This is a genomic window from Kribbella sp. ALI-6-A, assembly GCF_001984195.1.
Taxonomy (GTDB): domain Bacteria; phylum Actinomycetota; class Actinomycetes; order Propionibacteriales; family Kribbellaceae; genus Kribbella.
This window is the reverse complement of record NZ_MTQN01000012.1, coordinates 734334-789936: the sequence shown is the minus strand read 5'-3', so window position 1 is coordinate 789936 and position 55603 is coordinate 734334. Positions and strand designations below refer to the sequence as shown.

Below are 55603 nucleotides of genomic sequence, written 5' to 3'. Positions count from 1 at the left end.
CGTCTACCGGATGTCCACCTAGACCTCGCGACCTACAGCCAGTTCTCGCGGGCCGCGTGCAAGGCCAGCTGGAAGCGCGTGCTTGCGCCGGTGCGGTTCATCAACCGCTCCAAGTACCGGAAGAACGTACGCCGGCTGATGCCCAACGTCCGGGCGATCGTGTCGTCCGCAGCCCCCGTCGCCAGCAGCGCGAGCAACCGCCGTTCGATCGGTTCGAGCCGGTCGTCCTCCGCGCCGACGGACGCGTGCAGCGGCAGGGCGTTGCGCCAGCAGAGCTCGAACATGCCGATCAGTGCCGTCAGCAAGCTGCTCGGCCGGATGATCAGCAGGGACCGGTTCACGTCGGTGTCGCGCACCGACATCGACACGAACGCGATCGAGCCGTCGATGATCGTCAGCTTGGCCGGGACGTCGGGCAGCACGCGAGCCTGCTCACCGGCTTCCACGCAGGGCAGGATGTTCTCGGTCAGATAGCCGGGCACCTCGACCGACTCCGGCGAGTAGACCACCCGGTAGGCGACGCCGCGGTTGAGCTGCTCGATCTCCATCTGGTTCGGTCCCGCGCCCAGGTAGTACGGCGGGGAGTCGATCGCCAGGATCTCGCGTTGCGCGCTGCCCTTGATCTGGTTGATCCGCTCGACGATCGCCGTCCCGGTGACCACCTCGATCAGGTGCGTGGTCGACTCGTTGTGCACGGTCCGGCGGAACTCGTCGTAGGCGTTGAGCACCTCGATCCGCGCCTGCTTCAGCTCGGACTCCCGGCGCAGCGTGAGCGCCTCCAGCCCGGCGTCGGGAGGCACCGGCAGGAACCGCGAGTGGTCCGACCCGGACCGGCGGGCCAGCCCGGCCTGGACCAGGCCGCCGAGCGTGTCCTCGATTCCGGCCTCGCGACCGGCGACCACCGCGTCCAGCTCGCTGACCGACGACGGTCCAGCCCGGAGCAGGTGCTGGTAGATCAGGATCTGGTCGTCGTTGAGCCCGAGCACCCGCAGGTGCTCGGCACGCTCCGTATCGGTCGAGCCCATCGCCGTCCCCTCCCTCCCGTGCGCGGTCACCATGGGCAACCGCCAGACCAGGGTAGAACCATCCGCGCCGGCCGGATCGTGCTGTCCGTGCTGCGGTCACTGCGGTCAGCGATGATTGTTGTCCTGTCAGCATTATTGTGCCGTGTCACCATCTGGCCACCGTTTCCGCGCATGTGTGAGCGAGAATTGAGGTCCAGCAGCCCGGCGACGGACCACCTGAGCGCCGCCGGGCTGCTGTTCCAATTCTGGCCCGAGTTCGTGGCCGAGGCAGCGCCACCCGTTTCGGTTGGGTCTCGATCCCGGCGCATCGGTGCCCTCGCACTCCCGTGCCATCACCGGCTGTGCCGAAGGGTGTACAAACTGTGCAACCGAGGCAGTTTTCGAGGAGGCACCGCCCATGCTTCTGAATCGCCAGTCGTTGAAAACGCTGTTCAAGTCCGCCGCTCTGTGCGCGATGACCGCCGCCCTGGTCATCGTGCCCGCCCACTCGGCGAGCGCCGGCTCCACCTCCGCCCAAGGTGAGCCCGAGCCCCGAGTCGTCGGTGGAACCCGCGCGTTGCAAGGGGAGTTTCCGTGGATGGTGAGGCTGTCCATGGGATGTGGTGGTTCGATGTACACCAATCAGCTCGTGCTGACCGCCGCGCACTGCGTGGGTTCCACCGGCAACAACACCTCGATCACCGCCACGGTCGGCGTGGTCGACCTGCAGGACACGTCGGCGACCAAGGTGCGCTCGACGTACGTGCACCGCTCGCCCACCTACGGCACCAGCACCGGTGGCGACTGGGCGCTGATCAAGCTGGCCAGCCCGATCGCCGGCGTACCGACGTTGCCGATCACCACCACTACGGCGTACGACACCGGCACGTTCACGGTGGCCGGCTGGGGTGCGGCGACCGAGGGTGGCGCGCAGCAGCGGTACTTGCTCAAGGCGCAGGTCCCGTACGTCGACGACGTGACGTGCCGGAACGCCGGTCCGTACTACAGCAACCTGATCTTCGCGGCCGAGTTGTGCGCCGGGCAGATGGGGACCGGTGGCGTCGACACCTGCCAGGGTGACTCCGGCGGACCGATGTTCCGGCGGGACAACGCGAACGCGTGGATCCAGGTCGGCATCGTCAGCCACGGCGACGGTTGTGCCCGGCCGAGTGCGCCCGGCGTCTACACCCAGGTGAGCACGTTCGCGTCGGCCATCGCCGCCGCGGCCGCGAACCTCGGGGGAGGGACCGGCCCGGCCTGTGGACCGTTCACCAACAACACCGACGTGGCCATCCCCGACCGGGGTGCGGCCGTCACCAGTTCGGTCACGGCGACCGGCTGCACCGGCAGCACGTCGTCGGCGCGGGTCGCGGTCAACATCGTGCACACCTACCGCGGTGATCTGGTCATCGACCTGCTCGCTCCCGACGGTTCGTCGTACCGGCTGAAGAACTCGGGCAGCGACTCGGGCGACAACATCAACACGACGTACACCGCGAACGTCACCAACGAGGTGCGCAACGGCACCTGGCGCCTCCGGGTCCAGGACGTCGCCTCCGCCGACACCGGCTATCTCAACTCCTGGTCGATCACGCTCTAGTCCGCAGGCGTACGGCTGGATGAGCAGAACCCCGGATCCGTGCTGGATCCGGGGTTCTGGTCGTTTCAGGTCAGCGGCTGGCCTCGACGAACTGACGCATCAGTTCGACGGGGTCGTTGGAGGGTTCGGGCTGGGCCAGGGAGTTCGCCGCGATCCGGGACCGCGGGGTGTCCGTGGTCGCGAGGTCGGGGGCGCTGGTCAGCGGGAGGGTGAGGGACGACCGGGTCGGGTCGAGCGTGACGGTCGCGCCGGTGAACGGGATCGACGGGTTGTCGGGCTCGACGGTCAGCACCAGGCCGAGGCGGTGGCCGGCGGTGAAGACGACGTCGTCGGCGTTCAGCTCGAAGGTCAGGTCGTACCACTTGCCGGACTGCAGGGACTCCTTGCGGTTCAGCGACTTGTAGTGGCCGATGTCGGCCAGCGTGCGGACCGCGATCGACGCGTCCGAGACGGCCGTGTTGATCTGGGTCTTGGCGTAGCACCCGGTGTCGAGCGTGTTGCCGTCACCCCAGCAGACGCTGGTGTTCGGCACGTTGGTGACGTCGCGGTAGCGGGTCGCCGTACCGTAGTCGACCAGCCGGGCCTTGATCCCCGCCGCGGCCTTGTCGACCTTCACGCGGACCGTGACCTTGCCGGTGCCGGACATCCGCACCGACTGCTCCAGGTCGTTGCTGAGGAACACCGCCCGGTCGGTCCGCTGCGCGGTCGGATCCAGTACGACGGTGTCGGCCGACGGCTGGCTGGTTCCGGTGAAGCTGACCGGGTCCGACGACGCGGCCGCGATCGACAGCCCGCCGGTCTTGGAGTCCAGCGGCTTGCTGAGGCTGAGCTTGGTGTTCCGTACGCCGGTCGCCGGCCAGCGCGGCTCGTCGACGAACGAACCGTCCTCGCGCTGCACGGTCGCCTGCGGGGTCTTCATCACGTCGTTCTGCAGGCCCTGCAGCCAGTAGTCGAACCACGGGTGCAGCTTGTTCACCCACTCGTCGCGGAAGCTGAAGCCGTCCAGGTGCACACCCTGGTGCAGGAAGATCTTGCGCGGCACACCGCGCTTGGCCAGTTCGTCCCACCACTCGCCGAAGTGCCGGGTCTTCACGTTCTCGTCGCCGAGGCCGTGCACGACGTACACGCTGGCCTTCACGTTGCTCGCGTCGAGCCGGTAGTTCCGCGGGTCCCACCACTTGCTGTACGAGCCGGTGCGGGTGTCGGAGTCCTGCTCGATGATGTTGGTGAGCTCCTCACAGCGCGGCGAGGCGTCGTTGCTCACGTAGTCGTGCAGGAAGCCCATGTACTCGTCGTAGAACGGCACGCCGAAGCCACGGGTGTAGTCGTACCAGGACGAGATCGCCGCGATCGGCACGATGGTCTGCAGCCCCCGTACGCCGGTGCTGGCGACCGAGTTGGCGATCGTGCCGTTCCAGGAGACGCCGATCATGCCGGCCTTTCCGGTCGACCAGTCGGCCTTCGCCTTCGCGCCGGCCGGGGTGTGGCCGGGGACGCGGTTGTTCAGCCAGTCGATCACGGCCTTCGTGCCGAGCACCTCCAGATCCGCGCCGACGTCGCTGCAGCCGGTCGAGCGGAACGTGCCCGGCATGTCGACGAAGGCCACGGCGTACCCGCGGGGCACGAAGTAGTTGTCCAGCCAGCTCCCGTACACCTGCCGGGTGCCGTCGGCGTCGAAGTAGTTCTTCGGGTCACCCGCGTAGTACGGCGACGCCTGGATGATCACCGGGATGTCGATCCCGGCCTGGGCGGCCTCGCCGGGCCGGACGATGTCGACGGTGACCCGGTCCTTGACGCCGTTCGCGTCCCCGTCGACGCCGGGCACCTCGACCTCGACGCGTTCGTGGATCGCGTTGTCGTAGTCGTAGGCGGCGACGGTCCGGGTTCCCTGCACGAACGGCTTGCTCGGTGGGCCGGCGGTCGCGGTCAGCGACGCGATCGGCGCCAGTGCCGCGGTGGCGAGCAAGGCCACCGAAGTGCGAAAGGCCGTGCTCGATCGAGATCTGCGCATGCGGTTCTGCTCCCCTGTGGGCGGTGAGTGGAGCACCTCGGCCCTCCCTCGACAGGGCCGTTGTGGTGAACGCACCTTATGCAGAACCTGACACCGCTGTCAGCACACATCTCACCCGAGTGGTCACCATCCGTGCAGATCACGGGGAATACTTCGGGCTCCGGTCCCGGCTACGCGGACCACGCCTCTCGGGTGTGACTCCTGATCAGCGCCTGCAGCCGGACGCGGGTGCTGCCGTCGGAGGGCGTGTAGGTCATCAGGTGCTGGCCGTGGTCGCCGGGCAGCTCGAGCACCTCGAGGTCGAGATCCAGACGACCGGCGACCGGGTGGTCGAGGCGCTTCGGGCAGTGCGCGCTGATGCTGACGTCGTGGCCCTGCCACCAGGTCGCGAATTCGGGACAGCGGGTGCTGAGCTCCTCGACGAGTGCGCCGAGCTCGGGGTCGTCGGCGTACTCGGCGGAGGTCCGGCGCAGGTGGCCGACCACGTCCTTGGCGACGGTCTTCCAGTCCAGGTAGAGCTCCCGTGCCGCGGGGTCGAGGAAGTAGAGCCTGGTCAGGTTGCGCTCGGCCGGTGAGAGGGCGCCGAAGTCGGTGAGCAGCGCGGCCGCGGCGGCGTTCCAGGCGATCACGTTGCTCAGCCGGTCCAGCACGATGGCCGGTGTCTCGGTGAGGCCGGTGATCATCGCGACCACGGTGGGCCGGACGACGGCCGGTTCCGGGCGCTGCTTCGCCGGTGGGGCGGCCAGGAGACGCAGGTGCGCGTGCTCGGCCTCGGTCAGCTTGAGTGCGGACGACAGGGAGTCGAGGACGGCGGCGGACGGGTTCGGCGCGCGGTCCTGCTCCAGGCGGACGTAGTAGTCCACGCTCACATTGGCCAGGAGGGCGACCTCCTCGCGCCGCAGGCCGGCCACGCGACGGTCGCTGCCCATGGGCAGCCCGACGTCGCACGGCCGGACGCGCGACCTCCGGCTGCGGAGGAACTCACCGAGCTGAGGGCGAACCGTCACGTTCCCCAGTATCCCCGACCGGTTCGACGACTGGGTGGTACTGCCGGACCCACGGTTCACTCGGATCTGGTCCGGCCGGCAAGACGGGCCGACGGTGGATGCATGACAACTCGTACAGCAGTCATCACCGGCGCCGGCAGCGGGATCGGCGCCGCCATCGCCGTCCGGCTCGCCTCCGAAGGCGCCGCGGTCGCGCTGCTCGCGCGCCGCCAGGACCGGCTGCAGAAGCTCGCCGCCCAAATCGTCGAGTCAGGCGGTACGGCGCTCGCCGTACCGGCCGATGTCACCGATGAGCACTCGATGGCGCGGGCGGCCGCGACCGTGCGAGAGCAGCTGGGGCCGGTCGACCTGCTGGTGAACAACGCCGGCCTGATGCAGCTCGCGCCCTTCGGCGCCTACCCGGTCCCGGAGTGGCGGCAGTTGGTCGACGTGAACGTGAACGGCGTACTGAACGCGGTGCACGCCTTCCTGCCTGACCTGCTGCGCTCGGCCGAGACCCGGACGACCGACCTGGTGAACGTCTCGTCGGTGGCAGCCGACCGGTTCATGGACGGCATGGCGACGTACGGCGCGACGAAGTCGGCGGTGAGCTACTTCACCCGTGCGCTGCGGTTCGAGCTGGCGACGCGGGGGATCCGGATCACGAACCTGGAGCCGGGCATGACGGGCGGGACCGAGCTGATGGAACCCTTCCCGGCCGAGCTTCAGGGGCCGGCCGCGGAGCTGGCTGCCGCGCTTCCGGCGATCAGCGCGGAGGAGGTGGCGGAGGTGCTGGCCTTCGTCGTCTCCAGGCCGCGGAACGTCAATCTGACCCGGGTCGTCGTGCAACCGGCCAAGGAGGTCTGACCCACCGGGGCCTCAGCGGACCAGGCGCAGGCGGGTCTGCGCCACGCCGATCTCGAGGCGCTGGCCCCAGGTGACCGTGAGGGAGTCGGCCTCGATGCCGTCGCCGAAGACGACCAGGTCGGCCTCGGCTGTCACGGTGAGGTGGTAGCCGGCGGTGAGCACGCCCTCGGTGCAGCTCGTGCCGGTCGCGGGGGACGGCCAAGCCTCACGGACGAACCAGCACAGCGCGGGGTCCGTCGGACCGGGCAGCGCGAGGCGGCTACGGCGTTCCTGCCAGGCCGAGCGGCACCACCCCGTGGATCCTGTCCCGGTGCCGACCAGCAGGCCGGACGACGACTGCCGTTCCTCCAGCCCTTCCGGCGAGGCGAGCCGGTAGCGCGCGGACTGGTGCGTCCGGTGCCCGACGTACACCTCGTTGAGCGCGAGCAGCCGCTGACCGTCATCGGTGCTGGCGGCAACCATCGTGCGGTGCTCGACGTGCTGCTCGTGCAGCAGGTCGGCGATCGCTGCCGGCGCGTGCGGCACCAGGACGCCGGGGTTACGGGCCGGCTCCGGGTTGATCCCGATCACCGGCTGGCCGTCCAGGTACTTGGCGACGTTCGCGACCAGCCCGTCCTGGCCGACCGCGATCACCACGTCCTCCGGCCCGAACACGAACCGGTCGAGGTCGGCGCGCTCGGCGACGGCCCGCCGCCAGTCGAGCGGGATCGCCGCCGAGACCGCTGCGAGTGCTTGCTGCTGGGCGTGGTGCCGTTCGTCCAGTTCGGCCAGGTCCCGCCCGCGGGTCTGGAGGAAGAAGCCGGCCTGCTGACGCGTCCCGTGCCGGGCGACCAGCTCGGACAGCTCGGTCGCCCGGTGCACGAGCACCGCCCGGGGAGGAAGGCTCATTCCTGTCCACCCGTCAGTTTGCTGAGCAGCGGAGTGATCAGGTCGGGCGTGAGGTTGAGCGTGCCGATCTCCGGCAGGGCGCCCTGCTTGATCGCCAGGGCGAGGATTGTCGCCTGGTCCATCTCGGCGTACGCGTCGAGCAGCGCCTTCTCCGCCGACGCCTCGGCCGCGCCGATCACCCGCTTGGCGTCCGCCTCGGCCTCACTCAGCGCGCGCCTCCGCGCAGCCGCGGCCTCGGTCTCGATCCGCCCCGCCGCTGCGGCCTCGGTCGCCCGGCGCCGTTCGTTCTGCCCCTTCTGCGTGACGAGCTGCTCCTCGCGCCGCGCGAGCTCGATCTGGTTCTGCAGCTCGTTCTCCGCGATCGACCGCTCCCGCTCGACCGCCATCGCGCGCCGCTCGTACGTCGCCTTGTCGGCCGCCTGCTGCACCATCTCCCGCGTCGGCGTCTGCAACGCCCGCTCCACATCGCTCTCCGCCCGTACGGCGACCACGCGCACGTCCTCGACACCGATGCCCAGCCCGGTCAGGCGCTGGTCCTCGCGCAACCCGGCGCCGACCGCCTGCCGCAGCGACGCCATCCCCTCGGACAGTGCCTGCGTCAGCGTCATCCGCGCCAGCAGGTCGAGCGCGGTCTGCTGGGCGAGCTCGGTGAGCAGACCGCCGAGCTGCTCGAGCGGAGTGGCCCGCCAGCGGCCCGTGTCCGGGTCGATCCCGAAGTCGAGCCGGGTCGCGGCCAGCGCCGGGTCGGTCACCCGGTAGGTCACGGTCGCCTGCACCGCGACGTCCTGGAAGTCGACGGTCCGGCCGTGGAAGAGCAGCGGCTGCTCGCGGTCGTCGATCGGCACCTCGCTCAGCGACGAGTTCAGCGCCCGGAACCAGAACGCCTGGCCGGCGCCGTCGTGCGCGAGCTTGCCGTTGCGCAGGTGCCGGACGTGGGTGGTCGGGTTCGCCCGCAGGTGGCTGATGAACCGGAACCGGGTGATGTCTGCCATCGCTGTCTCCTCACGGCCGGACACTCCGGCCTGCTTTGTCGTCACTTTGACGATAAGGGGTCGGATGGCTTTTCGTCAAGGTGACGATTAAGGTGGTGTGATGGACTTCGACCCGATGGGTGTGGCCACTGACCTGGTGATCCTGACCGTCCAGGACGGCTCGTTCGAGGTGCTGCTGATCCGCCGCGGCATCGCTCCGCACCGCGGTCGCTGGGCGCTGCCCGGCGGTTTCGTCCGCGCCGGCGAGGGGCTGGAGGACGCCGCGCGGCGAGAGCTCGCCGAGGAGACCGGCGTCGGCTCGAGCACGCCCAGGATGCACCTCGAGCAAGTGGCGACGTACGGCGAACCTGGGCGCGATCCCCGCGGCCGGGTGATCAGCGTGGCCTACCTCGCGCTGGTCCCGGACCTGCCCGCGCCGGTGGCCGGCTCGGACGCGGCGTCGGCGTCCTGGATCCCGGTCGCCGAGGTGCTCGCCGATCCGGGCCGGCTCGCCTTCGACCACCACCGGATCCTCACCGACGCGGTTGAACGCGCCCGCGCGAAGCTCGAGTACTCGCCGCTGGCGACCGCCTTCTGCGCCGACGAGTTCACGATCTCCGAGCTCCGCGGCGTCTACGAAGCCGTCTGGGGCGTCCCGCTCGACCCCCGCAACTTCCATCGCAAAGCCACCCGCACGGAAGGTTTTGTCGTCCCGCTCGGCGCCACCACCACCCGCGACGGCGGCCGCCCGGCCCAGCTGTTCCGCCGCGGTACGGCGACCACCCTGCATCCGCCGCTGACGCGCGGCTAACGGGTGAGCAGCATCAGTTGTTCGGCGGTGATGAGGTCGGTGTGAGTGCCGGGGGAGCCGCAGGCCCAGGCGCCCGCGACGGTGCCCGCCACCGCGGCTTCGTAGTACGAACGGCCGTCCAGCCAGGTGGTGAGGAAGGCCGCCACGTAGGCGTCGCCGGCGCCGTTGGTGTCGACCACGGGCCGGCCCGGAAGGTCGACCGCGGGCAGGTGGATCGGCTCCTCGCCGCGGACATGAAGATAGCTGCCGTCGGCGCCGGCCATCGCGACCACGACCCACGCGCGGCCGCAGGTGAAGATCCAGTCGATCGCCTGGTCGCGCAGCGCGCTGGTCGACACGAACACGATGTCGGCGTACTGGGCGAAGTCCCAGTGGTACTCGTCGTCGCCGTCCCAGTCGTGCAGGTCCGTCGACAGCGTGCGGCCGGCCGTCAGGACGTCGGGAAGCGCACGGCGCGCGAAGTCCACGATCGAGACGTGCACGTGGCGGGCGCGCTCGATCCACCCGCGCCACAGGCCGGGGTCGACCCGCAGGCCCGCGGGGTGGCGTCCGTCGTACAGCGAGACCCGGCTCCCGTCCGGCGACACCAGGTTGACGCTGCGCCGGGTACCGCTGGGGTGCACGGCGACCCTCAGCGGCAGGCCGAGCTCCTGGTACACCGCACGGATCCGCCGGCCCGCCGCGTCGTCACCGATCACGTCGGCGAGGCCGGAATCCAGGCCGAGCCGGTGACAGCCGAGGACGACGCCGTGACCGGTGTGACCGATGTACGACTCGACCGGCGCGACGTGGATGGTCTCCCGGTCCGGCAACGGCAGGCCGGGAACTCGCACGACGGTGTCGATGCCCACGCCGCCGATCACGAACACGTCCATGGACCCATCGTCACCGACCCGGACAAGCCCCAGAAGGGGTTGACCTCGAGTGCTCTTGAAGTGATCTGCTGCCCGGCATGAAACACGTACTGATCACCGGCGCCGGCCGGGACACCGGACGGCTGCTCGCCGTCGCCTTCGCCGCGTCCGGGGCGCACGTGATCGCCACCGCCCGTACGGCGTCCGCGGCGGACGAGACCGTCGCCACCATCCGTGCGGCCGGTGGATCGGCGGAGGCTGCCGTTGTCGACCTCGCGTCGCCGGAGTCGATCGCCGGTCTGGAGCTCGAGCGGCTCGACGTCCTGGTGAACAGCGGGGCTCGGTACCTCGGCGAGGGCGACGCCTCGCCGGCGGACATCGCGAACACGCTGAGCGGTGCCGCGACCGGGACGGTCCTGCTCACCGAGCGTGTGCTTCCGTTGCTCAGGGCATCGAGAGGCGCGGACGTGGTGAACCTGATCTCCGCCACGGGAGAGCCCGGACAGCACCGGTCGGCGGCGCACCCGGCGTTCTACGCCGCCAAGCACGCCCAGGCCGGGTACGCCGAGATCCTGTCGGCGCGACTGCGGCCGGAGGGGATCCGGGTGATCTCGCTGTTCCCGCCGGACTTCGTGCAGACCGGTCCACGGGAGACCGGCGCCGCGCTGACGGCGCAGTCGGTGGTCGACTGTGTGCTGTTCGCGGTCAATCAGCCTCGCGACTGCTTCATCCGCTCCTTCCACTTCGAGCAGGTCAGCAACTGACTTTCGGCAGGGGGTGGGGATGGCGTTCGGGGGAGGTGGGTCGCCGGGCCGGAGCGGCAGGGTCGGCACATGCTCACTCGACGCCTTCTGCTCGGCGGCACCGCGGCCGCCCTGCTCGCCCCCGCCACCGTTCCTGCCATCGCGACGGCCACCGCGACGACCCCGGTACCCCGGCGGCCGGTGCAGCTCCGGTTCCCCCGGCCGACCGGGCTCTTCCCGGTCGGCACGACCGAGCTTCACCTGGTCGATCCGCGCCGGGACGACCCGTTCGTCCCGGGCCGTCCCCGGGAGCTGATGATCAGCGTCTGGTACCCGGCCTCCCGCGCCGCCGCCGAGCGCGCGCCGTACCTCCCGCCGCTCACCGCCCAGGTCTACGCCGAGGGCGCCTCGATCGCCTTGCAGCAGCCGGTGGAGGCCGTCGACTGGGTCGGCGCGCGTAGTCACGCCGGACTCGGCGCGCCGGTCAGCCGGTCGTGGGGCCGTCGTCCGGTGATCGTCTTCTCGCCGGGCTTCGGGGTTCCGCGAGGGCTGGCGTCGATCATGGTCACCGAGCTCGCCAGCCGCGGGTACGTCGTGGCGACGGTCGACCACACCTACGAAGCCGCGGCGGTCGAGTTTCCGGGCGGGCGGGTCGCCGTACAGACGCTGCCGCCGGAACCGTACGCGCACCTGGCTCGCGCCACGCGGATCGCCGACGTGCGCTTCGTCCTGGACGCGCTCGCCGAGCTGGCCCGCGGGCACAACCCGGACGCGGACCACCGGCGCCAGCCGGCCGGTCTCGGCGCCATCCTCGACCTGCGGCGCATCGGCGCCTACGGTCACTCCGCCGGCGGCATCACCGCGGCCGACGTGATGCTGGTCGACCGCCGGGTCGCCGCCGGGATCGACCTCGACGGCACCCTCGGCTACGGGTACGACGATCCGGCCGACTGCCCGGTCGTTGCCCAGGGCCTCGATCGCCCGTTCCTGCTCGTCGGCGCGGGCGGCACCGGTCCGGACGGCGGGCCGCAGACGCACCGCACCGACCGGTCCTGGGGCCTGTTCTGGGAGCACTCGACCGGCTGGAAGCGCGATCTCAACGTGCCGACCGGGCAGCACTACACGTTCATCGACCACCAGGCGCTGATCCCGTGGTTCCAGCGGTTCTTCACCGTGCCGCCGGAGCTGGTCGCGAACACCGTCGGCACCGTCGACCCGCGCCGGATCCTGGCCACGCTGAACACCTACCTGCCGGCGTTCTTCGACCAGCACCTGCGCGGTCGTCCGGGCACCTGGCAGAACTCGCCGAGGCACCCGGACGTCCGGTTCATCGCTTGATCGGGGCCCCGGTCTTGCTCTGCAGCTCGTCGAAGGTGACGCCTTCGGCGAGCTCGACGAGCTGCAGCCCGTCGTCGGTGACGTCGAGCACGGCCAGGTCGGTGATGATCCGGTCGACCACACCCCGGCCCGTGTACGGCAGGTCGCACTCTTCGAGGATCTTGTGCGAACCGTCCTTGGCGACGTGCTCCATCAGCACGATCACCTTCTTCGCGCCGTGCACCAGGTCCATCGCGCCGCCCATCCCCTTGACCATCTTGCCGGGGATCATCCAGTTCGCCAGGTCACCGGTCGCCGAAACCTGCATCGCACCCAGGATCGCGGCGTCGATCGCGCCGCCGCGGATCATCCCGAACGACAGCGACGAGTCGAAGAAGGATGCCCCCGGCAACGTCGTGACGGTCTCCTTGCCGGCGTTGATCAGGTCCGGGTCCTCGTCGCCCTCGACCGGGTACGGGCCGACGCCGAGAATCCCGTTCTCGCTCTGCAGTACGACGGTGACGCCGTCGGGAATGTAGTTCGGCACCAGCGTCGGCAGCCCGATGCCGAGGTTGACGTACGAGCCGTCCTCGAGCTCGGCGGCGGCCCGGGCGGCCATCTGCTCACGGGTCAGCGGCATCTCAGGCCTCCAGCTTCTCGCGCTGGGCCTGGTAGGCCTCGCGGGGTTGCACCGTACGCTTCTCGATCCGCTTCTCGATGTCCTTGCCAACGGCAACCACACGCTGGACGTAGACGCCGGGCAGGTGGATCTCGTCCGGGTCCAGCTCACCAGGCTGGACCAGCTCCTCGACCTGCGCGATCGTGATCCGGCCGGCCATCGCGGCCAGCGGGTTGAAGTTGCGCGCCGACCGGTCGAAAACCAGGTTGCCGTGGGTGTCGCCCTTCAGCGCGTGCACCAGGCCGAAGTCGGTGGTGATCGACTCCTCCAGCACGTACGTCGTACCGTTGATCTCGCGGGTCTCCTTCGGCTCCGAGGCCTTCGCGACCGAGCCGTCGGTGTTGTACTTCTGCGGTAGCCCGCCCTCGGCGACCTGGGTGCCGACGCCGGCCAGGGTGAAGAACGCGGCGATCCCGCAGCCGCCGGCCCGCAGCTTCTCGGCCAGCGTGCCCTGCGGGGTCAGCTCGACCTCCAGCTCCCCGGACAGGAACTGCCGGGCGAACTCCTTGTTCTCCCCGACGTACGACGAGGTCATCTTCGCGATCCGCTTGTCGGCGAGCAGGATGCCCAGGCCCCAGTCGTCGACGCCGCAGTTGTTCGACACGACGCGCAGCCCGCTCACCCCCTTGGCATGGATCGCCTCGATCAGCTGCATCGGGTTGCCGCACAACCCGAAGCCACCGACCGCGAGGCTCGCACCGTCGCCGATGTCGTCGACCGCGGCTTGCGGCGACTCGTACGTCTTGTCCATCCGGCTGCTCCGTTGCAGATCGAGGGCCCTCGTTGGGCTCGACTCTAACCAGCCGCCACGCTCCCGGCGAGGTCTACTCGCTGTGGGCGAAACCACAGCCGATACGCCGCTGTGCCACGCCGCCACACCCCACGCTGTGGGGCCGCCACATGACCCCATTCCGTTCGTCCCCCGCCCGCCTCGCGCCTCCGGCGCGGCGCGGGCGGGGTGGAAGAGGCGCGGGGCGAGTGAGCGGGAGGCGGGTGTCCCGCCGGCCGGCTGCGCCGTCGCCTCGGAGCTGCCCGGCTCCGGGGCCACCGGCGAAGCTGCGCGGCTTCGCCGTGACCCGGAGATTGTCCGGCTAGGCCGTCGCCTCCGCGGAGCAGAGCAGGCGCAGTTCGTGGGCGGCTTCCTCGCGGGCGTCGGCCAGTTCGTCGGCGGACTCCGCCAGGACGGCGGCGAGGTGCTCGCGAGCGCAGACCAGGTTGCCGCCGTGCCGGGCGGTTCGGGCGAGCCCGATGTGAGCCGCGGCCACGGCTTCGACGTTCTCGATGGAGTCCGCCAGTTCGAGCGCCCGTCGGTAGTCGGCCCGGGCCGCGTCCAGCTCCCCGGCGCGCAGGTGGAGCTCACCGCGCTCGCACAGCAGGAGCCCGGCTTCCTCCTCCAGTCCCAGCTCCTCCGCGAGCTCGATCGCCTCGCTGGTCACCGGCAGCAGGTCGTCGGTGATCTGCCGCAGCCCGGTGAGCGCCAGGAACATCGCCCACCGGTCCTCCAGCATCCGGAAGCGGGCCAGCGCGATCCGCAGCGACTGCTCCGCGTCCAGCGGGCTGATGTCGACCAAACCGGGGTAGCCCTTGCACAGCTCGACCGCGGCCCGGGTCCACGCGTCGCCGTTGCGCTCGTGCCGAGCGAGCACCTCGGCGACCGTCGTACGGGACTCGAAGGGTCCGAACACCAGCGCCCAGAGCAGCACCGTCACCGGGTACTTGAACGGGCCCACGGCGTCCAGCACGACCTGCTGTGCCAGCTCCAGCTGCTCCTGCTCGGCCGACGAGGCTCCGTGCAGCACGGTGAGCAGGTACTCCTCGTCCATTCCGGCCGGCACAGTCCGGCCCAGCATGCCGAGCACCCGCTCAGCCGCTGCGGCCGCCTCGTCCTGCAGGCCCCGGGACCACCAGTAGCTCGACAGCCCGGCCACCAGCCGCAGCGCCATCCGTGGATCGCTCTCGCAGGCCCGCTCGATCGCCGCGACCACCTGGTCGCCCTCGGCGGCGGACCGGGCCCCCGCCCGGGACGAGCTGGTTGCTGAGCGCAACGGATCGGCGCCTTCGACCAGGTCGATCAGGTACGACAGGTCCGCGTCGTACCCGCTCCCCTGGAACTCCACATCACTCATTGTCACCCCGCCGGGTTCAGTGGGTCGCGGGCGGGGGTCGGGTACCCAGTCAGAACTCGAGTACACCCCAGTGCTCGGGCCGGTGCATGTCGACGGCGTACTGCGGCGACCAGACCCAGAAGTCCTGCTGCTCGCCCTTGCGGTACGCCCCGTCCACGACGTCGTGCGACCACTCGACCCGCATCAGGTTCATCCGCCACTCGTCGCCCGGTGCCGGCGGCATCGAGCCCTTGGCGTGCCGGCTCAGCTCCGCCCACGGGAAGGCCGCCTCGACGCGCCAGCCGGCGTCGTCGTCGCTCGGGTCGTTCAGCGTGCCGTCGACGTGGATCGCGGTCCGCAGGCCGGGCAGGTTGGTCGGGTCCACCGCGACGCCGCCGTCGGCGTATGGCTTGGGCAGGGTGAGCTCCCAGATCGTGCCGAGCGGGTTGATCTCGAACTCGTAGTAGTTCTGCCGGTCGCCGTCCGGATCGAGGAACAGCTCGAAGTTGTTCTCCTCGTACAGGAACGTGTTGGGTTCGGTCATCGTCGACCAGACGTGCGGCTCCTCCAGCTCCGCGCCGAGGTACAGGTACTCGTCGTCGTACAGGAGCTTCGCCCGGGTCCGGTACGGCGGCGCCGGCTGGTCGCCGCGGATGTCGACGAAGTCGCTGGTCCAGGCCGCCTCCGCCCAGGCCGGGTGGGTCAGCGTGCCGTCGATCGGCGGCGGGGTCGTGGTGCGGTGGGCCTTGTAGCGGGGCAGATCAGACATCGGCGCGCTCCAGCAGTCCGGCGAGCAGGTGGGCGAGCAGGAAGGTAACGGCGGTCAGGACCGGGACGACCACCAGGGTCCAGGTGGTGAACAGGTTCTCGCTGAGGAAGGCGAGCACGACCAGCAGCATGAACCCGACGCCGAGAAACGCGACCAGTCGCGGATGCGGCATCGCGAGCCGGCTCAGGGCCAGCGCGCCGAGCACGATCGTGACGACCACGGTGAGCACGAGCAGCGGGAATCCCCAGGCGCCGCAGTTCGACGTGTCGCGGAACCGTTCGCAGCCCCGCTCGCTCAGCCAGACCATCCCGATCGTGACGAACCCGGCCAGCAGACCGACGACGGCCAGTACGAGCGCCGGCGGCAGCGGAGGAGTGGTGAACCGCCGGTGGTCGGCTGTGGTCACCTCGTCCTCGTCGTCCATGCGCGCAGGCTACTGCGTCAGGAGGCACCCAGGTTGCGGGCCACGGCGTCGCGGACCTCCGCGTCGGTGGGGGCCGGCCGGCCCTGCTCGGCGGCGAGGTCGGCCAGCGAGACCATCGTGACGTCGTGCAGGCCGCAGGTCGTGAACGTGTGAAACACGTCCATCGCCGGATCCACGTTGATCGAGAACCCGTGGCTGGTCACGCCGCGCCGGATCCGCATCCCGATCGAGCACAGCTTGCGGTGGTCCTCGGTCCAGACACCGACCAGGCTGCTCGCGCCGCGCGGCGTCTCCCGGCGGACGAGCGGGAAGCCGAGCTCACCGAGCGCGGCGATCAGCCCGTTCTCGACCCAGCGGACGACGTCGACCGGCCCGCGCTGGTTGAGGTCGATCACCAGGTAGCCGACCAGCTGCCCAGGCCCGTGGTAGGTCGCGAATCCACCGCGATCGACCGCCACGGTCGGGATCGCCGCCGTCTCGGGCGGCAGGTCGGCCAGCGACGTGCGCGGCCCGTAGGTGATCACCGGCGGATGGCTGAGCAGGAACAACCGGTCGCCCGCCGTCCCGTCCTGCCGCTCCTCGACCCAGGTCTTCATGTCCTTCGCCGCGACCTCGTACTCGACCTCACCCAGGTCCACCCGCTGCAGCTCGCTCACGCCGTCAACTGTAGGTCGCTCGCATTAGCGTGACGGTTATGACTGACTTCGACCCCGTCTGGCGCTCCCTGGACCGGCAGGTCGCGGCCGGCTGGGCTCCTGGCTTCACCGCCGCCATCCGGTACGCCGGGGAGCCGGCGTACTACGCGACCGGCACGCTGGCCTTCGACTCCGACCAGCCGATGCGCACCGGCACCCGCTTCCGGATCGCGTCGCTGAGCAAGCCCGTCGGCGCAGTGCTCGCTCTGTCGATGGTTGCCGACGGCCTGTTCGCGCTGGACGACCCGGTTGCCCAGTGGTTGCCCGAGCTGGCCGAACCGCGAGTGCTGGTCAGGCCGGACGCGCCGGTGGACCAGGCCGTGCCGGCGGACCGGCCGATCACCGTCCGGCACCTGCTGACGCTGACGCTCGGGCAGGGCGCCTTGCCGGCTGACTCGCCGCTGGCCAAGGCGTACGTCGAGCGGGTGCACCAAGGACCGCTGCCGCCGCTGATGTCGCCGGACGAGTTCATGGAGCGGTTCTCCCGCGTGCCGCTGGCGTACCAGCCGGGCACTCGCTGGCTCTACCACGCAGGCATGGACGTGCTCTCCGTCCTGCTCGGCCGGGTCGCCGGTGCGCCGCTGAGCGCCGTACTGCGGGAGCGGGTGACGGATCCGCTGGGGATGCGGGCCACCAGCTTCCAGTCCGACGGTGACCCGCTGCCGACGGTCTACCAGGACGGGGAGAGTTACGAGGAGTACGCCCGGTCCTTCGAGCAGCCGAGGGTCTTCGACAGCTTCGGTGGTGGGCTGGTGTCGACAGTCGAGGACTACCTGACGTTCCTGGCCGCGCTGGCCGACGACCGGTTGCTGCCGCGGGAGTTGCGCGAGCAGTTGACGGCAGACCAGCTGCCAGGTGAGCTGCGGGCCGGAGTGACGGAGCTGTGCGGCCCGGGGCTGTCGTGGGGCCTCGGCGTTGCCGTCACCACCGACGTGACCGAGCCGTGGACGTCGCCCGGGCGGTACGGCTGGTTCGGCGGGTCGGGCACGAGCGCGTGGGTCGACCCGTCCCGCGACCTGATCGGGATCGTGTTCTCGCAGCGGTGGGTGGCCGGGCCGCGGGAGGACTTCGCGTACTTCTGGCGGCCGCTCAGCGAGGTCGTCCAACGGGCCGGGACATGACTGAGGGCGGTGACTCGATGAGTCACCGCCCTCTTCTGTCGGGCTGACAGGATTTGAACCTGCGACCTCGTCGTCCCGAACGACGCGCGCTACCAAACTGCGCCACAGCCCGAAGCCGGAGTCAGCTTACATGCGGTCCCGCCTGGGACGAAATCGGGTTAATCACCGGCGTGAACCCGGGGCACCAAGGTGAGCAAAGTCGCCTCCGGGCGGCACGCGAAACGCACCGGCGCGTACGGCGACGTGCCCAGTCCGGCCGACACGTGCAGCGCCGCCTGACGCCCGTCGTGGCCCCACGTGCTGAGCCCCTTGACCCGGGAGGTGTCGAGGTCGCAGTTGGTCACCAGAGCGCCGTACAGCGGCACGGCGAGCTGGCCGCCGTGGGTGTGCCCGGCCAGGATCAGCGGGTAGCCGTCGTCGACGAACGCGTTCAGCACCCGCTGGTACGGCGCGTGCGTGACGCCGATCGACAGGTCGGCGGCCGGGTCCACCTCGCCGGCCACCTCGTCGTACCGGTCGCGCTTGATGTGCGGGTCGTCGGTGCCGGCGAAGTCCAGGCGCAGGCCGTTGACCTTGAGCGTGGTCTTCAGGTTGTTCAGGTCGGCCCAGCCGGCCTCGACGAACGCGCTGCGCATCTCCTCGTACGGCAGGTCCGGGCCGTGCGGCTTGTGCCGCTGCTTCTGCGCGGGCAGCAGGTAGTTCGCCGGGTTCTTGAACCGGGGCTTCCAGTAGTCGTTGGAGCCGAAGACGAACACGCCGGGCAGGTCGAGCAGAGCGCCGTACGCGCGCAGCAGGGGGAGGACCGAGTCGGCGGAGGAGATGTTGTCGCCGGTGGTGACGACCAGGTCGGGCTCCAGCTGGGCCAGGTCGTTGACCCAGCGGATCTTCTTCTCCTGGGTCGGCATCAGGTGCAGGTCGGACAGGTGCAGCACCTTGACCGGCTCCGCGCCGACCGGCAGCACCGGGACGGTGAACCGGCGCAGCGTGAACCAGCGCACCTCGATCGCCGCCGCGTACCCGACGCAGGCGGCGCCGAGCGCGCCGATCACGCCGGCGGTCTTGAACGACGTTGTGGCCAGCCCCCGGAAACTCATTGCTCCAGCCTGCCACAATCTCTGCTATGTCCAACTCCGAGCTGAAGCAGCGCCTGCACGACGACATGACCGCCGCCCTCAAGGCCCGCGACGACATCCGCAAGTCCACCCTGCGGATGGCGCTGACGGCCGTCACGAAGGCCGAGGTGGCCGGCAAGGAGGCCCGCGAGCTGTCCGACGCCGAGGTGCTCGACGTGCTCACCTCCGAGGCGAAGAAGCGCCGCGAGTCCGTCGTCGCCTACCGCGAGGCCGGCCGCGACGAGCTCGCCGACAAGGAACAGGCCGAGGCGGACATCCTCGCCGAGTACCTGCCCGAGCAACTGACCGCCGAGGAGATCGCCGCCCTGGTCACCGAGACCATCGCCGCCACCGGCGCCGCCGAACTCGGCCCCCGCGGCATCGGCAAGGTGATGGGCGCCCTCCAGCCCAAGGTCAAGGGCAAGGCCGACGGCGGCGCGGTCTCCGCCGAGGTGAAGCGCCAGCTCGGCGCCTGATCAGGCCGGCGGTCCTTCGAAGAACGGGATCAGCCGTGGCGCCAGTACGACGTACTGGAACACCACGGCTGCTACCCACACCAGCGCCGGCGACCTTCCACCTCTACGGTGCTTGGTTGCCTTCAGCATCCTTCAGCGTCATCGTGGTGGGGCTTGGAAGATCGGTACCAGGTACGCGTCCCAGACTGCGTACTGGACGGTGAGCGTCGTCAGGAACACCACCAACGGCACGACCGCCCGGACCCACCACGGCACTTCACAAACCAGTACCGCCATCACCAGCATCGCCAGACCGGCCGAGACTCCTGGTGCGGCCAAGGCTGCGGCTTGCTCGGTCCAGGGCCAGCATCCGGCGTATGTGCAGTCGCCGAAGTAGAAGCCGGCGTAGTGCACCGCAAACGTCTCGCCGGCGACGACCAGTCCGCCGACCGCCTGGACGACGGCGCCTCGCAGGGAGCCCCTCGCCGACCAGAGCGGACCTGGTCGAGGAACTCCCGCGAGCAGGACCACGATCGCCGCGGCGTACATCAGGAGCCAGATCCACAGGAGGTCGATCGGTTCCCCAGGCCGGATCCGGTCCACGGCGACGGAGGTGGGATCCACCTGAGCCAGACGATCGCCGAACGTCAGGCTCGCCAGCCCGAACGGCAACACAGCCGCCCCGGCGACGACCAGCAAGGTCATCTCGGTCCCGTCCCGTCGGCGCGTGTCCGGCCGGTCGACCGTGGTCTGCTCGGCGGGCGTCAAATCGGATCGCCTCCTCGTCGGTCGCGGCTCACCCTGACAGCGCAGCCTGCAACGCCGAGAGGGCCTCCCCTGGTCGGGAAGGCCCTCTCGATTAGTGCTGGAGTCAGCGACCCCCGCCGCCGCAGTTCGGGTACTTCGGGTGCCACGGCGGGCATTGCGGGTTGCCGCCGGGTTTGCTGGTGTTCGGCGGGTTCGGGGGCTGGACGGTGTTCTGCGGCGGGGGCGGGTTCTGCTGGCTGTTGCTGCCGTTGGAGACGTGCAGGGTGATCAGCGACCCCTCGGGGGCTCCGTCGCGCTGGCGGGGAGTCGTGTAGGCGACCGTGCCGGCGGCTTCTTCGGAGTTGACCGTGCCGGGGGCGACGGTGACCTGGAAGCCCTCGCCCTGCAGCTTGTTGGTGGCGTCCTGCACCGACATGCCGTTCACGAACGGCAGGTTCTTCACGTCGCCGCGGACGGTCTTGTCGTTCGGCGGCACGAAGTGGGTCTCGGGGGTGCCGGCGAGCGCCTTCCGCATCGCGGTCTCCCACACCGGACCGGCCGTTCCCGAGCCGGAGGCGTCGTACATCTTCTTGCCGTCGAGGGTCTGACCGATCAGGTTCTTGTACGGCACGTCCGCATCGGCGACAACCGACGCGGCGGCCAGCCGGGTCGAGTAACCCGCGTACCAGACGGCCTTGTTCTCCTGGATGGTTCCGGTCTTTCCGGCCAGGTCGCTGGGGCCGAACTTCAACGAGTCGCCGGTGCCGCCCGGCTCCATCACCTCGTGCAGGACCCGGTTCACCCCGTCGGCGACCGCAGGCTCGAGCGCCTGCCGGCAGCTGCGGCCTGGGGTCGGAACGGGCTTGCCGTTGTTGCCGGTGATCTGAGTGATGAGCTGCGGTACGCAGTACTTCCCTCGAGCGGCGAACGTCGCGTACGCGTTCGACAGCATCAATGGGGTGACCAGACCGGCACTACCCAGCGTGAACGAGACCACCTGCTGCAGCGGCTGAAGGGTCTGCGCGTCGACGATGCCGAGATTGCGCGCGATCGTCGCGATCGGGCACAACCCGGTCTGCTTCGACAGCTGCAGGAAGTAGGTGTTGGTCGACGCGCGGGCGGCGTCGATCATCGTCAGGTTGCCCTGGGCGGCCGTCGAGTTGCTGGGCCGGTAGCTGTCGAACGACTGCGTGACGCCGTTGCAGGTACTGAACTTCACCCGGGTCAGGTCGATCTGCCGCGGTGAATTGATCCGGTGGTTCAGCGGAAAGCCCTTCTGGATCGCGGCCGCGATCGTGAAGGCCTTCATCGTCGATCCGTTCTGGAACCCGCCGTAGCCGCCGGGATAGGACTTCTCGACGTTGAAGTTGTAGGAGACCTCACCCTTCTTCTTGTTCCCACCGTACGGGCGACTCTGCGCCATCGCCTTCACCAGGCCGGTGCCGGGCTCGACCATCGTGATCGCCGCAACCGCCTGGTCGGTGGGGCGGCTGTGCTGCTTGATCGATGCTTCGGCCGCGGCCTGGATCTTGGGGTCCAACGACGTCTTCACCGTGAGGCCGGCGGTCTTGATGTAGTGCGACCGCGCCTTCTCGTCCGCCCCGAAGGCCGGGTTCTCGAGCAGCTTCGACACGACGTACTCGCAGTAGAACGGGTACTTCGACGAGGCGCAGCCGTTCGGGACCTCCTGGACCTTCTTCGGGTCGTAGACCGGGGTCCGGATCGCGTCGTTGGCCTGCTTGGCGGTGATCACGTTGAGTTCCTGCATCCGGCGCAGCACGACGTCGCGACGGTCCTTGGCCCGCTTGGCGTTGTTCGTCGGGTCGTAGCCGGTCGGGTTCTTCACCAGGCCGGCCAGCAGCGCGGCCTGGGGCAGGGTCAGCTTGGCGGCGGTGGTGGAGAAGTAGTGCCGCGCGGCCGCCTCGACGCCGTACGCGCCGTCGCCGAAGTTGGCCAGGTTCAGGTACTTCTCCAGGATCTCGTCCTTGGAGAACTCCTTCTCGATCGCGACCGCGTAGCGCAGCTCGGCGATCTTGCGCTGGTACGTCGAGGCGGTGGCCTGCTGGTACTCCTCCGGCGTCTTCGCCTTCGCGATCAGGCTCAGCTTCACGTACTGCTGGGTGATGCTCGAACCACCCTGCTGCACCGAACCCTCGGACTGGTTGCGCAGCATCGCGCGCAGCGTGCCCTTCGCGTCCAGCGCGCCGTGCTCGTAGAACCGGTCGTCCTCGATCGCGACGATCGCCTTGCGCATGATCGGGTTGACCTTGGCGAGCGGGACCAGCTGCCGGTTCTGCTCGTACAGGTACGCGACCAGGGATCCGTCGGCGGCGACGATCTTGCTGGTGCGCGCCGGTGGAACGGTCTTCAGCTCCTGCGGCAGGTCCTGGAGGGTCTCGTGTGTCTTCTCGGTCGTGTAACCGGCCAGGCCTGCGAACGGAATCGCGAGACCGGCCGCGAGCGCTCCTGACAGCACGCTCACTCCGAGGAACAGAACCACCGACTGGACGACGCCGCGGTCGCCCTTCTCCCTGACGCGCATGCGTCAGAGCCTACGGGATCGCCGAGCCACGCCGTAGCCGAGCATGTGATCTAAGTCACGTCAACCTCAGCGCGGTTCGGGCGTCCCCAGCGGCGGCAGAGCACCTGGTACGCCGACCGCAGGCGAGTACCCGGCGAAGAATCATCCAAAAGGAGGACGGCCGGCGGACCCACCGGGACAGGTGGTTCCGCCGGCCGTCAGGGGATTCCAGCGATTCCGGCCCGCGAAGGGCCGGGGCCCGGCCGATCCACCGGACTGGCGGATCGGCCGGAACTACCTCAGGCGGCGTACTGCCGGGCGTCGACCTGAGCTGGGACGAGGGCCAGGTCGAGCACCTCGCGGACGTCGCTGACCGGGTGAACCGTCAGCTCGGCCAGCACAGACTCCGGCACGTCCTCGAGGTCCGGCTCGTTGCGCTTCGGGATCAGGATCGTGGTCAGCCCGGCCCGGTGGGCGGCGAGCAGCTTCTGCTTCACGCCACCGATCGGGAGCACCCGGCCGGTCAGCGACACCTCACCGGTCATCGCGACCTCCGAGCGGACCGGCCGTCCGGACAGCAGCGACGCCAGCGCGGTGGTCATCGTGACACCCGCCGACGGCCCGTCCTTCGGGACCGCTCCGGCCGGCACGTGGATGTGCGCGTTGCGCTCGGCCAGGTCGCCGACCGGCAGTCCCAGCTCCGCGCCGTGCGAGCGCAGGTAGGACAGCGCGATCTGCGCCGACTCCTTCATCACGTCACCCAGCTGACCGGTCAGCGTGACACCGGTCGGACCGGTCTCCTTGTCGGCCAGCGAGGCCTCGACGAAGAGCACGTCACCACCGGCGCCGGTCACGGCCAGTCCGGTCGCGACTCCCGGCAGCGCCGTCCGCTCCGCCGACTCCGGCGTGAACTTCGGCGACCCCAGGTAGCCCTTCAGGTCACCCGAACCGATGGTCACCTCTCCGACGTCCTCGCCCAGGGCGATCTTCGCCGTCACCTTGCGCAGCACCCGGGAGATCGACCGCTCCAGCTGCCGTACGCCGGCCTCGCGGGTGTACTCCCCGGCCAGCAACCGCAGCGCGGACTCCTCGACGACCACCTCGTCGGTCGTCAGGCCGGCCCGCTCCAGCTGGCGCGGGAGCAGGTGGTCACGGGCGATGGTGACCTTCTCGTCCTCGGTGTAGCCGTCCAGCTGCACCAGTTCCATCCGGTCCAGCAGCGGAGCCGGGATCGAGTCGAGCACGTTCGCCGTGGCCAGGAAGACCACGTCGGACAGGTCCAGCTCGACCTCCAGGTAGTGGTCGCGGAAGGTGTGGTTCTGCGCCGGGTCCAGGACCTCCAGCAGCGCCGCGGTCGGGTCGCCCCGGTAGTCCGCGCCGACCTTGTCGATCTCGTCCAGCAGCACCACCGGGTTCATCGAACCGGCCTCGGTGATCGCCCGGACGATCCGGCCCGGCAGCGCACCGACGTACGTCCGCCGGTGACCACGGATTTCGGCCTCGTCCCGGACACCACCCAGCGCGACCCGGACGAACTTCCGGCCCATCGCACGCGCCACGGACTCGCCCAGCGAGGTCTTACCCACACCAGGAGGACCGACCAGTGCCAGTACGGCGCCACTGCGGCGTCCGCCGACCACGCCGAGACCACGGTCCGCGCGGCGGCGCCGTACGGCCAGGTACTCGGTGATGCGCTCCTTGACGTCGTCCAGACCGGAGTGGTCCGCGTCCAGTACGGCCCGGGCCTCCCGGATGTCGTAGCTGTCCTCGGTCCGCTCGTTCCACGGCAGCTCGAGCACGGTGTCCAGCCAGGTCCGGATCCAGCCGACCTCGGGGGACTGCTCCGCGGTCCGCTCCAGCTTGTCGACCTCGGCCAGCGCGGCCTTGCGGACGTGCTCCGGCAGGTCGGCCGCCTCGACGCGGGCCCGGTAGTCCTCCTCCTCGGAGTCGGCCTTGCCGTCCAGCTCGGCCAGCTCCTTGCGGACGGCGGCCAGCTGCTGGCGAAGCAGGAACTCACGCTGCTGCTTCTCCATGCCCTCCTGGACGTCCTTCTGGATCGTCTCGGAGACCTCGAGCTCGGCCAGGTGGTCGCGAACCCACCCGATCAGCTTGGTCAGCCGCTCGGTGACGTTCGCGTTCTCCAGCAGCTCCAGCTTCTGGGCGTCGTTCAGGTACGACGCGTAACCGGCCAGGTCGGCCAGCTCGGCCGGCGCGTTCACCTGCCGCACCGAGTCGATCACCTGCCACGCGCCGCGCCGTTCCAGCACGCTGGTAACCAGGGTCTTGTACTCACGGGCGAGCTCGGCCGACTGGGCGTCGGTGATCTCGTTCAGCACCGTGGCGCCGACCCACAGGGCCGCGCCCGGACCGGTGGTCCCGGCGCCGATCAGGACCCGGGCGGTACCCCGGATCACGGCCGCCTGGGCGCCGCCCGGCAGCCGGCCGATCTGCTCGATCTCGCCGAGCGTTCCGGCCTTGGCATATTTCCCGTCCAGCCGCGGGACCAGCAGCACCTTGTCCTGGCCGGAGGCCTGCGCCGCGTCGATCGCGGCCCGCGCCTCGGTGTCGGACAGCCGCACGGGCACGACCATGCCAGGCAGGACCACGACGTCGTCCAGCGGCAGAACAGGAAGATTCAACGTCTCAGTCACGCTGTCACACCCTCACTTGAAGATTGAGTCTGACAGGCTCAACGGTGGACGTGACCTGGTCATTCCCGAGGGTGTAGGCGTTCGCTGACGGTGAAAATCAGGCGGTCAACAGGTCGCCGATCTGGCGCAGACCGGCCAGGTCGTGCACGTCGTCGGGGAGGGCGGGGACGTCGACGGTGGGGACCGAGCGGTGGCCGCGGCGGAAGCGGTCGGCGCGCTTGGCCTCGCCGACGACCTGCTGCATCCGGTCGGCGTGCAGCAGGAGAACGGCGGCGGTCAGGGCTGACTTGTCCGAATCGGTGAGCTTTTCGGCGGCCGCCAGGGACCGCTCCGCCGACAGGTCCGGAGCGTGCGTGGTGGTCACCCGATTGAGTACGACGCCGGCCAGCGGCATCCGCTCCTCGCGCAGCCGGTCGGCGAAGTACGACGCCTCGCGCAGCGCGTCGTTCTGCGGCGCGGCCACCACCAGGAACGCCGTGTGCGGCTCCCTCAGCAGCGCGACGGTCTTCTCGGCCCGCTCCCGAAACCCGCCGAACAACGTGTCGAAAGCCGCCGCGAACGTCTGTACGTCGGTCAGCACCTGCGCGCCGAGCACCTTGTTCATCACCGACATCGCCAGGTTCACCCCGGCCGACATCAGCCGCAGCGGACCCCGGGCCGGCGCGAGCAGCAGCCGCAGGAACCGGCCCTCCAGCAGCGACGCCAGCCGCTCCGGCGCGTCGAGGAAGTCCAGCGCGGAGCGTGACGGCGGGGTGTCGACCACGATCAGGTCCCACTCGCCGGTCTTCTCGGCCTGCTTGTGCAGCTGGCCGAGCTTCTCCATCGCCATGTACTCCTGGGTCCCCGCGAACGACGACGACAGCGCGACGTAGAACGGGTTGGCCAGGATCTGCTCGGCTTTCTCCGGCGTCGCGTGTGCCAGCACGACCTCGTCGAAGGTCCGCTTCATGTCCAGCATCATCGCGTCGAGGCTGCCGCCGTTCGCGCCGTCGACATCCTTGACCGCGCGCGGGGTGTTGTCCAGCTCGGTCAGCCCGAGCGACTGCGCCAGCCGCCGGGCCGGGTCGATCGTCAGGACGACTACCTTGCGGCCCCGCTCGGCCGCGCGCAGCCCGAGCGCCGCGGCGGTGGTGGTCTTGCCGACCCCGCCCGCGCCGCAGGTGACGATGATCCGGGTCGTCGGATCGTCGATCAGGGCGTCCAGGTCCAGGGCGGTCATCAGCGGCTCTCCTTCACGAGCGCAGGTCTTCGGCGAGGTCGAACAACGCTCCGTGGTCGATCCCGTCCGGCACCAGCCCGAGCTCGGTCACTTCCTTGCCCAGGGCATCGATCCGGTCGCGGTTCTCGCGTTCCAGGCCGATCCGTACGGCGTGGTCGCGCGCCTCGGCGGCCAGCGTGCTCACCATCTGCTTGCTCGCCGAGATCCCGGCGGCCCGCAACCCCTTGGTCAGCTCGGCCGTGGGCAGTTTCTCCTTCACCGCCAGCGCGAGCGACTCGTCGTCGAGCGGGCTGTGCCGGACCATGTTGACCACGATCGAACCGATCCGCAGGTCCAGCGTCTCCAGTTGCTCGACCGCGTCCAGCGTCTCCTGGACCGGCATCTCCTCCAGCAGCGTGACCAGGTGGATCCGGGTGACGTCGGAGCGCAACATGCCCATGATCGCGTCCGCCTGGTTGCGGATCGGGCCGACCTTGGCCAGCCCGGCGACCTCGTGGTTGACGTTCAGGAACGGGCCGATCCGGCCGGTCGGCGGCGCGTCCAGCACCACCGCGTCGTACGCGAGCCGGCCGTGCGCCTTGCGCCGGGTCGCCTCGTACACCTTGCCGGTCAGCAGCACGTCGCGCAGCCCCGGCGCGATCGTGGTGACGAAGTCGACCGCGCCGACCTTGTCGAGCGCCTTCCCGGCCCGGCCGAGGTGGTAGAACATGTCGAGGTACTCCAGCAGCGCTGCCTCGGCGTCCACCGCGAGCGCGAACACCTCACCGCCGCCCGGCCCGACGGCGATCTTGCGTTCGACGTACGGGAGCGGCGGGACGTCGAAGAGCTGGGCCAGGCCCTGGCGTCCCTCGACCTCCACCAGCAGCACCCGCTTGCCCTGGTCGGCCAGGGAAAGCGCCATGGCAGCGGCCACCGTGGTCTTCCCGGTGCCGCCCTTGCCGGTCACCACATGCAGCCTCGCCATGCTCCCCAGCGTAGGACGTGCCCCACACCACACCGCTCGCGAGCCCGTTAGAGTCCACCTCATGAAGAAGTTCGAGTACTTCACCGCGCCGCTCCTGGTCCACTCGACCAAGGAGATCCTCGACAACTTCGGGCAGGACGGCTGGGAGCTGGTCCAGGTCGTCCCGGGCCTGAACCCGGAGAACCTGGTCGCCTACTTCAAGCGGGAGATCACCGAGTCATGAGCCACCCCGAGGAGAACCTGGCCGCGCTCGGCCTGAAGCTGCCCGAGGTCGCCAAGCCGGTCGCCGCGTACGTCCCGGCGCTCCGCACCGGCAACCTCGTCTACACGTCCGGCCAGCTGCCGCTGCGCGAGGGCGCCCTGATCGCCACCGGCAAGGTCGGCGCCGAGGTCACCCCCGAGGTGGCCGCCGAGTGCGCCCAGCAGTGCGCGCTGAACGCCCTGGCCGCGGTCAAGGCGGAGATCGGTGACCTGGCCAACGTCAAGCGGGTCGTCAAGGCGGTCGCGTTCATCGCCTCCACGCCCGACTTCACCGGCCAGCCGCAGGTCGCCAACGGCGCGTCGGAGCTGTTCGGCCAGGTCTTCGCCGAAGCCGGCCAGCACGCCCGCAGCGCCGTCGGCGTCCCGGTCCTGCCGCTGGACGCGCCCGTCGAGGTAGAACTCATCGTCGAGGTCGCCTGACCCGTACGCCGGTCGGTGGTGGGTCAGGCTTTCTGCCCACCGCCCCGGCCGACGCGGTCGTGGGCGCGCGGCGCCTCCCCACCCTCAGTATGGCTCGGCCGGTCCGGGCCAAGGGCCTGCGCGATCCACTTGCCTACCGGGTTCGCCGGCCCGGCTCGACCGTTCCAGCCCGAAGGCCCGCGCAATCCGCCTTCCGGCGCGCCAGCTCACCGAGCTGGCCGGCGGCCCGCCCCGTTCGCCCGGCGCCCCAGCGGGGTCGCCGTCGTGCAGTTCGCCGCCGCGCATTTCGTGGGTTCACCCGCGAAATCGACCGTTGGCCTACAGTATTTTCGCGATCCAACGGTGCATCTGGCAGGTTCACCCACCAAATGCACCGGTCGGCTCGGCGCACCGCCCGCCCTGGTCCGGCTCGTCCTGGCGGCTCGCCCCCACCCCCGGTCCCTGGAGGTTCTGTGGTTCGCGATCTGCGGTCCGAGTTGTTGTCCGGGCGGATGGCGGAGGCGGCGCTGGCTCACGTGCGGGAAGGACGGACCCCCGCAGAGCCCCGGCCCGCCTCGACCGTGATCCTGCTGCGGGACAGCCCGGCCGGGCCTGAGGTCTACCTGCTCCGGCGGCAGCGGTCGATGGCCTTCGCGGCAGGAATGACCGTGTTCCCAGGCGGCCGCGTGGACCCGACGGACTCCAGCATCGCCGACTCCTGGGAAGGCCCCTCGCCGGAGTGGTTCGGCGAGCGGCTCGGGTGCTCGGGCGAGACGGCCGCCGCGTACGTCGCGGCCGCCGTTCGGGAGACGTTCGAGGAGTCCGGCGTCCTGCTGGCCGGGCCGTCGACCGAGACCGTCGTCTCGGACACCACCGGCGCGGACTGGGAGGCCGACCGGGTCGCGCTCGAAGGCCGCTCGCTGGGCTTCGCCGAGTTCCTGCACCGGCGCGGGCTGGTCCTGCGGGCCGACCTGCTCGCCCCCTGGGCGCACTGGATCACCCCGGAGTTCGAGCCGCGCCGCTACGACACCCGGTTCTTCGTCGCCGCGCTCCCGGCCGGTCAGGTCACCCGCGACGTGACGAGCGAGTCCGACCAGGTCGCCTGGATGCGCCCGGCCGACGCCGTCGCGGCCGTCGACGCCGGCGAGATGCTGATGCTGCCCCCGACGTACCTGTGCTGCCGCGACCTCACCCCGTACGCCGACGTCGCCGCCGTACTGGCTTCCTCGGCGGACCGCCGGATCACCCCGGTGCTGCCGACCGTGCGGGTGGACAACGACCAGGCCTACCTGGAGACCCTATGAAGCGTCAGGAGCACCGATGACCGTCGAGCAGGTCACCCCGTACGCCGCCCGCGTGCTCGCCGCCAACCCGGGCCCGATGACGCTGGACGGCACCAACACCTGGATCCTGCGCGCCCCGGACTCCGACCGGGCCGTGGTCGTCGATCCGGGCCCGATGCTCGAGCAACACCTGCGCGCCGTCCTCGACGCGGTGACGGCGTCCGGGGCGACGGTCGAGACGGTGCTGCTCACCCATCACCACTTCGACCACTCCGAGGGCGCCGCCTGGTTCGCGAACCAGGCCGGCTGCACGGTCCGCGCGGTCGACCCGGCGTACCGGATCCCGACGGACCACGCACACGGCCTGTCCGAGGGCGATGTCATCGGCGCGGGCGACCTGCGGATCGAGGTCCTGCCAACGCCTGGCCACACGCTCGACTCAGTCTGCTTCTGGCTCCCGCAAGACGGTTCGCTGCTCACCGGCGACACCGTGCTCGGCCGCGGTACGTCGGTCGTCGCCCACCCGGACGGTGCCCTGGGCCCCTATCTGGAGTCCCTCGACAGCCTGCGCGCCTTCGCCAACTCACCGGCCGGCGTCGACCGCCTGCTGCCCGGCCACGGCCCGGTCATCGACGACCCGACCGCCGTCCTCACCTACTACATCGACCACCGTCGCGACCGCCTCGCCCAGGTCCGCGAAGCCGTCGCCGCCGGCCACACCACCCCCCAGGCCGTGGTCGAACACGTCTACGCCGACGTGGACCGCACGCTCTGGCCCGCCGCCGAACGCAGCGTCCGCGCCCAACTCGACTATTTGATGGGTTAACCCATTAAATGGCCCGTTGGCCCACCGGAATTCGGTCGACCAACGGTTCATCTGGTGGCCCACCTGTCAGCGGACCGGCCGTCATCCACAGGGAAGGCGACAGGCCCAGCAGGGTCGGCGCATTTCGCCGATCCTGGGGGTGGTGGATGCGCAACTGACCAGCCTGGCGAGACGCCAAGGAGGTGTCTTCAGCCGTCGCCAGGCGTTGTCCTGCGGCTACACGCCGCGCCAGATCGCCTACCGGCTGGCCGACGGACGGTGGCAACGAATCCGCCACGGTCAGTACGCCGTTGCCGTCGACCTGAGCGCGACACCTCCGTGGGACCGGGAACTGATCCGGCACCGACGTCTGGTGTACGCGGCCGTGAACTCGATGCGATCCGGCAGCGTTGCCGTGAGCCACCAATCGGCTTTGGTGCTGCACGACGTTCCGATCTGGGGTCTGGGTCTGACCGAGGCGCATTTGACCCGGCTGAGCGACCAGCGCAGCGGCCCGGCAGCCGGCGTACGGCATCATCGCGGCATACTCGATCCTGCTGATCTGACGTTGGTCGATGGCATTCTCACCACCACCCCGCCACGAGCTGTCGTCGAAGCGGCGTGCACGGCTTCTTTCGAGGCGGCTGTCGTCGCCATGGACGCGGTCCGCCGAAGCCACGAGAACTGCGGCCCGGACCTCGACCGGTTGCTGGACGTCACCGAGTTCTGGCCAGGCAGTACGACGGCTCGCCGGGCTTTGGCCTTTAGTGATCCGTCGGCCGAGTCGGTCGGGGAGTCGCGATTGCGAGTCCAGATGCACGAGCAGGGCCTCCCGCGGCCCGTGCTGCAGGCGTCGTTCGAGGATGGGGCGGGATTCATCGGGCGGGTCGACTTCTATTTTCCCGAGATGAGCACGGTGGTCGAATTCGACGGGCTGACGAAGTACGCCGCAGGGTCGGCCGAGGTCCTGGTCAGCGAGAAGCGCCGCGAGGATCGGCTCCGCGGGCTCGGCCTGGAGGTCGTCCGGGTCACCTGGTCGGAGCTCAAGTCACCGGATCGCGTCGCGGCACACATCCGCCAGGCCTTCACCCGAGCCGGCCGCCGCGCCGCTTGATCACCGCGCCGCCTGGTTACCCGCCGCCGGACGGCCTTTCCCCGTACGACGTCCATCCCGTCGTACGGCATTTGGTGGGTTAACCCATCAAATTGCCCGTTGGCCCCTCGGAATTCGGTGGGCCAACGGGCAAGCCCTTGGGTCGACCCACCAAATTGCCCAGCGGTGGGAGGAGGCGGGGAGCCGGGACAGGACAGGTCTGAGGGCACCGAGTCTCGGCGTACGGCTCAAGGGTTGTCCACCGAGGGCGGGCGGCCGAGGATGTGAGGTGGGCCCATTGGTACGGTACTGGTGGTGCGGGGGTCAGCGCGCTCGGCGCTGGAGGCGTTCGATGTCGAGCAGGACGACCGAGCGGGGTTCGAGGCGGACCCAGCCGCGGGAGGCGAAGTCGGCGAGGGCCTTGTTGACGGTTTCGCGGGAGGCGCCGACCAGTTGGGCGAGCTCCTCCTGGGTCAGGTCGTGGTGCACGTGTACGCCGTCGTCCGCCGTACGGCCGAAGCGGCTGGCCAGGTCGAGCAGGGCCTTGGCGACCCGGCCGGGGACGTCGGAGAAGACCAGGTCGGCGACCACGTCGGAGACCTTGCGGAGCCGGGACGCGAGCTGCAGGAGCAGGCCGCGGGCGACCTCGGGCCGGCCGGCCAGCCAGCGCAGCAGCTCGTCGTGGGTCAGCGACATCATCGACGCGTCGGTGACGGCGGTGACGGTGGCCGAGCGCGGGCCGGGGTCGAACAGCGAGAGCTCGCCGAACATCTGACCCGGGCCGAGCACGGCGATCAGGTTCTCCCGGCCGTCCGCCGAGGTCCGGCCGAGCTTCACCTTGCCCTCGACCACGACGAACAGCCGGTCGCCGGAGTCGCCTTCGTGGAACAGCACCTGGCCGCGACGCAGCCGGTTCTCGGTCATCGACGCGGCCAGCGCGTCGGCTGCCTCGTCGTCCAGCTGACTGAACAGCGGTGCCTGTCGGAGCACTGCGGCGTCCACGTTTGGGCCTCCTCGGACCTTGACCACGAGCTTCGGACGGGCCGCGAGCCCGCCCGGCGACCGGGTGGATCACACCCCGTCGCCCCAAAACGGTACTTCCTCGGGTCACCCAACCGCCACGTAGGTACGCCGGGACGCGCCGGGAAGGCCACCGCCACCGTCCCGCCGCGACCACGAGCCCGGCCGCGGTCCCCGGGTGGGGCGCCGCACGTAGGCTGGCCTGCATGCCCACCCAGCGTGCCGTGGACCCGAACCCGCACCCGGTCCCGCCCCCGGTCCTGAACCCGCCCGTGAAGCTCCCGCGGAAGGCTCCGGTGTACGCCGAGGAGACGCCGACGCAGCTGGTCCGGCGGGCCCGGAAGATGCACAAGGTGCTCACCGAGACCTACCCGGACGCGCACTGCGAGCTCGACTTCACCAATCCGCTGGAGTTGCTGGTGGCCACCATCCTGTCGGCGCAGACCACCGACGTGACGGTGAACCGGGTGACGCCGACGCTGTTCGCGAAGTACCCGACCGCGCAGGCGTACGCCGAGGCCGACCGGGAGGAGATGGAGGCGATCCTCAAGCCGACCGGCTTCTTCCGGGCCAAGACCAACAGCCTGCTCAAGCTCGGTCAGGCGCTCGTCGACGAGTACGACGGGGAGGTGCCCGGCAAGCTCGAGGAACTGGTCAAGCTGCCCGGGACCGGCCGGAAGACGGCGAACGTCGTCCTGGGCAACGCCTTCGGTGTCCCCGGCATCACCGTCGACACCCACTTCGGGCGCCTGGTACGCCGCTTTGGGTGGACGACTGAGGAAGACCCGGTCAAGGTCGAGCACCTGATCGGCGCGCTGTTCCCGAAGAAGGACTGGACGATGCTGTCCCACCGCCTGATCTTCCACGGCCGCCGCCGCTGCCACGCCAAGAAGCCCGCCTGCGGCGCCTGCCCGATCGCCCAGTGGTGCCCGTCCTTCGGCACCGGCCCGACGGACCCGGAGCTGGCCGCCAAGCTCGTCAAGGTCCCGGTGTGAGCCAGGATCCGCCCCTCCACCCGGGCTCGCGGCTCCGCCGCCTCGCCCCCGGAGGAGGTGTCGTTTCAGCCCACGCCAGCTCGCGGCTCCGCCGCGTCGCGCCCGAACTGCCCCCGGTCGACTCCACCTCGCGGCTTCGCCGCCTCGTCCCTGCCCCGCGACGCCCCCGCCGCGCATTCGTGCTGGGACTAACCAGTCTGCTGCTTCTCGCGGGGTGTGGCGACCAGAAGGGCGAGGGCTCCTCGACGCCGAGCGCCCCGGGTGCGGCTGCGACTGTGGTCGCCTGCCCGAGTACGCCGTCCAAGTCGCCCGCCACCAACGGGCTGCCCGACGTGACCCTGCCCTGTCTCGGCGAAGGCCCCGACACCCGCCTCGCCGACCTGCGCGGACCGCTCGTCGTCAACGTCTGGGCCCAGTGGTGCGGCCCGTGCCGCGACGAAGCGCCGTACCTCGCCGAGCTGCAGAAGAAGGCAGCGGGCAAGGTGAAGCTGCTCGGGATCGACTACGCCGACCCCCGGCCGGAGCTCGCGGTGAAGTTCGCTGCTCAGCACGGGCTCGACTACCCGCACCTCAAAGACGCCGACAAGTCGGTCCGGCAGCCGCTCAAGATCGGCGGCCCGCCGTTGACCGCGTTCGTCGATCAGGACGGCGCCGTCGTCTACGTTCACCGCGGCGTGCTGAAGTCCCAGCAGCAGCTGGATCAGTTGGTGAAGGACAAGCTGGGGGTGACCCTGTGACCGCGACGACCTTCGACGTCGAGCTGCCGGCCTGGCTGCATCCGTTGCTGACGGCCTCGAAAACCGTTGATCCCAAGGAGCTTTCCCGGTTCCTGCCGCCCGACGACCCGGCGGTGCGTGAGTCCGCCGTGCTCATTTTGCTTGCTGATGGCAACGAAGACGACGGGCCCGACGTCCTGCTCACCGAGCGCTCCTGGACCCTGCGCTCGCACGCCGGTCAGATGGCCTTTCCCGGCGGTCGCAGCGACGAGGAGGACGGCACCGGGACCGACGGCCTGATCCGGACCGCGCTGCGCGAGGCCCAGGAGGAAACCGGGCTGGATCCCACCGGCGTCGAGGTGTTCGCGATCTGGCCCGCGCTCTGGGTGCCGGTCAGCAACTTCGGCGTGTCCCCGGTGCTGGCCTGGTGGCGGGAGCCGTCGCCGGTGGCGGTGGTGGACCCGGCCGAGGTCGCCTCGGTGCATCGCGTCGCGCTGTCCGCGCTGGCCGATCCGGCCAACCGGGTCAGCTGCATCCACCCGTCCGGGTTCACCGGACCGGCGTTCGTCGTCGGCGACCTGTTCGTCTGGGGTTTCACCGCCGGTCTGCTCGACAAACTGCTGCTGCTCGGCGGCTGGGCGCGCGACTGGGACCCGGCGCACGTCGTACCGTTGCCCGACCGACTGGTCGAGGCGGCCTGGCGGAGTGAGGGGCAGCGGTCGCAGGAGGAGCGGCGGCTGACTGCCATCGAGCACGACCTGGGGCGTCCGGAGGGTGTGGAGTGAGCTATCTGGATTGGATCCTGATCGGAGTCACGCTGCTGGTGGCGGTCTCCGGGTACGTCGAGGGCTTCGTGCTCGGCGCCTGCGCGACGCTCGGCCTGCTCGCCGGTGCCGCCGTCGGCGTGTACGGCGTACCGAAGGTCCTGGACAACTTCTCGCCCAGCGTCGAGGTCTCGTTCGCCGCGCTGGTGCTGGTGATCCTGCTCGCGTCGATCGGCCGGACCATCGGCGCGCTGCTCGGCTCCAAGCTCAGGAACAAGATCTCCTGGAAACCGGTCAAGGCCGTCGACGCGCTCGGCGGTGCCGCGCTGGCGGCCGCCTCGGTGCTGGTCGTCTCCTGGGTCCTCGGCGTCGCGGTGAGCGGCGCGCGGATCCCGGACGTCACCTCGGCGGTGCGCGGTTCGCAGGTGCTCGCCAAGGTCGACGAGGTGCTGCCGAGCGGCGCCGACCAGGCCCTGCAGGCCTTCAACGACGTGGTGAACACCGATCTGTTCCCGCGCTTCCTCGACCCGTTCGTGCCGGAACGGATCCGGGAGACCCAGCCGCCGGACGGCGGGATCGCGCGGACGCCGGCCGTGCGCGCGGCGTACAACCGGATCGCCAAGGTGACCGGCGTGGCGAACTGCTCGCGGGGGCTGGAGGGGTCGGGCTTCGTCTTCGCCCCGCAGCGCGTGATGACCAACGCGCACGTCGTCGCCGGCGTCGCGAACCCGAAGGTCGAGGTGAACCGGCAGTCCTACGACGCGACCGTGGTGCTGTTCGACCCCGAGATCGACGTCGCCGTGCTGTACGTGCCGAAGCTGACCGCGCAGCCGCTGGCCCTCGACGACAGCGGCAAGGCCGACGCCGCGGCGGTCGTGCTCGGCTACCCGGAGAACGGTCCGTTCAACTCCGAACCGGCCCGGATCCGCTCCGAGGAACGCCTGCGCGGCCCGGACATCTACGGCGACCGCACGGTCACCCGGAAGGCCTTCTCGATCTGGGCCTCGGTCCGCCCCGGCAACTCCGGCGGCCCGCTGATCTCCACCCGCGGCACCGTGTACGGCGTGGTTTTCGCGGCTTCGGTCGAGGACAACCGCACCGGCTACGTGCTGACCGCCACCCAGGTCGCCGACGCCGCCGCCGAGGGCGCCCGGGCCACGAAGGAAGTCTCGACCCGCACCTGCACCTGAGCTTTTCTCCCGGCGATGCAGCGGATCGGGCGGTCCGCGGCGTTGGGAGGGTGTGACGATGACCAGTGCGGCGACCAGTTCGTTCGACCAGGTGGTGCGGTCGAGCGAGCGGCGCCTGCTCCGCATCGGCCTGATGCTGTCCGGCAACGCGCACACCGCCGAGGACCTCGTGCAGTCGGTCCTGGCCCGGGCGCACCGGCGCTGGGGCCGGATCGGCGGCCTCGAGCACCCGGACGCGTACCTGCGGACGATGCTGGTGAACGAGTTCCTCAGCTGGCGACGCCGGCTGAAGAACCGCGAGCTGCCGCTGGCCGAACTCGACGAGACCCCGACGACCGAGGACGTGAGCAGCCGGCAGGCCGAGCGGGACACGGCCTGGCGGCTGCTCGCGACACTGCCGCGCCGGCAACGCGCCGTACTGGTGCTGCGGTACTACGAAGATCTGCCCGACGACGAGATCGCGACGGTGCTCGGTTGTACGGCGAGCACGGTTCGGTCCAACGCGGCCCGAGGGCTGGCGGCCCTGCGCGCCGAGCTAGGAGCTGAAGGATGAACAAGTCGGACGACGAGCTCGGTGAGCTGCTGCGGGAAACCTTTGCGAGCCAGGAGAACCAGGCCGACAGCTTGCCTGCAGCAATCAAGTCCCGGAACCGCCGCCGCTTCGCTCCGGTGCTCGCGGCCGCCGCCGCTGTCGTGCTCGTGCTGGGCGGCGGGGTGGTCGTCCGGCAGAACCTCACGCCACCCACCGCCGAACCGGCTCCGGCCGCCACCACGACCGCGCACGCAGGTCCCGGGCCGAGCGAGGCGCTCGCGCTGACCGAGGACATCCGGATCTGGGCGGCGGCGATCGAGGCGATCATCGCGCGCGAGCCCGGCAGTACGACGTACTACGTCCTGGACGCTCCCCACCAGAACGGCAGCACAGCGCGCGGTACGCCCTTCACCGATGCCCAGAAGACCGCGATCACAGGTCTGCTGGCCACGACGACCAAGCTGGAGTGGATCGCCAAGCGGCCGCCACTGGCGGACCCGTGCGCGCCGGACGCGGGCGGCCCGTTCGTCACGGTGGGCTCGATCGTCCGGCGGGCCGGTCATGTCGAGGTCGACGCGAGCGTCTGGCGCGGCTGCCTGGCCGCGCGGTGGCTCACCTTCCGCCTCGACGAGAAGGCCGGCACCTGGAAGGTCACCGGGACCGTCGGCCCCGAGGCGGTCTCCTGAAGCCGGTCGAGCAGGTCGAGGGGGTCCCTAGAGCCCGCCCAGCCAGTCGAGCAGCACAGCGTTGAACTGCTCCGGCGCCTCCTCGTGCGGGAAGTGCCCGACCGTGGTGAGCGACTCGTGCCGCACGGGCGCCGTGATCAGCGCCGGTGGAGTGATCCAGCTCGTCGATGCCACGGCGCCGTCCAGGCCGCCATGCAGCTGCAGCACCGGTACGCCGATCGGCTCACGCATCCGCGCGGAGTACCGCCGGCCGTCGCTGCGCAGCCGGGAGCGGACGAACCAGCGGTGGTACTCCAGCGCGCAGTGCGGCGCAGGCCAGACCTGCAGTGCGGCCCGGTAGCGCCGCGAGGCCTCCGCATCCGGGAAGGCACCGCCCGGCGCCGACCAGGCCCGCAGCAGATGCTCGATGTGAATGCCGTCGTGCGCCAGCAGTCGCCGTTCGGGCAGGATCGGCAGCTGGAACCACCCGACCTGCGCGGCCGCCCGCGGCCGGCCCGAGCGCAGCAGCATCAACGGGTGCGGGGCCGACACGGCCGCCACCGCCCGGATCTGCCGCGACGCCAGGACGGCGGCCGACCAGGCGGCGAATCCGCCCCAGCCGTGCCCGACCACCACCGCCTCCGACGCGCCGAGCGAGCGGATCACGCCGGACACGTCGGCCGACACCGTGAACGGGTCGTAGCCGCGTGGCGTCTTGTCGCTCGCGCCGTACCCGCGCAGGTCCATCGCCACCGCCCGGTACCCGGCCTCGGCGACCACCGGCAGCTGATGCCGCCAGGCCCACCAGAACTCCGGGAACCCGTGCAGGAACAGCACCAGGGGATCGTCCGCCGCACCGCACTCGGCGACGTGGAACCGGGCGCCGTTGGCCGCCACCAAGGCGTGCGACCACGGCCCGTCGACGAGCAGGTCGGAGACGCCGGCGGGGCTCAGTCGCCCTTCCCGATCGCCTTGAGCGCCTCGACCGACTCCTTCGAGGTCTCGATGGTCCGCGGCGCGCCCTTGGCCTTGCCGAGCTGGCTCTTGCCGACCAGCACGAGCACGCCGGCGATCAGCAGGTAGAGCACGGCCACGATCAGGAACGACAACGCCGGGTGCAGCCCGAGCGCGCTCACGCCGTACGCCGCGGCGATCGACAACAGGATGATTGCCAGCAGCCCGAGGAACGCGGCCCCGCCGAACATCCCGGCCCCGGTCCCGGCGGCCACCGCCGTCTTCTTCAGCTCGGCCTTGCCCAGCTCGATCTCGCTGCGCACCAGGCTGGACAGATCCCGGCTGGCGTTCGCGACGAGCTGCCCGACCGTCGGCTCGTCCGTGTTGGTGTCACGGTCCTGCCCCATCGACATGGCGCTCCTTCCGTCCGTGCCCCGACCCTACCGCCGCGTACTGCGAACAGCTGGTACCCCGCACCTGCTCAGCTCAGTCGGCGTACACGCGGTTGCGCCGGAACAGCAGTCCGGCCGCCAGCAGTGCCGCCAGCAGCGACGCGATCAGTACGGCGGCCTTGGCGCGCTCGGTCTGGGCGACGTCGTCGCCGAACGCCAGCTGCGCGATCAGCAACGCGACGGTGAAGCCGATGCCCGCCAGCACCGACACCGCGGCGACGTCGCGCCAGGCGAGGTCGGAGTTCAGCTCGGCCCGGGTGAACCGTGCGGTCAGCCAGGCCCCGCCGAAGACGCCGAGGAACTTGCCGACCACCAGGCCGGCCACGATGCCGATCGCGACCGGATCGGTGAGCATCTCCCGCACCGCGCCACCGCTCAACGTCACCCCGGCGGCGAACAACGCGAACAGCGGCACCGCCAGCCCGGCCGACCACGGTCGCAGCCGGTGCTCGATCCGCTCGGCCGGGGCGTGCTTCTCGCCCCGGTCGGCGACCACGCGGGTGGCCAGCCCGAGGGCGACCCCCGCGATGGTGGCGTGGATTCCCGACTCGTGCATGAACCACCACGCGCCGAGTGCGACCGGCACGTACAACAGCGGAGACGTGAAGCGGAAGCGCTGCAGCAGGAAGTAGACCCCGATCAGCGCCAGCGCGACCAGCAGCTCGATCAGGTGGAAGCCGTGTGAGAAAAACACCGCGATGACCAGGATGGCGCCGAAGTCGTCGACCACCGCCAGCGTGAGCAGGAACGCTCGCAGCGCGCCCGGCAACGAGGAGCCGACGATCGCCAGCACCGCGAGCGCGAACGCGATGTCGGTCGCCGTCGGCACCGCCCAGCCCGAGGTCCGGCCGTTGTCCGCGGTCAGGTTCACCAGCAGGTAGATGATTGCCGGGAGCACCATTCCGGCCAGCGCCGCGACCACCGGGACGACGGCCTCACCGAGCTTCGACAACGTGCCGACCACCAGCTCGCGCTTGAGCTCGACGCCGGCCAGGTAGAAGAACAGTGCGAGGGCGCCGTCGGCGGCCCAGGCCTCGACGGTCAACGGACCGAGCTGTGCCTCTCGCAGGTGGTGGTACGCGTCCTGCCACGGAGAGTTCGCCCAGATCAGCGCGACGACGGCCGCCCCGAGCAGCAGCAGGCCACCGGTGGTTTCGGCCCGCAGGGTGTCGGCCAGAAAGGCTCGCTCGGTGGTGAGAACGCGGGGAAAAGCACGGCGGCGGCGCACACGGACGACTGGGGGCATGAGAAGCCTTTCGATCCGGGGTCGGTCGGACACATCGCCGACCAGGCTTCCCGGCACACCGTGTTGCGTTCGGCACCCAGTCTAGGCGATCGACGGTGATTGCGTGCGGCTCGTCGATGAGGGAGGCTTACCGCTGGTGCGCCGGGAAGTCTGGTCGGCAGTGCCCGTCCCCAGGCGGGGTACGGGCCGATCGACGACTCCTGGAGGCGCTGTGGCACGGCTCGAGTCCGGGCAGCAGGCTGTGAGAGAGCTCACGCCGATGGACCCGCAGCGCGCACGCTGCGGGAGTGCACGCAGAGCAGATGGGCGAGCAGTTCCCGGTCGTCGGTCTGGACAGCGACGCGCGCGAGGCGGTCGAACTGCTCGCCTCGCGGCGGCTGCCGGGACTGATCGTCGTCGACCCCAACGGCAGCCCGTACGCCGTACTGCCGGCCTCGCAGGTGGTCCGTTTCCTGGTGCCGAGTTACGTGCAGGACGACCCGTCGCTGGCGCGGGTGATCGACGAGTCGCTGGCCGACCAGGTCGCCGACAAGCTGGCCGGGGTCACGGTGCGCAAGCTGATGCCGTCCGAGCCGGCGGAGCTGCCGGTCGTGAACCACGACGACACCGTGCTGGAGGTCGCCGCGATCATGGCGCGTCTGCGCTGCCCGTTGGTCGCGGTGACCAAGGACCGGCAGATCATCGGCGCGATCACGGCGTCCCGACTGCTCGAACTGGTCGTCACGCCGCACTGATCCCCGGCCCACCGGCCCTGACCGGGAAGGTGGCCCGATGACCGTCATCGCGGTGATCGTGTTCGTGGTCGCCTACGTGCTGATCGCGACCGAGTGGACCCACAAGCTGCTGGCCGCGCTGGGTGGCGCCGCCGTGCTGCTCGCGCTCGGCGTGACGGATTCCGAGCACGCCTTCTACTCCCACGAGACCGGTGTCGACTGGGACGTCATCTTCCTGCTGCTGGGCATGATGGTGATCGTCGGCATCCTGCGCCGGACCGGTGTGTTCGAGTACATCGCGATCTGGGCGGCCAAACGGGCCAAGGGCTCACCGTTGCGGGTGATGCTGCTGCTGACCATGATCACCGCGTTCGCGTCGGCGTGGCTCGACAACGTGACCACGGTGCTGCTGATCGCCCCGGTCACCCTGCTGGTCTGCGACCGGCTCGGCATCAACCCGGTGCCGTTCCTGATCGCCGAGGTGATGGCGTCCAACATCGGCGGCGCCGCGACGCTGATCGGCGACCCGCCGAACATCATCATCGCCAGCCGTTCCGGGCTGACCTTCAACGACTTCCTGATCCACATGGCGCCGCTGGTGCTGATCGTGCTGGTGGTGTTCTGCCTGGTCGTGCCCTGGCTGTTCCGCGGCTCGTTCGAGGTCGATCCGGACAAGGTCGACAACGTGATGCGGCTGAACGAGAAGGAGGCGATCGAGGACCGGATGCTGCTGATCAAGTGCGGCCTGGTGCTGCTCGGCGTGTTCGCCGGCTTCGTCGGTCGCTCGATCTTCCACGTCGAGCCCTCGGTGGTCGCGCTGCTCGGGGCCGGCGTGCTGGTGCTGATCTCCGGCGTCGCGACCAAGGACTACATGAGCAGCGTGGAGTGGCAGACGCTGCTGTTCTTCGCCGGCCTGTTCATCATGGTCGGCGCGCTGGTGAAGACCGGCGTGATCGGCGAGCTGGCCCAGCAGGTCCAGCAGCTCACCGAAGGCAAGGCGCTGTTCGCGGTGATGCTGATCCTGGGGGTCTCGGCCGTCCTGTCCGGCATCGTCGACAACATCCCGTACGTCGCGACGATGAGCCCGGTGGTGCTCGAACTGACCAAGGGCATTCCGGACCCGACCCAGGCCGAGGCGCTGTGGTGGGCCCTGGCCATCGGCGCCGACTTCGGCGGCAACGCGACCGCCGTCGGCGCGAGCGCCAACGTCGTCGTGATCGGCCTGGCCCTGCGCGCCGGCCACCCGATCAGCTTCTGGGAGTTCACCCGCAAGGGCGTCGTGATGACCGCGATCACGATCGTCGTCGCCGCGCCGTACCTGTGGCTGCGGTATTTCGTCCTGGCCTGACCCTGGGTGACGCGGGCGTCGGCGCCGGGACGCGCCGGGGCAAGGGGTTTCCGGTGGGAATCACACCGGTACGGCTCGACGCCGTACCGGCGGTGCGGGAAGATGATCGCTGGCCGTCCTGGGGCTCCGGCCAGTACTGTCGGTGAGCGGTCGACCGACCGGAACGAGACGACCTCCGCGCCCCGGCAACCGGTTTGCCGGCCAGATTCCCAGGGATACGACGTCATGGCCCGCCCAAGGAACAACCCCGGCGACCTCGCCGAGCTCCCCACCGAGCTGCGGACCGACCGGCCGAAGGGTGACCAGATCCGCGAGATCCTGGAGCGCCTCACCCGCAGCCTGCCCGCCGGGACGGTGCTGCCGTCGGAGCGGGTCCTGGCCGAGCGCTTCGGCGTCGCCCGGATGACGGTCCGCCAGGAGGTCGACCGCGTCGTCACCGACGGCCTGGCCGCCCGGCGTCCCGGCGGTGGCACGTTCGTCGCGGAACCGCGCCCGAATCGGCTGCTCGCGTCGTCGTTCAGCCAGGACATGCGCGACCGCGGCATCACCCCCGGCGCCAAGGTGCTCGAACACCGCGTCGGCACCGCCGACGAAGCCCTCGCCGCCGAACTCGAGGAGCCGGTCGGCACCCCCGTCCTCCACCTGGTCCGCCTCCGCACCGCCGACGGCGAGCCGATGGCCATCGAACGCACCAACCTGTCACTGCGCCGCTACCCGGGCCTCGACGAACTCGCCTTCGACGAACTCTCCCTGTACGGCGAACTCGGCGCCCGCTACGGCGTCTCGCTCGGCATCGTCTCGGCCTCGATCGTCGCCGCCCCACCGGACTCCCCGGAGGACGCCGCCCTGCTCGGCATCGACGAGACCACCCCTTGCCTGGTCATCACCTCGGCCCCCCGCACCGCCTCCGGCGAGGTCATCGAATGCGGCCGCTCGACGTACCGCTCGGACCGCTACGACATCACCGTGGCCTACCGAACTACCTGACCACTGACGATCAATTGGTCTGTGATCAAGTATCAAACGATCGACCTACAGCCGGCCCGCCAGTACCCCGAGCGCGAACGCCGTACCCGCGAGGCCGAGCATGATCGTGGCGAGCAGTCGTAGCCGCGCGTGGTGAGCCGGGATCTCGGCCTTCGTGGCGAAGATCCGGCGCGGCCAGTGACGCCACGAGACGTACCAGAAGATCCCGGTCGCGGCGAGCAGAAGGACTGCCTTCACCAGGTGGAGCCCCCAGTGGTCGGTGTCGGCGACCAGCAGCACCAGGCCGCTGACGGCGATCACGCCGATCAGGCCGAGCACCTTCCAGCGGTTGCCTGAGGCAATCGTTGCCGTCAGGGCCTCGCGGGTTTCGAGGTCGGCGGCGTAGAACTTCGCCAACTTCGGCTGGACGACGAACAGCGAGTAGGCCATTCCGCCCACCCACGCGGCCGCCAGGCCGGCGTGCAGGACGGCGACCAGGGCGGTCATCGGTACTGCTCGAGGATCGGGAGCGGCAGCAACGAAGTCATCGCCACCAGATGGTCGAGGGTCAGGAGCAGCTCGTCGGGCTTCGTCCGGCCGAAGATCGGGTAGGTGGTGAAGATCAGATGCTCCTCGATCAGTGCCCAGGTGTGCAGCTTGGTCCTGCGCATGAAGGCGGCCAGCTCCGGATGGAGGACCTGCGCGGCGACTTGCGGGTCGGTGTTCACCAGCCGGTACCAGCGGTCGAACGTCGGGTCCGCGGTGATCGGCTTCGGCAGCCCCGTGACGTCGTACGCCGGATCGGTGTTGTCGACGATCTGGAACCACGGCACACGCGCCGGCAAGTCGATCGCCCAGACGGTGTTGATCGCCTCCGCGCCGGTTTCGCGCAGCACCGTGTCCGACCAGGCGTCCCGCACCGCTTTCACCGGATCCTGCCGGTAGTAGTCGAACGCGGTGAACCGCAGCCCCTGGTGCCGCCCGCTCACCGCGCCGAACGCGAGCTCCTGCCGGCCGCGCAGGCAGAACGGCAGCGCATACCGCCACCGGTCCAGCAGTTCGGGTGCGTCGACCCGGATCTCCCACCCACGCCGCGCGGCCACCGCCGCCCGCTCGTCGTTGGTCTTGGCGATCCGCCGCGTCTCCAGATTGCGCACCGCCTCAGGCTAGGGGTTCGCCCGGCTCACCGGCCGTGAAGGCCACGAGGGCCCGGACAGCAGTCAGCTGCCCGGGCCCCTCGCCAACCCTGCGTCAGTCCTCGTCGGCCTTGCCGGACTCGAGGTTGGACTTGATCAGGTCCATCACGGTCGAGTCGGCCAGCGTGGTGACGTCGCCGACCTCGCGGTTCTCGGCGACGTCGCGCAGCAGGCGGCGCATGATCTTGCCCGAGCGGGTCTTCGGCAGCTCCGCGACGACCATGATCTGGCGCGGCTTGGCGATCGGGCCGATTTCCTTGGCGACGTGGTTGCGCAGCTCCTGGACGACGTCCGGGCCGCCGTCACCGGCCTCCGAGCGCAGGATCACGAACGCCGCGATCGCCTGCCCGGTGGTCGGGTCGGACGCGCCGACGACGGCCGCTTCGGCCACCTTCGGGTGCGAGACCAGCGCGGACTCGATCTCGGTGGTGGACAGCCTGTGGCCGGACACGTTCATCACGTCGTCGACCCGGCCGAGCAGCCACAGGTCGCCGTCCTCGTCCTTCTTCGCGCCGTCGCCGGCGAAGTACATGCCGGGGAAGCGGGACCAGTACGTCTCCTTGAAGCGCTCGTCGTCGCCCCACAGCGTGCGCAGCATGGCCGGCCACGGCTTGGTGATCACCAGGTAGCCGCCGGAGCCGTCCGGCACCGGGTTGCCGGCGTCGTCGACCACGTCGACGTTCACGCCCGGGATCGCCCGCATCGCCGCGCCCGGCTTACCGGACGTGACGCCGGGCAGCGGGGAGATCATGTGCATCCCGGTCTCGGTCTGCCACCAGGTGTCGACCACCGGCGCCTTGTTGCCGCCGATGTTCTCCCGGTACCAGATGTAGGCCTCGGGGTTGATCGGTTCGCCGACCGACCCGATCACCCGCAGCGTCGACAGGTCGAACTTGGCCGGGATCTCCTTGCCCCACTTCATGAAGGTCCGGATCGCGGTCGGCGCGCAGTACAGGATCGAGACCTTGTACTTCTGCACGATCTCCCACCAGCGGCCCTGGTGCGGGGTGTCCGGCGTGCCCTCGTAGAGCACCGAGGTGGTCGCGTTCGCCAGCGCGCCGTACACGATGTAGCTGTGGCCGGTGACCCAGCCGATGTCGGCGGCGGTCCAGTAGACGTCGGTGTCGGGCTTGAGGTCGAAGACGGCCCACTGCGTGTACGCCGTACCGACCAGGTAGCCGCCGGTGGTGTGCAGGATGCCCTTCGGCTTGCCCGTGCTGCCGGACGTGTACATCACGTACAGCGGGTGCTCGGCGTCGAAGGCCTCGGGGGTGTGCTCGGTCGACTGCTTGCCGACGAAGTCCTCCCACCACAGGTCCCGGCCGTCGGTCATCGCGGTCTCCTGGCCGGTGCGCTTGACCACGAGCACGTTGCGCACGTCCGGGCAGTCGGTCAGCGCGGCGTCGACGGCCGGCTTCAGCGCGGCCGGAGCGCCCCGGCGGTACCCGCCGTCGGAGGTGATCACGACGCGGGCGTCGCAGTCCTGGATCCGGCCCTTCAGCGCGTCCGCGGAGAACCCGCCGAAGATCACCGTGTGCGGGGCGCCGATCCGGGCGCAGGCCAGCATCGCGACCACGGTCTCGGGAATCATCGGCATGTAGATGGCGACCACGTCACCGGGCTGCACACCGAGCTCGAGCAGCGCGTTGGCGGCCTTGCTGACTTCGTCCTTGAGCTGGGCGTAGGTGATCTCGCGGGTGTCGCCCGGCTCGCCCTCGAAGTAGTACGCGACCCGGTCGCCGAGACCGTTCTCGACGTGCCGGTCGACGCAGTTGTACGCCGCGTTGAGCTTGCCGTCGGCGTACCACTTGGCGAACGGCGGGTTGCTCCAGTCCAGCGTCTGGGTCGGCTCGACCGCCCAGGTCAGCCGCTTGGCCTGCTCGGCCCAGAACCCCTCCAGGTCGGCGGCGGCCCGCTCGTAGGCGTCGGCCTTCACGTTCGCCTGCGCGGCGAGCTCGGCCGGCGGGTCGAAGCGCCGTTCCTCGTGCATCAAGTTCGACAGCGCTGGGGACTGGGGCTCGGAACTGGTCACGGTCGCGGACTCCTCGTCGATAGCCGGTCGGCGCGCCCGGGCGCCGACCCCTTTCTACCAACGCCAGACCAGGCGCGGTACTGGTGGTTCGCCGAGCAGACCTCTATCTGCGCCGAACGGGAGGTTCAGTGAACGAGGTCACATCGGCCGCCGGTTCCCCGTCGTGGGAACCGCACGGCGGCGGCATGCATCGGATCCGTGTCGCCTACCGCCAGGAGATACCCCCGATGCACCAGCAGTACAGCCCCCAGCCCCAGTACGCCGCCCAGCCCCAGTACGCCGCCCAGCCGGTCCAGCACGCCCCTCAGCCGGTCCAGTACGCCGCTCAGCCGGTGGCGGGCCGGCTCCCGGCGGACCACCCATTCGCCGGGGTCGACCGCCGCATCTCCCGGGCGGCGCGGCGCCGGGTGCACAGCCGTGAACGCCGCGTCCGCCGTACGCGGGCGGCGGTGCGCGGCCAGCTGCCTACCTGGTGATCTCGGCCTCGCGGGCGTCCAGCAGCTCGTCCCAATGGTCGGCGGTCCACGCGCAGGCGGCGCGGATCGGTCCGAGCATGCTGCGGCCGAGCGGCGTCAGCTCGTAGACGACGCGGCGCACCGGTACGGCGTACTCGGTGCGGCTGATCAGGCCGTCCTGCTCCAGGTGACGCAGGGACTGGGTGAGCACCTTCGGGGTCACCCGGTGCAGCGGCACCCGCAGCTCGGAGAACCGGCGCGGGCCGTCCTCCAGGCAGGCGATCACCAGGGCTGCCCACTTGTCCCGCCCGAAGCGGAACGGGTTCAGCGTCGAAGGGCAGATCTCGTCGAACATGTCCGCGCGCAACGGCTCCATCGGGCCAGCCTAGCCAGTATCCGGCGGGTAACCACCGGTTCTTCTACCGTCGCCGCACACGACGAGAAAGGACTGACCGATGAGCAAGATCCTGGTTTTCGGCGCCGGTGGACGCGCCGGCCGCGCGGCGGTCGACGAGGCTGTGCGCCGCGGCCACGAGGTGACGGCGGCAGTCAGGACGCCGAGCAAGTACGCCGAGCTGGGCGCGAACGTGGTGGCCGGTGATGTCACCAGCACGGAGGCCGTCGCCCGGCTCGCCGCCGAGCACGACGCGGTGATCGCCGCCGTGTACGACGGCGGTGCCGACCCGACCGACTTCTTCCCGCGAGTGGGCAAGGCCCTTGCCGACGGCATCGGCGGCACCCGTCTGGTCTGGGTCGGGCTCGCCTCGATCCTTGCCGACGACAACGGCACGCTGCTGATGGACACCCCCGGCTACCCGCAGGAGTACCGGTCCTTCTACGACGCCCACCAGGCCGCGGTCGACCTGCTGGCCGGCTCCCCGGCCGACTGGGTCTCGATCACCCCCTGCGGCGACTTCGACCACGACAACCCCGAGCGCACCGGCTCCTACCGGTTCGCCCCGGGCGACGCCGCGAGCCGGATCTCGTACGCCGATCTGGCGATCGCCCTGCTCGACGAGATCGACACGCCACGGCATCACGGCGCCCTGCTCGGCGTACGGCGGGCATGACGTTGCTCACCTGAAGCACTGTTGTTGTCACCCTGGGTACGAAATACATTGGACACAAATGTATTCCGACGACAGGAGGCGCAGCATGTGCGGAATCACCGGCTGGGTGGCCTACCGGCGTGACCTGGTGGCCGAGCAGGCGACTGTCGAAGCGATGACCGAGACGATGGCCTGCCGAGGCCCGGACGCGCACGGGACCTGGTGGGCCCCGCACGTCGCGCTCGGGCACCGGCGGCTGGCGGTGATCGACCTGGAGGGCGGCGAGCAGCCGATGACGGTCGACGTCCCGGCCCCGGGCGGCGCCACGACGACCGTCGGCATGGTCTACAGCGGCGAGGCCTACAACTACCTGGAGCTCAAGGACGAGCTGCGCTCGCGCGGCCACCGGTTCGCGACCGACTCCGACACCGAGGTCGTGCTGCACGCCTACCTGGAGTGGGGCGAGGCGTTCACCGAACGGCTGAACGGCATGTACGCGTTCGCGATCTGGGACCCGCGCGAGGACAAGCTGGTGATGGTCCGCGACCGGATGGGGATCAAGCCGTTCTTCTACTACCCGACCGACGACGGTGTGCTGTTCGGCTCCGAGCCGAAGGCGATCCTAGCCAACCCGCTGGCCCGGGCGGCCGTCGACGACAACGGGCTGCGCGAGCTGCTGACGCTGAGCAAGACGCCCGGACACTCCTTGTGGGCGGGGATGTTCGAGGTCGCGCCGGGCACGGTCGTCACCGTCGACCGCAACGGCGTGCGCAAGTCGACGTACTGGCGGCTCGAGACCCGGGCGCACACCGACGACCAGGACAGCTCCGTCGCGCACGTCCGCGAGCTGCTGGACGACATCACCCGTCGCCAGCTGGTCGCCGACGTGCCGCGCTGTGTGCTGCTGTCCGGTGGGCTCGACTCGAGCGCGATCACCGGTCTGGCCGCGGAACAGCTGGCGGTCGACGGCGAGAAGGTCCGCAGCTTCGCGGTCGACTTCGCCGGCCAGGCCGAGAACTTCGTCGCCAGCGAGCTGCGCAGCACGCCGGACACGCCGTACGTGCACGACGTCGCCGACCTGGTGAAGTCGCAGCACTCCGACATCGTGCTGGACAACGCGACGCTCACCGATCCCGATGTACGCCGTACCGTCGTGCGCGCGAACGACGCGCCGCTGGCCGGGGACCTGTTCAGCTCGCTCTACCTGCTGTTCAAGGCGATCCGGGAGCAGTCCACGGTTGCGCTGTCGGGGGAATCGGCCGACGAGCTGTTCGGCGGCTACCTGTGGTTCCACGACCCGGAGGTGCAGCGGGCCGAGACGTTCCCGTGGCTGGCCTTCCGCGGCTTCCGCGGTCGCCCGGGCGGGGTGCTGCGCGACGACCTGCTGCGGCGACTCGACCTGCCGTCGTACGTGCGGGACCGGTACGCCGACGCGGTCGGCGAGATCGAACGGCTGGACGGCGAATCGGACCACGAGTGGACGATGCGCAAGATCTGCTACCTGCACCTGACCCGGATGGTCCGGATGCTGCTCGACCGCAAGGACCGGATGTCGATGGCCGTCGGGCTGGAGGTCCGGGTGCCGTTCTGCGACCACCGGCTGGTCGAGTACGTCTACAACACGCCGTGGTCGCTGAAGACCTTCGACGGGCAGGAGAAGAGCCTGCTCCGGGCCGCCACGCGCAACGTGCTGCCCGAGTCGGTCGCCACCCGGACGAAGAGCCCGTACCCGCAGACGCAGGACCCGGCGTACGTCGTGGCGCTGTCCGAGCAGGCCCGGCAGCTGCTGGCCGACGACCATCCGGTGCTCGAACTGGCCGACCGGGCCAAGGTCGACCAGACTCTGACGGCCGAACCTGGTGCCGTTCCGCGGCAGAACCTGGAACAGTTGCTCTCACTGGCAACATGGCTGGACATCTACCGTCCCGAGATCCGGGCGGCCTGAACCGACGGGGTGATCGTGCTGGACGAGCAGGCAGTCCACCTGATGGTGGCGATGCACCGGATCGTCCGGCACCTCCGCCGGACCGCGATGTCGACATCGATGCACCCGACCCAGTTCATCGCCCTGCTGGTGATCGCCCGCGAACAGCCGGTCCGGATCGGCACGATCGCCAACCGGGTGCCCTGCTCGCAGCCGACCGCCACCACCACCGTCGCCGTCCTGGAGAGCTCCGGGCTGGTCCGCCGCCGCGCCGACTCCCTCGACGGACGCGCGACGGCGGTCGAGCTGACCGAGCTGGGCGCCGAGACCGTCGCCCACATGCGCGCCGACGCCACCGAGGCCCTCACCACCATCCTGGCCAACCTCACCCCCGAGGACCGCGCGAAGGTGCTGGAGGCCGGCGAGATCCTCTACCGCGTGGCGGACGACCTGTAGCCCAGCCGCGCCGGGCCAGGCCTCGACCCCAGCGGTTTGAGATCCTCAGGCATGCGTCGGCTGCTGAGGTTGATCTTCTGGGTCGGCCCCTGCCGCCTCTACCTGCTCGGCGAGGCGACCGGCGGTGCCGTCCCTTTCGCCTTCCTCTTCGGCCTGTTCGGCTTCGCCGCGGCGCTCGGCGGTGTCTTCGCGCTGATCGCCGTCGTCGTCGGCGCCTCCGTCGGCGACTACTTCTTCACCGGCGCGATGGCCGGCCTCGGCACCGTCACCGCGTGGGCCGTCTACGCGTGCCTCGTCTTCGTGGTCCTCTGGATCCGCGGCATCAGCCCCGCCGCGGTCCCCGGTGTCCTCCCCACCGCCCCTTCGACCGCCAAGCATGCCGCCACCACCTCGGACACCTTGGAATGGCGCCGCCGAGGCCAACCGCTGATCCCCGGCAGCCTCGTCGCCTTCTTCGCCCTGATGGCCGCCGTCTGCTTCGCCGATGGCTACTTCTCCGCCGACCAGGGTGCCTTCGAGGCCCCTCTGGCCACCGCCACCGCCCAGATCCTCCGCTACGACGACGGCCCAGGCGGCTTCGGCGACCGCTACCTCGAAGTCCGCTTCACCGCTGGGGACGGTCACGAAGTCACCACCAGGGTCAAAGCCGAAGATCGCGTCGAAGAATCCCGAGTCCCCGACCCCGGCGGCATCCAAGAGGTCGAGTACGTCATCACCAACCCCACCCAGGCCCGCCCGGCCGGAGCCACCCAGTCCAAGAAGTCGGACGCCGAATTCAGCCGCTACGCCGGCTACACCTGCCTGACCCTCGCCGCGCTCACCGGCGCCGCCTACTTGGTCGGCCGTCGCAAACGCCACGGGGCAGATCCCAATCTGCCCTCCACCTGAGCAGCTCGACCAGAGACAGTGGACTCGCCAAGGACACGAGTCCTTCGGAAGTAGACCCGGCAGCCCACCGGACGGTGGACGAGCCGGGTCCGCGTTGTGCGAGGTAGGAACGGCCGCCGACCAGAAGTCGGCGGCCGTTCTTGGTGATCGAATCAGTTGCGGACGATCGTGAACGTCGTGGTGGTGTTCCTGATGTCCACCGCGTTGTTGGTCAGCGTGAGGTTGTTGAACGTCGCGGTGCCGCGGGCCGGGCCCTCGCCGGGTTCGGGGAGTTCGTTGGCCCAGATGCCGAAGCCGGATTTGGCGTCGAAGGCGTCGCCGGACTTGCGGGCGCCGGAGATCGTGACGTTGGTGAGTACGGTGTCGGCGACCGGGAACAGTGGGCTGCCGCCGACGTAGTCGGTCTGGAACATCATGCCGGAGTAGGTGGGATCGACGATGTCCACGTCGGTCAGGCGGATGCCCTGGAAGATCTTGGTGGCCGAGTAGATCCAGATGCCGGGGAAGGTCTGGGCGCCCCAGAAGTGGCCGCCGGCGCGGACCACCGAGATGTTCTCGAAGCGGGTCGGGGGAGTGGCGCCGAAGCCGTTCATCGGGATGCCGAAGTCGAGCGAGCTGATCGTGATGCCGCTGTAGACCAGCGTGTCGGCGACGTACAGGTTGCGGAAGATGTTGTTGGTGCCGCCGTAGACGGCGAAGCCGGCCGCTCGCCAGGTCAGCGTCGACGAGAGGTTCTCGAAGACGTTGTCGCGGACCTCGCCGCCGCCGTTGTCGGTGGCGTTGAACAAAGCGAAGCTGTCGTCACCGGTGGCCCGGGCCTCGTTGTTGCTGACCGTGTTGCCGGACGACCCGTTGGTCATGTTGATGCCGTCGGCAAACATGTTGCGGATGCGTGAGTTGCGGATCGTGGAGTTGTCGGTGTTCGCGCCCCAGTACAGGCACATCTGGTGCTCGACCCAGATGTTGTCGATGGTCATGTTCGACGTACCGGCGAAGTTGAACACCTTGCCCGGGCCGTCGTTGCGGCTGTCGTAGTTGCCGAAGTAGGCGAACCCACTGAACGTCGACCCGTTCGCCGACGACTGCGCGTCGAAGCCCACGTCGGTGTTCGACTGGTTGACCGGGGCAACGAACCGGGTGAACCACGGCCCGGCGCCGACGACCTTCACGGCCTTGCCGTACACGGTGAACTTGCTCGACGTCGGGTACTCGCCCGGCGGCAGGTAGACCCCCTGCAGCGAAGCGTCCTGCCGCACCCGGTCCAGAGCGTTCTGCACGTCCTGGTGCGTGAACCCACCAGGCGTCACGAACCCAGCCCCGGGGTTGGCGATCGGCGCGACCTGCTCGGTGTTGACGAAGTCGATCGCGTACGTCGTACTGTTGGCCGGGTCCTTCTGCAGCTTGATCTTCGTGCCGGCCGGGAACGTCCCGTCCAGCATCAGGTTCGCCTCGTCGTAGATGTGCCGGGCCGGTCCGGAGCCGGGCGAGTTGTTCGGGCTCGCCTCCGCACCGTACAGCCAGGCGTACTTCGAGGTCAGCGGCAGCGCCTTGTGGAACGCGCCGTTGACGTACACGTTGATCGTCGAGTTGATCCCGCCGCCACCGGGCGCGTCCGGGATGGAGAACCGCGTCACCAGCGTGTTCGTGCTGGCCCGGGTGGTGAACTCGACGAACGACCCGTTGCTGTTCAGCGTGACCGCACGCCGCCCGGACGCCTCGCCGGCGAGGTCGCCGATGGTCCGGTTCGGCCCGACCACCGAGGCCCCGCCGCCGACAGCAGCATCCTCAGCCTCCAGTTGGTCGTACGGCATGTTCGCGCCGCGGCCAACGAAGAACGGCCGCTCGCTGGTGTTGTTGGTCCGCTTGACCGGCAGCTCGTTCGCGTCGTCAGCCAGGACGACGCGCACCGAGTACCGCCCATTGACGGCGGGCCAGCTACCCAATGAAACGGCCGGAGCTGTCGCACCCGCGGCGATCGTGCCGGTGTACGACCCGGTCAGCGTGCGGACCACCGTGCTGCCGTTGAGCAGCGTCAGCGTGATGTTGTGCGCGCCGGAGGCCGACGCGATGCTGCCCTGGTTGCGGATGGCAACGGAGAACGCGACGTTCGTGCCGGCCGACGGGTTGCCCGGCGTCCAGGTGACCGCGCCCGCCACCAGGTCGGAGCTCGCCACCGGGGTCACCACCAACGGCGACGCGCTGTTCGCCGAGTTGTTCGCGTCGTTCTGCTCGACGACGGTGTTCGCCTCGTCGACCTTCGCGCTCAGCGGGTAGCTGCCGGCGTCACGGCTGCCGATCGCCGCGCTGACGGTGGCCGAGGCACCGGCCGCGAGCGCGCCGACGTTCGCCGTACCGACTTTGGTCTCGCCGAGGTAGAAGTTGACGTTGCTCGCCGGGGAGCCGGCGGTCCCGGTGTTGCTGACCGTCGCGCGGACCGTGATCGTGTCGGTCTCGACCGGCGAGGTGGGGGTCCAGGACACGTTCGCGAGCGTCAGGTCCGGATTCGGGGCGGGCACGCCCATCACCTGGAACTCCGCGACCTGGCCGGCCGGGGCGCCGGTGTTGCCGGTGAAGTTGAGCCGGACGTCGGCGACCCGCGCGCTGACCGGGATCGTCACGGTGTTGCCCGAGGCCGGGCTGAAGTTGTACGCCGCGGAGGCCGCGATCGTGCTGAACCCGGTCGCGCTCTGCTCCCGGCCGAGGATCGAGAAGGTCTGGGTGCGGTTGCCCCAGGCACTGTCGGGGTTGAGCCGGACGACGACCGAGCTGACGTCGGCGTTGGAGCCGAGCTCGGTGGTCAGCGTGGCCGGGTTGCCATTGCCCTCCCAGTACGTCGTGACGTTGTCGTCGTTGGCGTTGGTCGCGACGAACGTGTGCACGAAACCGGAGGCCGTGATCGGCTTGCGCAGCGCGAGGTTGCTGCCCGAACCGGAGCTGCCGCCGCGGGTCACGCTGTTGCTGTTCGGCGACTGGTTGCCTGCGGCATCTTTCGCGCGGACGAAGTAGGTCACTGCCGCGGAGGCCGGCTGGGTGTCGGTGTACGTCGTGACGCCGGCGCCGAGGCTGGTGCGCAGCTGGCCGTTGGCGTACAGGTCGTAGCCGGTCACGCCGACGTTGTCGGTCGACGCGGTCCAGGTGAGGCGGATCTGGCCGGCGCCGGGTTCGGTGAACGACAGGTTGCCCGGGGCGGTGGGAGCCTGGGTGTCACCGGCTGCGGGTCCGTAGACCTCCAGCTCGGACAGCTGTCCCGCGGGCCAGCCGGTGTTCGCCGTGATCCGGATCCGGACGTAGCGGACGGTCGCGGCGCCGTAGTCGATGGTCACGGTGTTGCCCGGCGCGGTGAACGCGCGGGACGCCGACGGGGACAGGTCGCTGAAGTTCTGCCCGTCGGTGCTGCCCTGGACGGCCAGGGTCTGGTTGCGAGAGCCCCAGCCGGACGTCGGCAGCTTGAGCACGACCTGGTTGGTGCTGACCGACGCGCCCAGGTCGACCTGGACCCACTGCGGGAAGGCGTTGTTGGCGCTCTCCCAGTAGCTGCTCTGGTTTCCGTCGGTCACGTTCGACGCGGCGTAGTTCTGGGTGCTCGTGCTGGCCGCGGCGACCTTGCCGGCCGCCAGGTTCGGACCGGCGAGCACGGCCGCGGCGGCGGTGGTACCGGCCGCGCCGTCCTGTGCGAGACCGGCAACCGGTCCGGCGGACAACAGCAGACTGCTGGCGAGCACGGTGGCGAGCAGGCGCCACCTTCCGGCTCTGGTTCTCATGGCATCCGGCCTCTCCTGATGGGCGGGGGTGAGGGGGACAGCCGCTGCCAAGAAGTGTTGAGAAGTTGCTTGATCTTGCCCAGTTCTTGCGCAGCGCTGGCTCATTGTTACGGCAGCGCTGCGCGAGCGTCAACGGTTCGTGACCGGTCAGTCCGTTGACGTGTCCGAGCTGAACCACCGGGTCGGGCGGAAGGTGAACAACGTGATCAGGCTGCCTGGATCGCCCAGCTCGCTCTGCGCGAATCCGACCGCGTGCTCCTCCGGCATGTACCGGCGGGCGATCGTCACCAGCTGTTCGGCGGTCGGTGTGCCGATCTCGACCAGCTCCGCCTGGACCGTCACGTACGCGAACGGCGGCTCGTCGCGCTGCACGACCAGCGTGACCGCGCCGGCCGCCTTGATCCGCTCGATCCGCTTCGGCGACCGCCGCTGGGTGCCGGTGAACATCGTGATCAGTCCGCCCGGCTCGTAGGCGTAGAAGGTCGGAACGCTGGTCGGCGGCTGCCCGTCCGCGCCGCTCACGCTGACCACCCCCACGTGCGGGCCGGCCAGGAATTCCTCACGCGCTTGCTTGCTCATGGTCGCCATGAAGCAAGCTTCATAAAAACAAGCAAAGTCTGTCAAGTAGAGTGGCCGCATGACGGCAAAGACGTACGGGCAGTACTGCGGGGTGGCCCGCGCGCTCGAGCTGGTCGGCGAGCGCTGGGCCCTGCTGGTGATCCGCAACCTGCTGGTCGGCCCCAAGCGCTACACCGATCTCAAGAAGGGGTTGCCGAAGATCCCGACCAACGTGCTGGCGACCCGGCTGAAGGAGCTCGAGGCGTCCGGCATCGTCAGCCGCCGGATCGAGCCGAGCCCGTCCCGGGCGATCGTCTACGAACTCACGCCGTACGGCGAGGCGCTGGACGCGGTCGTGCTGGAGCTGG

The 55603-nt window shown here is 70.1% G+C and carries 57 protein-coding genes and 1 tRNA gene (2 of these 58 only partly in view); 28 read left to right on the top strand and 30 right to left on the bottom strand.

Going from position 1 to position 55603, the window contains the following annotated elements; translation table 11 throughout:
* Positions 1-22, top strand: partial view of a GNAT family N-acetyltransferase gene (locus BWI15_RS30270; RefSeq protein ID WP_077017947.1) — the final stretch only. It extends 440 nt beyond the left edge of the window; only the last 22 of its 462 coding nucleotides appear in the window; the start codon falls outside the window, past its left edge; it ends in the stop codon at positions 20-22.
* 10 nt (positions 23-32) lie between these two features.
* Here BWI15_RS30270 and BWI15_RS30265 read toward each other — a convergent pair whose 3' ends face one another.
* Positions 33-1025: a helix-turn-helix domain-containing protein gene (locus BWI15_RS30265; protein ID WP_077017946.1), complete on the bottom strand. Its 993-nt coding sequence runs from the start codon at positions 1023-1025 to the stop codon at positions 33-35.
* A gap of 397 nt (positions 1026-1422) precedes the next feature.
* On the opposite strand from BWI15_RS30265, the gene BWI15_RS30260 reads away from it, so the two are divergent.
* Positions 1423-2604: a trypsin-like serine protease gene (locus BWI15_RS30260; RefSeq protein ID WP_077017945.1), complete on the top strand. Its 1182-nt coding sequence runs from the start codon at positions 1423-1425 to the stop codon at positions 2602-2604.
* 70 nt (positions 2605-2674) lie between these two features.
* On the opposite strand, the gene BWI15_RS30255 is transcribed toward BWI15_RS30260, so the two are convergent.
* Positions 2675-4615, bottom strand: coding sequence for a CocE/NonD family hydrolase (locus tag BWI15_RS30255; RefSeq protein ID WP_077017944.1), 1941 nt, complete (start codon positions 4613-4615; stop codon positions 2675-2677).
* A 170-nt stretch (positions 4616-4785) separates the two neighbouring features.
* On the bottom strand, positions 4786-5622 hold the full coding sequence (locus tag BWI15_RS30250; protein ID WP_168197402.1) for a helix-turn-helix transcriptional regulator: 837 nt from the start codon (positions 5620-5622) through the stop codon (positions 4786-4788).
* Between the two features lie 102 nt (positions 5623-5724).
* Between BWI15_RS30250 and BWI15_RS30245 the strand changes: the two genes are divergently transcribed.
* Complete coding sequence (locus BWI15_RS30245) at positions 5725-6468, top strand: SDR family oxidoreductase (protein WP_077017942.1); 744 nt, start codon at positions 5725-5727, stop codon at positions 6466-6468.
* 12 nt (positions 6469-6480) lie between these two features.
* Here the strand turns inward: BWI15_RS30245 and BWI15_RS30240 are convergent, their stop codons facing one another.
* Together BWI15_RS30240 and BWI15_RS30235 are read right to left on the bottom strand one after the other, a co-directional pair.
* Entirely contained in the window at positions 6481-7356 is an 876-nt protein-coding gene (locus tag BWI15_RS30240; protein ID WP_077017941.1) for an NAD(+)/NADH kinase, read from the bottom strand.
* Positions 7353-8348 (bottom strand): SPFH domain-containing protein, encoded by a 996-nt coding sequence (locus BWI15_RS30235; protein WP_077017940.1) that lies wholly within the window; start codon positions 8346-8348, stop codon positions 7353-7355. Before BWI15_RS30235 ends, BWI15_RS30240 begins: the two co-directional genes overlap by 4 nt.
* 100 nt (positions 8349-8448) lie before the next feature.
* Between BWI15_RS30235 and BWI15_RS30230 the strand changes: the two genes are divergently transcribed.
* Positions 8449-9138: an NUDIX hydrolase gene (locus BWI15_RS30230; protein ID WP_077017939.1), complete on the top strand. Its 690-nt coding sequence runs from the start codon at positions 8449-8451 to the stop codon at positions 9136-9138.
* Here the strand turns inward: BWI15_RS30230 and BWI15_RS30225 are convergent.
* Complete coding sequence (locus BWI15_RS30225) at positions 9135-10013, bottom strand: carbohydrate kinase family protein (protein ID WP_077017938.1); 879 nt, start codon at positions 10011-10013, stop codon at positions 9135-9137. The two genes, BWI15_RS30230 and BWI15_RS30225, sit on opposite strands and share 4 nt — an antisense overlap.
* A 77-nt stretch (positions 10014-10090) precedes the next feature.
* On the opposite strand from BWI15_RS30225, the gene BWI15_RS30220 reads away from it, so the two are divergent.
* Complete coding sequence (locus BWI15_RS30220; protein ID WP_077017937.1) at positions 10091-10756, top strand: SDR family NAD(P)-dependent oxidoreductase; 666 nt, start codon at positions 10091-10093, stop codon at positions 10754-10756.
* A 69-nt stretch (positions 10757-10825) separates the two neighbouring features.
* On the top strand, positions 10826-12073 hold the full coding sequence (locus tag BWI15_RS30215) for an alpha/beta hydrolase family protein (protein ID WP_077017936.1): 1248 nt from the start codon (positions 10826-10828) through the stop codon (positions 12071-12073).
* Here BWI15_RS30215 and BWI15_RS30210 read toward each other — a convergent pair.
* The 6 genes from BWI15_RS30210 to lipB all read right to left on the bottom strand — a co-directional run bounded on the left by BWI15_RS30210 (position 12063) and on the right by lipB (position 16685).
* Entirely contained in the window at positions 12063-12692 is a 630-nt protein-coding gene (locus BWI15_RS30210) for a CoA transferase subunit B (protein ID WP_077017935.1), read from the bottom strand. The two genes, BWI15_RS30215 and BWI15_RS30210, sit on opposite strands and share 11 nt — an antisense overlap.
* Position 12693: 1 nt before the next feature.
* Positions 12694-13482, bottom strand: coding sequence for a CoA transferase subunit A (locus BWI15_RS30205; protein ID WP_077017934.1), 789 nt, complete (start codon positions 13480-13482; stop codon positions 12694-12696).
* Positions 13483-13822: 340 nt separating this feature from the next.
* The gene (locus BWI15_RS30200; RefSeq protein ID WP_077017933.1) at positions 13823-14848 is read right to left on the bottom strand and encodes a hypothetical protein; all 1026 of its coding nucleotides are present in this window, start codon (positions 14846-14848) and stop codon (positions 13823-13825) included.
* Positions 14849-14906: 58 nt separating this feature from the next.
* On the bottom strand, positions 14907-15605 hold the full coding sequence (locus BWI15_RS30195; RefSeq protein WP_077017932.1) for a carbohydrate-binding family 9-like protein: 699 nt from the start codon (positions 15603-15605) through the stop codon (positions 14907-14909).
* Positions 15598-16029 carry a hypothetical protein gene (locus BWI15_RS30190; RefSeq protein WP_077017931.1) on the bottom strand — a complete coding sequence of 144 codons (432 nt, stop codon included), beginning with the start codon at positions 16027-16029 and terminating at the stop codon, positions 15598-15600. The genes BWI15_RS30195 and BWI15_RS30190 overlap by 8 nt, the downstream gene beginning before the upstream one ends.
* A gap of 17 nt (positions 16030-16046) precedes the next feature.
* Positions 16047-16685, bottom strand: coding sequence for a lipoyl(octanoyl) transferase LipB (lipB, locus tag BWI15_RS30185; protein WP_077017930.1), 639 nt, complete (start codon positions 16683-16685; stop codon positions 16047-16049).
* 38 nt (positions 16686-16723) lie between these two features.
* On the opposite strand from lipB, the gene BWI15_RS30180 reads away from it, so the two are divergent.
* Positions 16724-17845, top strand: a complete 1122-nt coding sequence (locus BWI15_RS30180) for a serine hydrolase domain-containing protein (RefSeq protein WP_077017929.1) — start codon at positions 16724-16726, stop codon at positions 17843-17845.
* Positions 17846-17883: 38 nt separating this feature from the next.
* Here the strand turns inward: BWI15_RS30180 and BWI15_RS30175 are convergent.
* A tRNA-Pro gene (locus BWI15_RS30175) sits at positions 17884-17957 on the bottom strand.
* A 46-nt stretch (positions 17958-18003) separates the two neighbouring features.
* Complete coding sequence (locus BWI15_RS30170) at positions 18004-18939, bottom strand: metallophosphoesterase (RefSeq protein ID WP_077017928.1); 936 nt, start codon at positions 18937-18939, stop codon at positions 18004-18006.
* 26 nt (positions 18940-18965) lie between these two features.
* Between BWI15_RS30170 and BWI15_RS30165 the strand changes: the two genes are divergently transcribed.
* Positions 18966-19433: a GatB/YqeY domain-containing protein gene (locus tag BWI15_RS30165; protein ID WP_077017927.1), complete on the top strand. Its 468-nt coding sequence runs from the start codon at positions 18966-18968 to the stop codon at positions 19431-19433.
* Here the strand turns inward: BWI15_RS30165 and BWI15_RS40505 are convergent, their stop codons facing one another.
* The 6 genes from BWI15_RS40505 to BWI15_RS30140 all read right to left on the bottom strand — a co-directional run bounded on the left by BWI15_RS40505 (position 19434) and on the right by BWI15_RS30140 (position 27514).
* The gene (locus BWI15_RS40505) at positions 19434-19562 is read right to left on the bottom strand and encodes a hypothetical protein (protein ID WP_269087196.1); all 129 of its coding nucleotides are present in this window, start codon (positions 19560-19562) and stop codon (positions 19434-19436) included.
* Between the two features lie 9 nt (positions 19563-19571).
* Positions 19572-20180, bottom strand: coding sequence for a hypothetical protein (locus BWI15_RS30160; RefSeq protein ID WP_077017926.1), 609 nt, complete (start codon positions 20178-20180; stop codon positions 19572-19574).
* Positions 20181-20283: 103 nt separating this feature from the next.
* Positions 20284-22701, bottom strand: a complete 2418-nt coding sequence (locus BWI15_RS30155) for a penicillin-binding protein (protein WP_077017925.1) — start codon at positions 22699-22701, stop codon at positions 20284-20286.
* Between the two features lie 278 nt (positions 22702-22979).
* Positions 22980-25331: an endopeptidase La gene (gene lon / locus BWI15_RS30150; protein ID WP_077017924.1), complete on the bottom strand. Its 2352-nt coding sequence runs from the start codon at positions 25329-25331 to the stop codon at positions 22980-22982.
* Positions 25332-25428: 97 nt separating this feature from the next.
* On the bottom strand, positions 25429-26550 hold the full coding sequence (locus BWI15_RS30145; protein ID WP_077017923.1) for an ArsA family ATPase: 1122 nt from the start codon (positions 26548-26550) through the stop codon (positions 25429-25431).
* Positions 26551-26563: 13 nt separating this feature from the next.
* Positions 26564-27514 (bottom strand): ArsA-related P-loop ATPase, encoded by a 951-nt coding sequence (locus BWI15_RS30140; protein WP_077017922.1) that lies wholly within the window; start codon positions 27512-27514, stop codon positions 26564-26566.
* A 61-nt stretch (positions 27515-27575) separates the two neighbouring features.
* Here BWI15_RS30140 and BWI15_RS39590 point away from each other — a divergent pair, with 61 nt between their 5' ends.
* The 5 genes from BWI15_RS39590 (at position 27576) to BWI15_RS30120 (ending at position 31376) form a co-directional block, all read left to right on the top strand.
* Complete coding sequence (locus BWI15_RS39590) at positions 27576-27737, top strand: DUF4177 domain-containing protein (RefSeq protein WP_012918129.1); 162 nt, start codon at positions 27576-27578, stop codon at positions 27735-27737.
* Complete coding sequence (locus BWI15_RS30135) at positions 27734-28195, top strand: RidA family protein (RefSeq protein WP_077017921.1); 462 nt, start codon at positions 27734-27736, stop codon at positions 28193-28195. The genes BWI15_RS39590 and BWI15_RS30135 overlap by 4 nt, the downstream gene beginning before the upstream one ends.
* Before the next feature lie 452 nt (positions 28196-28647).
* Entirely contained in the window at positions 28648-29478 is an 831-nt protein-coding gene (locus BWI15_RS30130) for an NUDIX hydrolase (protein ID WP_077017920.1), read from the top strand.
* 16 nt (positions 29479-29494) lie between these two features.
* Positions 29495-30283 (top strand): MBL fold metallo-hydrolase, encoded by a 789-nt coding sequence (locus BWI15_RS30125; RefSeq protein ID WP_077017919.1) that lies wholly within the window; start codon positions 29495-29497, stop codon positions 30281-30283.
* A gap of 142 nt (positions 30284-30425) precedes the next feature.
* Entirely contained in the window at positions 30426-31376 is a 951-nt protein-coding gene (locus BWI15_RS30120; RefSeq protein WP_168197399.1) for a type IV toxin-antitoxin system AbiEi family antitoxin domain-containing protein, read from the top strand.
* Between the two features lie 303 nt (positions 31377-31679).
* Here BWI15_RS30120 and BWI15_RS30115 read toward each other — a convergent pair whose 3' ends face one another.
* Entirely contained in the window at positions 31680-32357 is a 678-nt protein-coding gene (locus BWI15_RS30115) for a Crp/Fnr family transcriptional regulator (protein WP_077017917.1), read from the bottom strand.
* Positions 32358-32581: 224 nt separating this feature from the next.
* On the opposite strand from BWI15_RS30115, the gene nth reads away from it, so the two are divergent.
* The 6 genes from nth (at position 32582) to BWI15_RS30085 (ending at position 37258) form a co-directional block, all read left to right on the top strand.
* Positions 32582-33370, top strand: a complete 789-nt coding sequence (gene nth, locus BWI15_RS30110; RefSeq protein WP_077017916.1) for an endonuclease III — start codon at positions 32582-32584, stop codon at positions 33368-33370.
* 179 nt (positions 33371-33549) lie between these two features.
* The gene (locus BWI15_RS30105) at positions 33550-34107 is read left to right on the top strand and encodes a TlpA family protein disulfide reductase (RefSeq protein WP_077017915.1); all 558 of its coding nucleotides are present in this window, start codon (positions 33550-33552) and stop codon (positions 34105-34107) included.
* On the top strand, positions 34104-34871 hold the full coding sequence (locus BWI15_RS30100) for an NUDIX hydrolase (protein ID WP_077017914.1): 768 nt from the start codon (positions 34104-34106) through the stop codon (positions 34869-34871). Before BWI15_RS30105 ends, BWI15_RS30100 begins: the two co-directional genes overlap by 4 nt.
* On the top strand, positions 34868-36040 hold the full coding sequence (locus BWI15_RS30095) for a MarP family serine protease (RefSeq protein ID WP_077017913.1): 1173 nt from the start codon (positions 34868-34870) through the stop codon (positions 36038-36040). The genes BWI15_RS30100 and BWI15_RS30095 overlap by 4 nt, the downstream gene beginning before the upstream one ends.
* 58 nt (positions 36041-36098) lie before the next feature.
* Entirely contained in the window at positions 36099-36593 is a 495-nt protein-coding gene (locus tag BWI15_RS30090) for a SigE family RNA polymerase sigma factor (RefSeq protein ID WP_077017912.1), read from the top strand.
* Complete coding sequence (locus BWI15_RS30085) at positions 36590-37258, top strand: hypothetical protein (protein ID WP_077017911.1); 669 nt, start codon at positions 36590-36592, stop codon at positions 37256-37258. Before BWI15_RS30090 ends, BWI15_RS30085 begins: the two co-directional genes overlap by 4 nt.
* A gap of 27 nt (positions 37259-37285) precedes the next feature.
* On the opposite strand, the gene BWI15_RS30080 is transcribed toward BWI15_RS30085, so the two are convergent.
* From BWI15_RS30080 to nhaA, 3 genes are all read right to left on the bottom strand, one after another.
* Entirely contained in the window at positions 37286-38134 is an 849-nt protein-coding gene (locus tag BWI15_RS30080) for an alpha/beta fold hydrolase (protein ID WP_237771525.1), read from the bottom strand.
* 53 nt (positions 38135-38187) lie between these two features.
* Complete coding sequence (locus BWI15_RS30075) at positions 38188-38598, bottom strand: phage holin family protein (protein ID WP_237771524.1); 411 nt, start codon at positions 38596-38598, stop codon at positions 38188-38190.
* A gap of 79 nt (positions 38599-38677) precedes the next feature.
* On the bottom strand, positions 38678-39889 hold the full coding sequence (gene nhaA, locus BWI15_RS30070) for a Na+/H+ antiporter NhaA (RefSeq protein ID WP_077017908.1): 1212 nt from the start codon (positions 39887-39889) through the stop codon (positions 38678-38680).
* Between the two features lie 287 nt (positions 39890-40176).
* Here nhaA and BWI15_RS30065 point away from each other — a divergent pair, with 287 nt between their 5' ends.
* The 3 genes from BWI15_RS30065 (at position 40177) to BWI15_RS30055 (ending at position 42937) form a co-directional block, all read left to right on the top strand.
* Entirely contained in the window at positions 40177-40623 is a 447-nt protein-coding gene (locus tag BWI15_RS30065; protein WP_077017907.1) for a CBS domain-containing protein, read from the top strand.
* A gap of 37 nt (positions 40624-40660) precedes the next feature.
* Positions 40661-41950, top strand: coding sequence for an ArsB/NhaD family transporter (locus BWI15_RS30060; RefSeq protein ID WP_077017906.1), 1290 nt, complete (start codon positions 40661-40663; stop codon positions 41948-41950).
* Between the two features lie 225 nt (positions 41951-42175).
* Positions 42176-42937, top strand: coding sequence for a GntR family transcriptional regulator (locus tag BWI15_RS30055; RefSeq protein WP_077017905.1), 762 nt, complete (start codon positions 42176-42178; stop codon positions 42935-42937).
* Positions 42938-42982: 45 nt separating this feature from the next.
* Here BWI15_RS30055 and BWI15_RS30050 read toward each other — a convergent pair whose 3' ends face one another.
* From BWI15_RS30050 to acs, 3 genes are all read right to left on the bottom strand, one after another.
* Positions 42983-43423 carry a hypothetical protein gene (locus BWI15_RS30050; RefSeq protein WP_077017904.1) on the bottom strand — a complete coding sequence of 147 codons (441 nt, stop codon included), beginning with the start codon at positions 43421-43423 and terminating at the stop codon, positions 42983-42985.
* The gene (locus tag BWI15_RS30045; RefSeq protein WP_077017903.1) at positions 43420-44073 is read right to left on the bottom strand and encodes a hypothetical protein; all 654 of its coding nucleotides are present in this window, start codon (positions 44071-44073) and stop codon (positions 43420-43422) included. Before BWI15_RS30045 ends, BWI15_RS30050 begins: the two co-directional genes overlap by 4 nt.
* Positions 44074-44167: 94 nt before the next feature.
* On the bottom strand, positions 44168-46102 hold the full coding sequence (gene acs, locus BWI15_RS30040) for an acetate--CoA ligase (protein ID WP_077019401.1): 1935 nt from the start codon (positions 46100-46102) through the stop codon (positions 44168-44170).
* 170 nt (positions 46103-46272) lie between these two features.
* Between acs and BWI15_RS30035 the strand changes: the two genes are divergently transcribed.
* Positions 46273-46620: a hypothetical protein gene (locus BWI15_RS30035; protein ID WP_143465972.1), complete on the top strand. Its 348-nt coding sequence runs from the start codon at positions 46273-46275 to the stop codon at positions 46618-46620.
* Here the strand turns inward: BWI15_RS30035 and BWI15_RS30030 are convergent.
* Positions 46610-46975 (bottom strand): winged helix-turn-helix transcriptional regulator, encoded by a 366-nt coding sequence (locus BWI15_RS30030; RefSeq protein ID WP_077017901.1) that lies wholly within the window; start codon positions 46973-46975, stop codon positions 46610-46612. The two genes, BWI15_RS30035 and BWI15_RS30030, sit on opposite strands and share 11 nt — an antisense overlap.
* A gap of 79 nt (positions 46976-47054) precedes the next feature.
* Here BWI15_RS30030 and BWI15_RS30025 point away from each other — a divergent pair, with 79 nt between their 5' ends.
* The 4 genes from BWI15_RS30025 (at position 47055) to BWI15_RS30010 (ending at position 50916) form a co-directional block, all read left to right on the top strand.
* Positions 47055-47669 (top strand): NAD(P)-dependent oxidoreductase, encoded by a 615-nt coding sequence (locus tag BWI15_RS30025; RefSeq protein ID WP_077017900.1) that lies wholly within the window; start codon positions 47055-47057, stop codon positions 47667-47669.
* An 85-nt stretch (positions 47670-47754) separates the two neighbouring features.
* Positions 47755-49593 carry an asparagine synthase (glutamine-hydrolyzing) gene (asnB, locus tag BWI15_RS30020; protein WP_077017899.1) on the top strand — a complete coding sequence of 613 codons (1839 nt, stop codon included), beginning with the start codon at positions 47755-47757 and terminating at the stop codon, positions 49591-49593.
* Positions 49594-49608: 15 nt separating this feature from the next.
* Positions 49609-50028: a MarR family winged helix-turn-helix transcriptional regulator gene (locus BWI15_RS30015; protein WP_083751245.1), complete on the top strand. Its 420-nt coding sequence runs from the start codon at positions 49609-49611 to the stop codon at positions 50026-50028.
* Between the two features lie 51 nt (positions 50029-50079).
* Positions 50080-50916: a hypothetical protein gene (locus BWI15_RS30010; RefSeq protein WP_077017898.1), complete on the top strand. Its 837-nt coding sequence runs from the start codon at positions 50080-50082 to the stop codon at positions 50914-50916.
* A gap of 152 nt (positions 50917-51068) precedes the next feature.
* Here the strand turns inward: BWI15_RS30010 and BWI15_RS30005 are convergent, their stop codons facing one another.
* Both BWI15_RS30005 and BWI15_RS30000 read right to left on the bottom strand, forming a co-directional pair.
* Complete coding sequence (locus tag BWI15_RS30005) at positions 51069-54677, bottom strand: discoidin domain-containing protein (RefSeq protein WP_077017897.1); 3609 nt, start codon at positions 54675-54677, stop codon at positions 51069-51071.
* Between the two features lie 147 nt (positions 54678-54824).
* The gene (locus tag BWI15_RS30000; RefSeq protein WP_168197398.1) at positions 54825-55256 is read right to left on the bottom strand and encodes a pyridoxamine 5'-phosphate oxidase family protein; all 432 of its coding nucleotides are present in this window, start codon (positions 55254-55256) and stop codon (positions 54825-54827) included.
* A 58-nt stretch (positions 55257-55314) separates the two neighbouring features.
* Between BWI15_RS30000 and BWI15_RS29995 the strand changes: the two genes are divergently transcribed.
* Positions 55315-55603: the 5' end (the start) of a winged helix-turn-helix transcriptional regulator gene (locus BWI15_RS29995; RefSeq protein WP_077017895.1), read on the top strand. The gene runs 350 nt beyond the window's last position; only the first 289 of its 639 coding nucleotides appear in the window; the start codon lies at positions 55315-55317; the stop codon falls past the right edge of the window.

Coding starts and splice junctions, on each gene's coding strand:
- BWI15_RS30265 (WP_077017946.1), bottom strand. CDS start 1,025: ATGGGCTCGACCGATACGGAGCGTGCCGAGCACCTGCGGGTGCTCGGG.
- BWI15_RS30260 (WP_077017945.1), top strand. CDS start 1,423: ATGCTTCTGAATCGCCAGTCGTTGAAAACGCTGTTCAAGTCCGCCGCT.
- BWI15_RS30255 (WP_077017944.1), bottom strand. CDS start 4,615: ATGCGCAGATCTCGATCGAGCACGGCCTTTCGCACTTCGGTGGCCTTG.
- BWI15_RS30245 (WP_077017942.1), top strand. CDS start 5,725: ATGACAACTCGTACAGCAGTCATCACCGGCGCCGGCAGCGGGATCGGC.
- BWI15_RS30240 (WP_077017941.1), bottom strand. CDS start 7,356: ATGAGCCTTCCTCCCCGGGCGGTGCTCGTGCACCGGGCGACCGAGCTG.
- BWI15_RS30235 (WP_077017940.1), bottom strand. CDS start 8,348: ATGGCAGACATCACCCGGTTCCGGTTCATCAGCCACCTGCGGGCGAAC.
- BWI15_RS30230 (WP_077017939.1), top strand. CDS start 8,449: ATGGACTTCGACCCGATGGGTGTGGCCACTGACCTGGTGATCCTGACC.
- BWI15_RS30225 (WP_077017938.1), bottom strand. CDS start 10,013: ATGGACGTGTTCGTGATCGGCGGCGTGGGCATCGACACCGTCGTGCGA.
- BWI15_RS30220 (WP_077017937.1), top strand. CDS start 10,091: ATGAAACACGTACTGATCACCGGCGCCGGCCGGGACACCGGACGGCTG.
- BWI15_RS30215 (WP_077017936.1), top strand. CDS start 10,826: ATGCTCACTCGACGCCTTCTGCTCGGCGGCACCGCGGCCGCCCTGCTC.
- BWI15_RS30210 (WP_077017935.1), bottom strand. CDS start 12,692: ATGCCGCTGACCCGTGAGCAGATGGCCGCCCGGGCCGCCGCCGAGCTC.
- BWI15_RS30205 (WP_077017934.1), bottom strand. CDS start 13,482: ATGGACAAGACGTACGAGTCGCCGCAAGCCGCGGTCGACGACATCGGC.
- BWI15_RS30195 (WP_077017932.1), bottom strand. CDS start 15,605: ATGTCTGATCTGCCCCGCTACAAGGCCCACCGCACCACGACCCCGCCG.
- BWI15_RS30190 (WP_077017931.1), bottom strand. CDS start 16,029: ATGGACGACGAGGACGAGGTGACCACAGCCGACCACCGGCGGTTCACC.
- BWI15_RS30180 (WP_077017929.1), top strand. CDS start 16,724: ATGACTGACTTCGACCCCGTCTGGCGCTCCCTGGACCGGCAGGTCGCG.
- BWI15_RS30170 (WP_077017928.1), bottom strand. CDS start 18,939: ATGAGTTTCCGGGGGCTGGCCACAACGTCGTTCAAGACCGCCGGCGTG.
- BWI15_RS30165 (WP_077017927.1), top strand. CDS start 18,966: ATGTCCAACTCCGAGCTGAAGCAGCGCCTGCACGACGACATGACCGCC.
- BWI15_RS40505 (WP_269087196.1), bottom strand. CDS start 19,562: ATGCTGAAGGCAACCAAGCACCGTAGAGGTGGAAGGTCGCCGGCGCTG.
- BWI15_RS30155 (WP_077017925.1), bottom strand. CDS start 22,701: ATGCGCGTCAGGGAGAAGGGCGACCGCGGCGTCGTCCAGTCGGTGGTT.
- BWI15_RS30145 (WP_077017923.1), bottom strand. CDS start 26,550: ATGACCGCCCTGGACCTGGACGCCCTGATCGACGATCCGACGACCCGG.
- BWI15_RS30140 (WP_077017922.1), bottom strand. CDS start 27,514: ATGGCGAGGCTGCATGTGGTGACCGGCAAGGGCGGCACCGGGAAGACC.
- BWI15_RS39590 (WP_012918129.1), top strand. CDS start 27,576: ATGAAGAAGTTCGAGTACTTCACCGCGCCGCTCCTGGTCCACTCGACC.
- BWI15_RS30135 (WP_077017921.1), top strand. CDS start 27,734: ATGAGCCACCCCGAGGAGAACCTGGCCGCGCTCGGCCTGAAGCTGCCC.
- BWI15_RS30125 (WP_077017919.1), top strand. CDS start 29,495: ATGACCGTCGAGCAGGTCACCCCGTACGCCGCCCGCGTGCTCGCCGCC.
- nth (WP_077017916.1), top strand. CDS start 32,582: ATGCCCACCCAGCGTGCCGTGGACCCGAACCCGCACCCGGTCCCGCCC.
- BWI15_RS30090 (WP_077017912.1), top strand. CDS start 36,099: ATGACCAGTGCGGCGACCAGTTCGTTCGACCAGGTGGTGCGGTCGAGC.
- BWI15_RS30085 (WP_077017911.1), top strand. CDS start 36,590: ATGAACAAGTCGGACGACGAGCTCGGTGAGCTGCTGCGGGAAACCTTT.
- BWI15_RS30075 (WP_237771524.1), bottom strand. CDS start 38,598: ATGGGGCAGGACCGTGACACCAACACGGACGAGCCGACGGTCGGGCAG.
- nhaA (WP_077017908.1), bottom strand. CDS start 39,889: ATGCCCCCAGTCGTCCGTGTGCGCCGCCGCCGTGCTTTTCCCCGCGTT.
- BWI15_RS30060 (WP_077017906.1), top strand. CDS start 40,661: ATGACCGTCATCGCGGTGATCGTGTTCGTGGTCGCCTACGTGCTGATC.
- BWI15_RS30055 (WP_077017905.1), top strand. CDS start 42,176: ATGGCCCGCCCAAGGAACAACCCCGGCGACCTCGCCGAGCTCCCCACC.
- BWI15_RS30050 (WP_077017904.1), bottom strand. CDS start 43,423: ATGACCGCCCTGGTCGCCGTCCTGCACGCCGGCCTGGCGGCCGCGTGG.
- acs (WP_077019401.1), bottom strand. CDS start 46,102: ATGCACGAGGAACGGCGCTTCGACCCGCCGGCCGAGCTCGCCGCGCAG.
- BWI15_RS30030 (WP_077017901.1), bottom strand. CDS start 46,975: ATGGAGCCGTTGCGCGCGGACATGTTCGACGAGATCTGCCCTTCGACG.
- BWI15_RS30025 (WP_077017900.1), top strand. CDS start 47,055: ATGAGCAAGATCCTGGTTTTCGGCGCCGGTGGACGCGCCGGCCGCGCG.
- asnB (WP_077017899.1), top strand. CDS start 47,755: ATGTGCGGAATCACCGGCTGGGTGGCCTACCGGCGTGACCTGGTGGCC.
- BWI15_RS30010 (WP_077017898.1), top strand. CDS start 50,080: ATGCGTCGGCTGCTGAGGTTGATCTTCTGGGTCGGCCCCTGCCGCCTC.
- BWI15_RS30005 (WP_077017897.1), bottom strand. CDS start 54,677: ATGAGAACCAGAGCCGGAAGGTGGCGCCTGCTCGCCACCGTGCTCGCC.
- BWI15_RS30000 (WP_168197398.1), bottom strand. CDS start 55,256: ATGAGCAAGCAAGCGCGTGAGGAATTCCTGGCCGGCCCGCACGTGGGG.